Annotated in this window: 51 protein-coding genes (1 of these 51 running past the window's edge); 26 read left to right on the plus strand and 25 right to left on the minus strand. The window is 72.9% G+C overall.

What is annotated here, in order from left to right; translation table 11 throughout:
• The coding region (locus IEY78_RS26835) for a hypothetical protein (RefSeq protein WP_189102527.1) at positions 1–410 on the plus strand (410 nt) is incomplete at its 5' end.
• A gap of 38 nt (positions 411–448) precedes the next feature.
• Positions 449–1030: a VanZ family protein gene (locus tag IEY78_RS26840; protein ID WP_189102529.1), complete on the plus strand. Its 582-nt coding sequence runs from the start codon at positions 449–451 to the stop codon at positions 1028–1030.
• On the opposite strand, the gene IEY78_RS26845 is transcribed toward IEY78_RS26840, so the two are convergent.
• Positions 981–1535: an acyl-CoA thioesterase gene (locus IEY78_RS26845; protein ID WP_189102531.1), complete on the minus strand. Its 555-nt coding sequence runs from the start codon at positions 1533–1535 to the stop codon at positions 981–983. The genes IEY78_RS26840 and IEY78_RS26845 overlap by 50 nt on opposite strands.
• A gap of 272 nt (positions 1536–1807) precedes the next feature.
• On the opposite strand from IEY78_RS26845, the gene IEY78_RS26850 reads away from it, so the two are divergent.
• On the plus strand, positions 1808–3100 hold the full coding sequence (locus IEY78_RS26850) for an LCP family protein (protein WP_189102533.1): 1293 nt from the start codon (positions 1808–1810) through the stop codon (positions 3098–3100).
• A 76-nt stretch (positions 3101–3176) separates the two neighbouring features.
• Here IEY78_RS26850 and IEY78_RS26855 read toward each other — a convergent pair whose 3' ends face one another.
• Positions 3177–4352 (minus strand): acyl-CoA dehydrogenase family protein, encoded by a 1176-nt coding sequence (locus IEY78_RS26855; protein ID WP_189102535.1) that lies wholly within the window; start codon positions 4350–4352, stop codon positions 3177–3179.
• Between the two features lie 256 nt (positions 4353–4608).
• Between IEY78_RS26855 and IEY78_RS26860 the strand changes: the two genes are divergently transcribed.
• Entirely contained in the window at positions 4609–5949 is a 1341-nt protein-coding gene (locus IEY78_RS26860) for a UDP-glucose dehydrogenase family protein (RefSeq protein ID WP_189102537.1), read from the plus strand.
• Between the two features lie 437 nt (positions 5950–6386).
• Here IEY78_RS26860 and IEY78_RS26865 read toward each other — a convergent pair whose 3' ends face one another.
• From IEY78_RS26865 to IEY78_RS26875, 3 genes are read right to left on the minus strand one after another with little or no spacing between them, the layout of a single operon-like run.
• Positions 6387–7559, minus strand: coding sequence for a dipeptidase (locus IEY78_RS26865; protein WP_189102539.1), 1173 nt, complete (start codon positions 7557–7559; stop codon positions 6387–6389).
• Positions 7556–8152, minus strand: a complete 597-nt coding sequence (gene purE, locus IEY78_RS26870; protein WP_189102541.1) for a 5-(carboxyamino)imidazole ribonucleotide mutase — start codon at positions 8150–8152, stop codon at positions 7556–7558. The genes IEY78_RS26865 and purE overlap by 4 nt, the downstream gene beginning before the upstream one ends.
• Complete coding sequence (locus IEY78_RS26875) at positions 8149–9306, minus strand: 5-(carboxyamino)imidazole ribonucleotide synthase (RefSeq protein ID WP_189102543.1); 1158 nt, start codon at positions 9304–9306, stop codon at positions 8149–8151. Before IEY78_RS26875 ends, purE begins: the two co-directional genes overlap by 4 nt.
• A 164-nt stretch (positions 9307–9470) precedes the next feature.
• On the opposite strand from IEY78_RS26875, the gene IEY78_RS26880 reads away from it, so the two are divergent.
• Together IEY78_RS26880 and IEY78_RS26885 are read left to right on the plus strand one after the other, a co-directional pair.
• A complete protein-coding gene (locus tag IEY78_RS26880; protein WP_229700198.1) occupies positions 9471–9899 on the plus strand; it encodes a protease inhibitor I42 family protein in 429 nt (142 codons plus the stop codon).
• Positions 9900–10034: 135 nt separating this feature from the next.
• Complete coding sequence (locus IEY78_RS26885) at positions 10035–10544, plus strand: GtrA family protein (protein ID WP_189102545.1); 510 nt, start codon at positions 10035–10037, stop codon at positions 10542–10544.
• A gap of 35 nt (positions 10545–10579) precedes the next feature.
• Here the strand turns inward: IEY78_RS26885 and IEY78_RS26890 are convergent, their stop codons facing one another.
• Complete coding sequence (locus IEY78_RS26890) at positions 10580–11830, minus strand: sensor histidine kinase (protein WP_189102546.1); 1251 nt, start codon at positions 11828–11830, stop codon at positions 10580–10582.
• Between the two features lie 6 nt (positions 11831–11836).
• Positions 11837–12517: a response regulator transcription factor gene (locus tag IEY78_RS26895; protein ID WP_006605209.1), complete on the minus strand. Its 681-nt coding sequence runs from the start codon at positions 12515–12517 to the stop codon at positions 11837–11839.
• A 511-nt stretch (positions 12518–13028) separates the two neighbouring features.
• On the opposite strand from IEY78_RS26895, the gene IEY78_RS26900 reads away from it, so the two are divergent.
• Positions 13029–14534, plus strand: coding sequence for a peptide MFS transporter (locus IEY78_RS26900; protein WP_189102548.1), 1506 nt, complete (start codon positions 13029–13031; stop codon positions 14532–14534).
• 83 nt (positions 14535–14617) lie between these two features.
• On the opposite strand, the gene IEY78_RS26905 is transcribed toward IEY78_RS26900, so the two are convergent.
• The 6 genes from IEY78_RS26905 to IEY78_RS26930 form a co-directional block, all read right to left on the minus strand.
• Positions 14618–16084 carry a hypothetical protein gene (locus IEY78_RS26905; RefSeq protein ID WP_189102550.1) on the minus strand — a complete coding sequence of 489 codons (1467 nt, stop codon included), beginning with the start codon at positions 16082–16084 and terminating at the stop codon, positions 14618–14620.
• On the minus strand, positions 16084–17148 hold the full coding sequence (locus IEY78_RS26910; protein WP_189102552.1) for a hypothetical protein: 1065 nt from the start codon (positions 17146–17148) through the stop codon (positions 16084–16086). The genes IEY78_RS26905 and IEY78_RS26910 overlap by 1 nt, the downstream gene beginning before the upstream one ends.
• A gap of 83 nt (positions 17149–17231) precedes the next feature.
• Positions 17232–18233, minus strand: a complete 1002-nt coding sequence (locus IEY78_RS26915) for a COG1470 family protein (protein ID WP_189102554.1) — start codon at positions 18231–18233, stop codon at positions 17232–17234.
• A 105-nt stretch (positions 18234–18338) separates the two neighbouring features.
• On the minus strand, positions 18339–19079 hold the full coding sequence (locus IEY78_RS26920; protein ID WP_189102556.1) for an LPXTG cell wall anchor domain-containing protein: 741 nt from the start codon (positions 19077–19079) through the stop codon (positions 18339–18341).
• 302 nt (positions 19080–19381) lie between these two features.
• The gene (locus IEY78_RS26925) at positions 19382–19882 is read right to left on the minus strand and encodes an ATP-binding protein (RefSeq protein WP_189102558.1); all 501 of its coding nucleotides are present in this window, start codon (positions 19880–19882) and stop codon (positions 19382–19384) included.
• 170 nt (positions 19883–20052) lie between these two features.
• Positions 20053–20421 carry an STAS domain-containing protein gene (locus tag IEY78_RS26930; protein WP_006605202.1) on the minus strand — a complete coding sequence of 123 codons (369 nt, stop codon included), beginning with the start codon at positions 20419–20421 and terminating at the stop codon, positions 20053–20055.
• Positions 20422–20682: 261 nt separating this feature from the next.
• Between IEY78_RS26930 and IEY78_RS26935 the strand changes: the two genes are divergently transcribed.
• The gene (locus IEY78_RS26935; RefSeq protein WP_189102560.1) at positions 20683–21621 is read left to right on the plus strand and encodes an RNA polymerase sigma factor SigF; all 939 of its coding nucleotides are present in this window, start codon (positions 20683–20685) and stop codon (positions 21619–21621) included.
• 140 nt (positions 21622–21761) lie between these two features.
• Here the strand turns inward: IEY78_RS26935 and hutI are convergent, their stop codons facing one another.
• The 4 genes from hutI to hutU are packed head-to-tail and all read right to left on the minus strand — an operon-like array spanning position 21762 to position 27209.
• Positions 21762–22943, minus strand: coding sequence for an imidazolonepropionase (gene hutI / locus IEY78_RS26940; protein ID WP_189102562.1), 1182 nt, complete (start codon positions 22941–22943; stop codon positions 21762–21764).
• 17 nt (positions 22944–22960) lie between these two features.
• Complete coding sequence (locus tag IEY78_RS26945) at positions 22961–24319, minus strand: formimidoylglutamate deiminase (protein WP_189102563.1); 1359 nt, start codon at positions 24317–24319, stop codon at positions 22961–22963.
• Entirely contained in the window at positions 24310–25548 is a 1239-nt protein-coding gene (locus tag IEY78_RS26950) for an allantoate amidohydrolase (RefSeq protein ID WP_189102565.1), read from the minus strand. The genes IEY78_RS26945 and IEY78_RS26950 overlap by 10 nt, the downstream gene beginning before the upstream one ends.
• Entirely contained in the window at positions 25545–27209 is a 1665-nt protein-coding gene (gene hutU, locus IEY78_RS26955; RefSeq protein WP_189102567.1) for a urocanate hydratase, read from the minus strand. Before hutU ends, IEY78_RS26950 begins: the two co-directional genes overlap by 4 nt.
• A 220-nt stretch (positions 27210–27429) precedes the next feature.
• Here hutU and IEY78_RS26960 point away from each other — a divergent pair, with 220 nt between their 5' ends.
• From IEY78_RS26960 to IEY78_RS26980, 5 genes are all read left to right on the plus strand, one after another.
• Positions 27430–27936 carry a hypothetical protein gene (locus IEY78_RS26960; protein WP_189102568.1) on the plus strand — a complete coding sequence of 169 codons (507 nt, stop codon included), beginning with the start codon at positions 27430–27432 and terminating at the stop codon, positions 27934–27936.
• Entirely contained in the window at positions 27933–28319 is a 387-nt protein-coding gene (locus tag IEY78_RS26965) for a transcriptional regulator (RefSeq protein ID WP_189102569.1), read from the plus strand. The genes IEY78_RS26960 and IEY78_RS26965 overlap by 4 nt, the downstream gene beginning before the upstream one ends.
• Positions 28316–29335 (plus strand): ABC transporter ATP-binding protein, encoded by a 1020-nt coding sequence (locus IEY78_RS26970; protein ID WP_189102570.1) that lies wholly within the window; start codon positions 28316–28318, stop codon positions 29333–29335. The genes IEY78_RS26965 and IEY78_RS26970 overlap by 4 nt, the downstream gene beginning before the upstream one ends.
• On the plus strand, positions 29332–30327 hold the full coding sequence (locus IEY78_RS26975) for an ABC transporter permease (RefSeq protein ID WP_229700199.1): 996 nt from the start codon (positions 29332–29334) through the stop codon (positions 30325–30327). Before IEY78_RS26970 ends, IEY78_RS26975 begins: the two co-directional genes overlap by 4 nt.
• Before the next feature lie 936 nt (positions 30328–31263).
• Positions 31264–32598 (plus strand): type III PLP-dependent enzyme domain-containing protein, encoded by a 1335-nt coding sequence (locus IEY78_RS26980; protein ID WP_189102571.1) that lies wholly within the window; start codon positions 31264–31266, stop codon positions 32596–32598.
• A gap of 163 nt (positions 32599–32761) precedes the next feature.
• Here the strand turns inward: IEY78_RS26980 and IEY78_RS26985 are convergent, their stop codons facing one another.
• From IEY78_RS26985 to IEY78_RS26995, 3 genes are all read right to left on the minus strand, one after another.
• Positions 32762–33346, minus strand: coding sequence for a hypothetical protein (locus IEY78_RS26985; protein WP_189102572.1), 585 nt, complete (start codon positions 33344–33346; stop codon positions 32762–32764).
• Positions 33347–33476: 130 nt separating this feature from the next.
• Positions 33477–34433, minus strand: coding sequence for a MurR/RpiR family transcriptional regulator (locus IEY78_RS26990; RefSeq protein ID WP_189102573.1), 957 nt, complete (start codon positions 34431–34433; stop codon positions 33477–33479).
• 166 nt (positions 34434–34599) lie between these two features.
• Positions 34600–36093, minus strand: a complete 1494-nt coding sequence (locus tag IEY78_RS26995) for an aromatic amino acid ammonia-lyase (protein WP_189102574.1) — start codon at positions 36091–36093, stop codon at positions 34600–34602.
• A 185-nt stretch (positions 36094–36278) separates the two neighbouring features.
• On the opposite strand from IEY78_RS26995, the gene IEY78_RS27000 reads away from it, so the two are divergent.
• The 4 genes from IEY78_RS27000 to IEY78_RS27015 are packed head-to-tail and all read left to right on the plus strand — an operon-like array spanning position 36279 to position 39765.
• On the plus strand, positions 36279–37445 hold the full coding sequence (locus IEY78_RS27000) for an ABC transporter ATP-binding protein (protein ID WP_189102575.1): 1167 nt from the start codon (positions 36279–36281) through the stop codon (positions 37443–37445).
• Positions 37442–38116: an ABC transporter permease gene (locus IEY78_RS27005; RefSeq protein WP_189102577.1), complete on the plus strand. Its 675-nt coding sequence runs from the start codon at positions 37442–37444 to the stop codon at positions 38114–38116. The genes IEY78_RS27000 and IEY78_RS27005 overlap by 4 nt, the downstream gene beginning before the upstream one ends.
• A gap of 7 nt (positions 38117–38123) precedes the next feature.
• Positions 38124–38795 carry an ABC transporter permease gene (locus IEY78_RS27010; RefSeq protein WP_189102579.1) on the plus strand — a complete coding sequence of 224 codons (672 nt, stop codon included), beginning with the start codon at positions 38124–38126 and terminating at the stop codon, positions 38793–38795.
• A gap of 43 nt (positions 38796–38838) precedes the next feature.
• The gene (locus IEY78_RS27015) at positions 38839–39765 is read left to right on the plus strand and encodes an ABC transporter substrate-binding protein (protein ID WP_189102581.1); all 927 of its coding nucleotides are present in this window, start codon (positions 38839–38841) and stop codon (positions 39763–39765) included.
• A 60-nt stretch (positions 39766–39825) separates the two neighbouring features.
• On the opposite strand, the gene IEY78_RS27020 is transcribed toward IEY78_RS27015, so the two are convergent.
• Positions 39826–40848, minus strand: a complete 1023-nt coding sequence (locus IEY78_RS27020; RefSeq protein ID WP_189102583.1) for a sigma-70 family RNA polymerase sigma factor — start codon at positions 40846–40848, stop codon at positions 39826–39828.
• A 123-nt stretch (positions 40849–40971) separates the two neighbouring features.
• Positions 40972–42015, minus strand: a complete 1044-nt coding sequence (locus IEY78_RS27025) for a LacI family DNA-binding transcriptional regulator (RefSeq protein WP_189102585.1) — start codon at positions 42013–42015, stop codon at positions 40972–40974.
• A gap of 215 nt (positions 42016–42230) precedes the next feature.
• Between IEY78_RS27025 and IEY78_RS27030 the strand changes: the two genes are divergently transcribed.
• The 4 genes from IEY78_RS27030 (at position 42231) to IEY78_RS27045 (ending at position 45740) form a co-directional block, all read left to right on the plus strand.
• Positions 42231–43145: an amidohydrolase family protein gene (locus tag IEY78_RS27030; RefSeq protein WP_189102587.1), complete on the plus strand. Its 915-nt coding sequence runs from the start codon at positions 42231–42233 to the stop codon at positions 43143–43145.
• On the plus strand, positions 43142–43699 hold the full coding sequence (locus IEY78_RS27035) for a cysteine dioxygenase (protein ID WP_189102589.1): 558 nt from the start codon (positions 43142–43144) through the stop codon (positions 43697–43699). Before IEY78_RS27030 ends, IEY78_RS27035 begins: the two co-directional genes overlap by 4 nt.
• Positions 43700–43879: 180 nt before the next feature.
• Positions 43880–45295 carry a purine-cytosine permease family protein gene (locus IEY78_RS27040; protein WP_189102591.1) on the plus strand — a complete coding sequence of 472 codons (1416 nt, stop codon included), beginning with the start codon at positions 43880–43882 and terminating at the stop codon, positions 45293–45295.
• Positions 45296–45335: 40 nt separating this feature from the next.
• A complete protein-coding gene (locus IEY78_RS27045) occupies positions 45336–45740 on the plus strand; it encodes a hypothetical protein (protein ID WP_189102593.1) in 405 nt (134 codons plus the stop codon).
• 341 nt (positions 45741–46081) lie between these two features.
• On the opposite strand, the gene IEY78_RS27050 is transcribed toward IEY78_RS27045, so the two are convergent.
• The gene (locus IEY78_RS27050; protein ID WP_189102595.1) at positions 46082–47470 is read right to left on the minus strand and encodes a cystathionine beta-synthase; all 1389 of its coding nucleotides are present in this window, start codon (positions 47468–47470) and stop codon (positions 46082–46084) included.
• Between the two features lie 196 nt (positions 47471–47666).
• Between IEY78_RS27050 and IEY78_RS27055 the strand changes: the two genes are divergently transcribed.
• The 3 genes from IEY78_RS27055 (at position 47667) to IEY78_RS27065 (ending at position 51969) form a co-directional block, all read left to right on the plus strand.
• On the plus strand, positions 47667–48680 hold the full coding sequence (locus tag IEY78_RS27055) for an SGNH/GDSL hydrolase family protein (protein ID WP_189102596.1): 1014 nt from the start codon (positions 47667–47669) through the stop codon (positions 48678–48680).
• Between the two features lie 229 nt (positions 48681–48909).
• Complete coding sequence (locus IEY78_RS27060) at positions 48910–50130, plus strand: acetyl-CoA C-acetyltransferase (protein ID WP_189102598.1); 1221 nt, start codon at positions 48910–48912, stop codon at positions 50128–50130.
• Between the two features lie 891 nt (positions 50131–51021).
• Positions 51022–51969, plus strand: coding sequence for a hypothetical protein (locus tag IEY78_RS27065; RefSeq protein WP_189102600.1), 948 nt, complete (start codon positions 51022–51024; stop codon positions 51967–51969).
• A 78-nt stretch (positions 51970–52047) separates the two neighbouring features.
• Here IEY78_RS27065 and IEY78_RS27070 read toward each other — a convergent pair whose 3' ends face one another.
• Positions 52048–52407 (minus strand): hypothetical protein, encoded by a 360-nt coding sequence (locus tag IEY78_RS27070; RefSeq protein WP_189102602.1) that lies wholly within the window; start codon positions 52405–52407, stop codon positions 52048–52050.
• Positions 52408–52505: 98 nt separating this feature from the next.
• Between IEY78_RS27070 and IEY78_RS27075 the strand changes: the two genes are divergently transcribed.
• A complete protein-coding gene (locus tag IEY78_RS27075; protein ID WP_006605171.1) occupies positions 52506–52733 on the plus strand; it encodes a DUF4287 domain-containing protein in 228 nt (75 codons plus the stop codon).
• A 123-nt stretch (positions 52734–52856) separates the two neighbouring features.
• Here the strand turns inward: IEY78_RS27075 and IEY78_RS27080 are convergent, their stop codons facing one another.
• Positions 52857–53687: a Bax inhibitor-1/YccA family protein gene (locus IEY78_RS27080; protein ID WP_189102604.1), complete on the minus strand. Its 831-nt coding sequence runs from the start codon at positions 53685–53687 to the stop codon at positions 52857–52859.
• A 607-nt stretch (positions 53688–54294) separates the two neighbouring features.
• Between IEY78_RS27080 and IEY78_RS27085 the strand changes: the two genes are divergently transcribed.
• Positions 54295–57038, plus strand: the 5' portion of a protein-coding gene (locus tag IEY78_RS27085; RefSeq protein WP_189102633.1) for a bifunctional glycosyltransferase/CDP-glycerol:glycerophosphate glycerophosphotransferase. Its footprint extends 103 nt past the window's final position; the window shows 2744 of its 2847 coding nt (coding positions 1–2744); the start codon lies at positions 54295–54297; the stop codon falls past the right edge of the window.

Genomic DNA, 57038 nt, shown 5'->3' on the forward strand with positions numbered 1-57038 from the left:
GCCGGCCGGGCGGACAGCACCGGGCGCGCCGGGTCACGGTGACCCTCGCGGCCCTGGGGCTGGTCGCGGCCACCGCCGCCGCGGCCCCGCCGGCGCCCGCCGCGCCGACCGGCTGCGGGGAGCTGGTGCGCGGCCAGCTGTGCCTGCGCGGTCCGGTGGGGTCCGACGGGACGTACACCGCGGGCTACCGGCGGCACGATCCGGCCGGGCCCGGCGAGATCCTCGTGCGGCTCGGCTACCAGCGCAAGAACGACCGGATCACCGCTTTCCCCGGCTGGTTCGGCACCCGGCGGACCCAGGGCGGCGCCGTCGTGCTGAGCGGCCGGGTGGAGATGCTCGCGGACGAGTGCATCCGGGGCGTGATGCAGCGGGCGGAGACGATCTACGTCACCAAATGGACCTGTAGTTGATGTCCCGGATGTTCCGGACGTCCTGAAAGGGGCGCATCGTGTGGCAGGTAGTGCTGGGCGTCACCCCCGCCTCGGTGGTGCTCTTCCTGGCCCTGGCGCTGGCGGCGGCGCTGGCGCTGGCGCTGTGGACGGCCCGCGCCCCCGGGGTCCGCGCCCCGCGCACCACGGCCCGGATGCTGCTGGCCGGCTGGCTGCTGCTGCTCCTGGCGGCGACGCTCATGCCCAGCCAGCCGATCGGCTCGGGGGACGCCACGGTGTGGTGGCGGCCCGGTGAGGGCCTGTTCGAGCTGGGCGCCCAGCTGGAGCCCGGGGAGCTGGGGATGCTGGTGCGGCGGCAGATCGCCAATGCCGCGCTGTTCGTCCCCGCGCCGCTGCTGCTGCGGTTCGCCGCGCCCCGCGTCCCGGCCACCGCGGCGTTCCTGCTGGGGGTGGGCCTGTGCCTGGTCATCGAGACGGCGCAGCTGCTGATGCGGGCCGGGCGGATCGCCGATGTCGACGATGTGATCTGCGCGGCGGCCGGCACCGTCATCGGTACGGGCCTGGCGCTGCTCGCGCAGCTGACGGTGGCCGCTATGCGTCGTCGAGGCCTTCCGCGGCCCGCCGTTCGCGCAGCTCCTTGATGGCGCGGCGCCGGGCGAGGCGGTGCGTGCGGCGGATCTGCGCCTCCTGGTAGCGGCGCTGGTCCCGCTCGGTCTCGGGGACCACCGGCGGCACCCGGCGCGGCGTGCCCTGCTCGTCGACGGCGGCGAAGACGAGGTAGGCGGAGCCGACCTGCTGGGCCGGGCTGGATTCGTTCCAGCGCTCGGCCAGGACCCGCACGCCGACCTCCATGGAGGAGCGGCCGGTCCAGTTGACCTGGGCGCGCACATGGACGAGGTCGCCGATCCGCACCGGCTCCAGGAAGACCATCTCGTCCATGGAGGCGGTCACGGCCGGGCCGCCGGAGTGGCGCCCGGCGACCGCGCCCGCCGCGTCGTCCACGAGCTTCATGATCACGCCGCCGTGCACCGTGCCCAGCAGGTTGGTGTCGACCGACGTCATGATGTGGCTGAGCGTGATGCGGGACGCGGAGGTGGGCTTGCCCGCCTGATCGTCCGCGGGCTTTTCGGTGACGAGTTCGGTCATACGGCCAGCCTAGGCGGCCTCCGGAGGGCCGGGCCCCACCCGGTCCGTGAGACAGCTCTCGCCCCCGCCGCGGCTCCGTGACATTGCTCTCGCGGCCCCCGCCCGACACAAACCGGAATACAGCCTTCCGTTATCCCAGGTCGGAATGGTGGCGTCCCCTTCCGGTATGCGAGGGAAGGCCGCCGTGGCTTTGCATCAGCTCTGCAACAGCACTGGCCCGATCCGGCACCCGGTCTGTAAAGCACCCCGCCGCGGCGTGCACACTTCCCCGTATGAATGAGTGGCCCAATGGGTGGTCCGGCGACCAGAACGGAAACCGGTACGGATACGGCAGCGGCAGCGCCGAGCCGGAGGGTGCGCGCGCCATGCCCCAGGTACGGCGCGACGCCGGCCCCGGCTACCGGCGGAACGAGCCGCCGCTGCCGCCGTCGATGTCCCCGCGCCGGGGCGCGAGCGTGCCGCCGCAGCAGTCCCAGGGCTACGACGACGCGTACGACGGCTACAACACCGGCCAGGTCTACGGCGGCGGGGGCGGCGGGGGCCGCCGCGGCGGCAACCACGGCGACGGACGTCCCGGGCGGCCGCGCCCGCACTGGGGCCGGCGGATCAAGTGGACCGTGATCACCCTGGTCGCGGTGCTCGCGGTGGCCTCGGTCGCCACCTACTTCTGGGCCGACGGCAAGCTCCGCCGCCAGGTCGACCTGAGCAAGGTCATCGACCGGCCGGCGACCGGCGACGGCACCAACTACCTGATCGTCGGCTCGGACAGCCGCGAGGGCATGTCCGCCGCCGAGAAGCGGAAGCTGCACACCGGCTCCGCCGAGGGCAAGCGCACCGACTCGATGATGATCCTGCACGACGGCAGCAACGGCCCGACGCTGATATCCCTGCCGCGCGACTCGGACGTGGAGATACCCACCTACGTCGGCTCGTCCTCCGGCAAGAAGTACCCGGGCACCGGGCGGCACACCAAGCTCAACGCGGCCTACGCCGAGGACGGCCCGGAGCTGCTGGTGCGCACCGTCGAGTACAACACCAAGCTGCACATCGACCACTACGTCGAGATCGGCTTCGCGGGCTTCGCCAACATCGTGGACGCCATCGGCGGCGTCGACATGAACATCCCCAAGGCGTTCAAGGACAAGAACTCCGGCGCCGACTTCCCGGCCGGCGAGCAGACGCTCAACGGCCAGCAGGCGCTCGCCTTCGTCCGCACCCGGCACGCCTTCGCCGGCCAGGACCTGGACCGGACGAAGAACCAGCAGAAGTTCCTGGCGACGCTGGCCAGCCAGACGGCCACCCCGGGGACCGTGCTCAACCCCTTCAAGCTCTACCCGACGATGAGCGCCGGGCTGGACACCCTCATCGTCGACAAGGACATGAACCTGTTCGACCTCGGCAGCATGTTCTTCGCGATGAAGGGCGTCACCGGCGGCGAGGGCAAGTCGATGAACATGCCCATCTCCGGCTCCACCGGCGGCAACCTGGTCTGGGACAAGACCAAGGTCCATCAGCTGGTGCAGCAGCTGAACAACGACGAGAAGGTCACCGTCAGCGGCAACTGACCGCGCCCGCACCACGCGAGGGGCCCCGGACCGCCACTGCGATCCGGGGCCCCTCGTCGTGCGCCGTACCTACCGCCTACTGCGGCAGATTGCGCGCCATCACGATCCGCTGGACCTGGTTGGTGCCCTCGTAGATCTGCGTGATCTTCGCGTCGCGCATCATCCGCTCGACCGGGTAGTCACGGGTGTAGCCGTAGCCGCCGAGCAGCTGGACCGCGTCGGTGGTGATCTCCATGGCGGCGTCGGAGGCGTAGCACTTGGCCGCGGCGCCGAAGAACGTCAGGTCCTCGCCCTTGCCGCCGGCGGATATCCGCTCCGAGCGGGCGGCCGCGGCGTAGGTGAGCTGGCGGGCCGCCTCCACCTTCATGGCCATGTCGGCGAGCATGAACTGCACGCCCTGGAAGTCGCCGATCGGCTTGCCGAACTGCTTGCGCTCCTGGACGTAGCCCTTGGCGTAGTCCAGGGCGCCCTGGGCGATGCCCAGCGCCTGGGCCGCGATGGTGATGCGGGTGTGGTCCAGGGTCTTCATCGCGGTCGCGAAGCCGGTGCCCTCGGCGCCGATCATGCGGTCGGCGGGGATCCGGACGTTGTCGAGGTAGACCTCGCGGGTCGGGGAGCCCTTGATACCGAGCTTCTTCTCCGGGGCGCCGAAGGAGACGCCCTCGTCGCCCTTCTCGACGACGAAGGCCGAGATGCCCCGGGAGCGCTTCTCGGGGTCGGTGACGGCCATCACCGTGTAGAACTCGCTCACACCGGCGTTGGTGATCCAGCGCTTCACGCCGTTGAGGACCCAGTGGTCGCCGTCGCGGACGGCCTTGGTCTTCATCCCCGCCGCGTCGGAGCCGGCGTCCGGCTCGCTCAGGCAGTACGAGAACATCCCGTCGCCCTTGGCCAGCGGGCCCAGGTACTTCGCCTTCAGCTCCTCGGAGCCGGAGAGGACCACCGGCAGCGAGCCGAGCTTGTTGACCGCCGGGATGAGGGAGGACGACGCACAGACGCGGGCGACCTCCTCGATGACGATGACGGTCGCCAGGGCATCGGCGCCGGCGCCGCCGTAGGCCTCCGGGACATGGACGGCGTGCAGGTCGTTGGCGACCAGCGCGTCGTGCGCCTCCTGCGGGAAGCGGGCCTCCTCGTCCACCGCGGCGGCGAACGGCGCGATCTTCGCCTCGGCGAGCGAGCGCACCGACTCGCGGAGCATGTCGTGCTCCTCCGACGGCCGGTACAGATCGAAATCAGCGGTTCCCGCCAAGGTTTCTCACTCCCCTGAGAGCTGATGCTCAGTGCTAACTACCGTTAAGTAACCCTTTACTCTCCGGATTCTAGGCGCCGCATCCGGCCACGCATACGTGAGGTTGCCGACAGTGACCCCGGGCAGGGGGCCGGTGGCTGGAGTGCCCCCCTCCGCGCCCGACTATGCTCGGTCAGCGCCTTTCCCCTCCCGCCCGTCGCACCGACCACCACCCTGTATGCCGGCGCCCGCGCCGCCCCGCTTGTTTGGAGCATCCATGGCCCTCAAGATCACCGTGATCGGCACCGGCTATCTCGGCGCCACCCACGCCGCGGCCATGGCCGAGCTGGGCTTCGAGGTGCTGGGGCTCGACGTGGTCCCCGAGAAGATCGAGATGCTGCAGCGGGGCGAGGTCCCCATGTACGAGCCCGGCCTGGAGGAGCTGCTGCGCCGCCATGTCGACGGGATCGAGGGGGCGAGCGGGCGGCTGCGCTTCACCACCTCCTACGAGGAGGCCGGCGCCTTCGGCGATGTCCACTTCGTCTGCGTGAACACCCCGCAGAAGCACGGCGAGTACGCCTGCGACATGAGTTACGTGGAGAGCGCCTTCGACGCGCTGGCCCCGCATCTGACCCGGCCCGCCCTGGTCGTCGGCAAGTCGACGGTGCCGGTGGGCAGCGCGGCCCGGCTCGCCGAGCGGCTGGCCGCGGCCAGCCCGGCCGGCGCGCAGGTGGAGCTGGCCTGGAACCCGGAGTTCCTGCGCGAGGGCTTCGCCGTCAAGGACACCCTGCACCCGGACCGCATCGTGGTGGGCGTGGCCGGCGAGCGGGGCGAGGAGCTGCTGCGCGAGGTGTACGCCACCCCGATCGCCGAGGGCTCCCCCTTCATCGTCATGGACTACCCGACGTCCGAACTGGTGAAGACCTCCGCCAACTCCTTCCTGGCCACGAAGATCTCCTTCATCAACGCGATGGCGGAGGTCTGCGAGGCGGCCGACGGCGATGTGGTGAAGCTCGCCGAGGCCATCGGGCACGACGAGCGGATCGGCAAGAAGTTCCTGCGGGCCGGCATCGGCTTCGGCGGCGGCTGCCTGCCCAAGGACCTGCGGGCCTTCATGGCGCGCGCCGGTGAACTCGGCGCCGACCAGGCACTGACGTTCCTGCGCGAGATCGACTCGATCAACATGCGGCGCCGCGGCCACATGGTCGAGCTGACCCGCGACGCGGTCGGCGGCGGCTTCCTGGGCAAGCGGGTCGCCGTACTGGGCGCGACCTTCAAGCCGGACTCGGACGACGTCCGCGACTCCCCCGCCCTCAACGTCGCCGGCCAGATCCACCTCCAGGGCGGCCAGGTGACGGTCTACGACCCGAAGGGCATGGAGAACGCGCGGCGCGTCTTCCCGACGCTGGCCTACGCCGACACCGCCCTGGACGCCGTACGCGGCGCGGATGTCGTGCTGCACCTCACGGAGTGGCGGGAGTTCCGCGAACTGGACCCGGCCGCGTTGGGCGACGTCGTCGCCGAACGCCGCATCCTGGACGGCCGCAACGCCCTCGACCCCCAACTGTGGCGCAAGGCGGGCTGGACGTACCGAGCGCTGGGTCGGCCCAAGGCCTGACGCTTGCGCTTGCGCGCCGTTGCGCTGCGCGCGGCGGGCCCGCGCGTTCTCGGCTGACCCGCCGTGTCGGCTTCTCGCCGTTGCGCCTGCGGCGGGCGTTGTGGGTCGGGTGCGGTGCCGCTCCTCCGGACTCCGTCCTGCGGCGCGGCCCCTCCCGTGAGTGGGTGGGAAAGGCCGGTGGGGGCGGGCCGTTCACGTCCAGTTGCCGTGCCCGGACCCACCCACGTGCACCCGACCACTCACGGACACCCCCACGGGTCTCCCCCACCCCCAACGGGAGGGGCCGGACCGCAGGACGGAGTCCGGAGGGCCGGTCCCGCAGCCGAACAGCCAGCGCAGCGGCAACAAGCCCGCCGCAGGCGCAACGGCGAGACAGCCGACAACGTGCGGGCGCCGCGCACAAGCGCAACGGCGGGAAAGCCGAAAACGCGCGGCGGTCAGATCGTCACGTGGGACGGCCCGCGCAGCCGCTGCTCGGCACGGGCCACATCCTCCGCCGCGCGCAACGCGCGCACCGCGTTCTGCCACGTGAGCTTGGCCAGATCCGCCTCGGACCACCTGCGGTCCAGGAGTTCGGCGATCAGGTGCGGGTAGCCCGCGACGTCGGCCAGGTCGTCGGGGGTGAAGGCGGTGCCGTCGAAGTCGCCGCCGATGCCGATGTGGTCGACGCCGGCGACCTCCCGCATGTGGTCGAGGTGGTCGGCGACGGTGGCCGCGGTGGCCTTCGGGCGGGGGTGGGCGGCCTCGAAGGCGCGGTGGACGCGCATGCCCTCCTCGGTGGTGTCGAGGTGGTGCAGCCCGTGTGCCCGCATGTTCTCGTCGGCGCGACGGGTCCACTCGACGGCCGCCGGCAGCACGAACTTCGGCACGAAGGTGGCCATCGCGACGCCGCCGTTGGCGGGCAGCTGCGCCAGCACGTCGTCGGGGATGTTGCGCGGATGGTCGCAGACCGCGCGGGCGGAGGAGTGCGAGAAGATCACCGGCGCGGTGCTGACGCGCAGCGCGTCGCGCATGGTGTCGGCCGAGACGTGCGAGAGGTCGACCAGCATCCCGCAGCGGTTCATCTCCCGCACGACCTCCTCGCCGAAGGCCGACAGCCCGTTGTGGCGCGGCTCGTCGGTCGCGGAGTCCGCCCAGTCGATGGTGTCGTTGTGGGTGAGCGTCATGTAGCGCACGCCCAGCCGGTGCAGCGCGCGCAAGGTGGCCAGCGAGTTGTTGATGGAGTGGCCGCCCTCGGCGCCCATGAGGGAGGCGATCCGGCCCTCGGCGCGGGCCGCCTCCATCTCGTCGGCGGTGTGCGCGGCGCGCAGCTCGCGGGGGTGGCGGGCGAGCAGTTCGCGCACCACATCGATCTGTTCGAGGGTCGCGCTGACGGCCCGGTCGCCCGCGTAGTCGGCGCGGACGTACACCGACCAGAACTGGGCGCCGACGCCGCCGGCCCGCAGCCGCGGCAGGTCGGTGTGCAGGTGCGCGGACTGGTCGGTGGCGATGTCGCGCCGGTCGAGGTCGTAGCGGACCTGCTCGCGCAGCGCCCAGGGCAGGTCGTTGTGGCCGTCGACGACGGGCCAGCGGGCGAGCAGGTCCCGGGCGGCGTCCAGGGAGGGGCTCACCGGCCGCCGCCGAAGCCGAAGCCGTCCGGGGAGGCGACCTTGTTGCGCAGCCGCTTGCCCTTCTCGGTGGCCTGGTCGTTCAGCTCCTGCTGGAAGTCCCGCATCCGGCCGAGGAGTTCGGGGTCCGCGGTGGCGAGGATCCGGGCGGCGAGCAGCCCGGCGTTGCGGGCGCCGCCGACCGAGACGGTGGCGACCGGGACGCCGGCCGGCATCTGCACGATGGACAGCAGGGAGTCCATGCCGTCCAGGTACTTGAGCGGGACGGGGACGCCGATGACCGGGAGCGGGGTGACCGAGGCGAGCATCCCGGGGAGGTGGGCCGCGCCGCCGGCGCCCGCGATGACCGCCTTCAGCCCGCGGCCGGCCGCCTCCTCGCCGTACGCGATCATCTCGCGCGGCATGCGGTGCGCCGAGACCACGTCGACCTCGTAGGGGATCTCGAACTCGTCGAGGGCCTTGGCCGCGGCCTCCATGACGGGCCAGTCGGAGTCGGAGCCCATGACGATGCCGATGAGCGGGCCGCCGGGCGCCGCGGACGAGGGGGCGCCGGTGGCCGGTGCGGGGCGGGTGTCGGGCGACGGGCTGGACGTCATTCGGTGATCGTTCCTCGCAGGTAGCCGGCGGCGTGCGCGGCGCGCTCGCGCACGTCGGCCAGGTCGTCGCCGTAGGTGTTGACGTGTCCGACCTTACGGCCGGGCTTCACGTCCTTGCCGTACATATGGATCTTCAACTGCGGGTCCCGCGCCATGCAGTGGAGGTACGCGTGGTACATGTCCGGGTAGTCGCCGCCGAGCACGTTGGCCATGACGGTCCAGCGGGCGCGCGGGCGCGGATCGCCGAGCGGGAGGTCGAGCACGGCACGGACGTGGTTGGCGAACTGCGAGGTGATCGCGCCGTCCTGGGTCCAGTGGCCGGAATTGTGCGGGCGCATGGCCAGCTCGTTGACCAGGATCCGGCCGTCCGCGGTCTCGAAGAGTTCGACCGCCAGATGGCCGACGACGCCCAGTTCCCGGGCGATCCGCAGCGCCAGCTGCTGGGCCTGGCCGGCGAGTTCCTCGTCGAGGTCGGGCGCCGGGGCGATCACCGTGTCGCAGACGCCGTCGACCTGGACGGACTCCACGACCGGGTAGGCCACGGCCTGGCCGTGCGGCGAGCGGACGATGTTGGCCGCGAGTTCGCGGACGAAGTCGACCTTCTCCTCCGCGAGGACGGGCACTCCGGCGCGGAACGGCTCGGCGGCCTCTTTGGAGGATCGCACCACCCAGACGCCCTTGCCGTCGTAGCCGCCGCGGACGGTCTTGAGGACCACCGGGAAGCCGCCCGGCGCCTGCCCGCCGCCGAGCTCCGCGGCGAAGCGCTCGACGTCCGCGGGGTCGGAGACGAGGCGGTGGCGCGGACAGGGCGCGCCGATCGCTTCCAGCCGCGCCCGCATCACCCCCTTGTCCTGGGCGTGCACCAGCGCATCGGGGCCGGGCCGGACGGGGATCCCGTCGGCCTCCAGGGCCCTTAGATGCTCGGTGGGGACATGCTCGTGATCAAAAGTGATCACATCGCAGCCACGCGCGAACTCCCGCAGGGTGTCCAGATCGCGGTAGTCGCCGATGACGACATCACCGACCACCTGAGCCGCCGAGTCCTGCGGGGTGTCGCTGAGGAGCTTGAATCTGATGCCGAGGGGGATACCCGCCTCGTGGGTCATACGGGCGAGCTGGCCGCCGCCGACCATGCCGACTACCGGGAACGTCACGCCCCCAGGGTATCCGCACGGCGCCGCGGCCCCGACCCCGGCTTGGATGATCCTCTGAGTTCGCACGTTCGAAGATCGCCGACAGAGGACCGACGCCGGCCCCGACTCCCGGGCCGGCGGGCACGGCCGGCGCCCGCGGCGGGCACCGGCGAGGGGGAGGCCGGATGGAGAACAGCGGCATAGCCAGGGGCACCAGGGCGCTGGTGATCGCCACCGCGATCGCCGCGCTGCTGATCGCCCTGCAGTCCGTTTTCAGCCAGCTGTCCGCGCCGCGGATCTATACCGCGGACGACAGCGAGATCGCGGTCTCCCCCGGTGACCGCTTCAGCGTCCAGGTCGGCGAGGAGGGCGCCGGCGGCTACCGCTGGATCATCGCCGACCCCCGCCCCGACCCGGCCGTGCTGCGGGCCGCCGGCTCCCGGGTGGTCCCCGGCGGCCCACGGGCCGGCTCCGGCCGCGTCCGCCGGCTCGGCTTCCGGGCCGTCCGCCCGGGCCGTACGGACTTACGGCTGCTGCGCTGCCGGCGCTGCGGCACCGGCGCGGCCGACGAGCCGGGCGCCCGCAGCCTCAACTTCCGGGTGACGGTGGGCTGACCGCCGCGCGCACGGGGCGGTTCCCGCCAAGTCGCCGGGTGGCGGGCGGCGCACTCGGGCCGTGGTTAGCATGAGGGAGCGAGCCAGCGTTGACGGCCGCGGACACCGCCCACGACGGGGAGCTGAACGATCACCATGAGTGAACGGAGCGCACTGCGGTCGAGGCTGGAGGCGCTCACCCGGGAGCTGGTGAAGTTCAGCGCGGTCGGTGGCGCGGGCGTGGTGGTCAACTTCGCGGTGTTCAACCTCGTCCGGCATCTGACCGAGGTGCCCGTCGTGCGGGCCAGCATCGTGGCGACCGTCGTGGCGACCGGCACCAACTACCTGGGGTATCGCTACTTCACCTACCGCGACCGCGACAAGCAGGGCCGCGCGAAGGAGCTGACGCTCTTCCTGCTGTTCAGCGTGGTCGGCCTGGTCATCGAGAACGGTGTGCTCTACATCGCGACCTACGGCTTCGACTGGGACTCCCCGCTGCAGAGCAACGTCTTCAAGTTCCTGGGCATCGCCGTCGCCACGCTCTTCCGCTTCTGGTCCTACCGCACCTGGGTCTTCCGCACGCTGCCCGCGCGCGAGGCCGTGGAGACCGCCGAGTCCTTCCTCGCCGACGGCCCGCAGCGGCCGCGCAGCGCCTCCCGGAGGTAGCCCGCGGGCGGCCGCGCCGCCTACTCCTCGGCCGCCTACTCCTCGGCGGCGGGCTCCTGCTCGCGGGCCAGGAACAGCGCGAAGACCGGCGGATGCTGCTGGAGCAGCTCCAGCCGCCCGCCGTCCGCCTCCGCCAGATCGCGGGCCACGGCCAGCCCCAGCCCCGTGGAGTTGCGGCCGGAGACGGTCCGCTCGAAGACCCGTGAGCCCAGGTCGGGCGGGACGCCGGGACCGGCGTCGGTGACCTCGACGACGGCCTGGTTGCCGGTGACGCGGGTACGCAGCGCGACCGTCCCGTCACCGTGCATCAGCGAGTTCTCGATGAGGGTGGCCATCACCTGGGCGACCGCGCCCGGCGTGCCGACGGCGCGCAGGCCCTTCTTGCCGGAGCGCACGATGGCCCGCCCGGCGCTGCGGTAGGCCGGCCGCCACTCCTCGATCTGCTGCTTGACCACCTCGTCCAGGTCGAAGGCGACCGCCGAGCCGCTGCGCGGGTCGCGGGAGTTGGTCAGCAGCCGCTGGACGACGTCCGTCAGCCGCTCCACCTGCGCCAGCGCGATGGTGGCCTCTTCCTTCACGGTGTCCGGGTCGTCGGTGAGGGTGATCTCCTCCAGCCGCATCGACAGCGCGGTCAGCGGGGTCCGCAGCTGGTGGGAGGCGTCCGCGGCGAGCCGCCGCTCGGCGGTCAGCATCCGGGCGATCCGCTCGGCGCTGGCGTCCAGGACATCGGCGACCCGGTCCAGTTCCTGCACGCCGTAGCGGCGGTGGCGCGGGCGGGGGTCGCCGGAGCCGAGCCGTTCGGCGGTCTCCGCGAGGTCGGTGAGCGGCGCGGTCAGCCGGCGGCCCTGGCGGATGGCCAGGATGACGGCGGCGATGATCGCCAGCAGCGCCACCGCCAGGATGATCAGCAGCGTCCGGCCGATCTCCGCGCTGACCGTCGAGCGGGACTCCTGGACCGTGACGGACTCCCCGCGGTCGCCTTGCACCGACGAGGCGATCACATCGCCCGAGGGGCGGTGCCCGATCTCGATCGGCGCCTTGCCGGGCACCTTGATCTCGGCGTGCCGCTTGGCGGTGATCTGCTCGGAGAGGATGCCCGGGGTGATCTTCTCGCCGCTGCCCAGCCGGCTCTCCACTATCCCGACCAGCCGGACCGCCTCGGAGGCCACGCTCTCCTGCGCACCGGACTGGATGGTGCGGGTCTCGACGATCACCAAGGAGACGCCGAAGACGGCGATCACGACGAGCACCACGGCGAGCGTGGAGTTGATCAGGCGGCGGCGCACGGGCCCCTAGCTCTTCTCGAAGCGGAAGCCGACTCCGCGGACGGTGGCGATGTAGCGGGGGTTGGCGGCGTCGTCCCCGAGCTTCTTGCGCAGCCAGGAGATGTGCATGTCGAGCGTCTTGGTGGACGACCACCAGGTGGTGTCCCAGACCTCGCGCATCAGCTGGTCGCGGGTGACCACCCGGCCGGCGTCCCGCACCAGGACCCGCAGCAGATCGAACTCCTTCGCCGTGAGCTGGAGTTCCTCCTCGCCCATCCAGGCGCGGTGCGACTCGACGTCGATGCGGACGCCGTGGGTGGCCGGCGGCTGCTGGGGCTCGGCGGTGGAGCCGCGGCGCAGCAGGGCCCGTACGCGGGCGAGGAGTTCGGCGAGCCGGAAGGGCTTGGTGACATAGTCGTCGGCACCGGCGTCCAGGCCGACGACGGTGTCCACCTCGTCGGCGCGGGCGGTCAGCACCAGGACGGGGAAGGAATGGCCTTCGTTGCGCAGCCGGCGGGCGACCTCCAGGCCGTCCATGCCGGGCAGTCCCAGATCCAGGACGACGAGGTCGATGTTCCCCTGGAGACCGGCGTCGAGCGCCGTCGGGCCGTCCTCGCGGACCTCGACTTCGTAACCCTCGCGGCGCAGTGCGCGGGCGAGCGGCTCCGAGATGGACGCGTCATCCTCGGCGAGCAGTACACGGGTCATGGGCCGATGGTAGTCCGATGTATCCGCGCCGAGGGGCGGACCAGCGCGGATGGCCCACGGCGGACCCGCGACTGCGCCGTGGGCGCCGTGAGCTGCGCAAGCGCGGGCGCGCGCGAGGGCGCGCGGGCGCCCCGGGCGACGCCCATGGTTCCCGGTGGGGATGTGACCGTTGTCTCACGCCGCCCAACGGCGCCGGAACCAGACGTATGGTGTGGCGACGTCCATGGCACCACCGCCGGGCCGCTGACTCTCAAGTGATGTCACCGGCCCCCCGTTGCGTGCCGGGCCGGTACCCCCGGCCCTGACACACAACGATCGACCTGCCGACCGGGTCCGCCGCGCACTTGCACTTCGGGGGGCGTGGACGCCGGGGCACGACCGTCCTGCCGGCCCCTCGCGGGGAGCCGAACCTCCCGGACGTGGGGGCGGACGTCGCTCCACCGGTGCCGGTCAACCCCCACCCGGGCGCGTATCGCCTGCGAACGCGTCCCGTAGCAGCAAGGAAGCATCCATGGCGTCCAGCCTGACGAAGGACGCGGCCCAGCAGGGGAACCCTGCGGACGGCGGCAAAACCTTCTTCGGCCACCCCCGCGGACTGGCCACGCTCTTCATGACCGAGATGTGGGAGCGCTTCAGCTTCTACGGCATGAAGGCCCTTCTCCCGCTGTACCTGATCGCGCCCGGCGGCATGCACATGCAGGCCACCACGGCCACGGCGATCTACTCCGTGTACATGGCGATGGTCTACCTGCTCGCCCTGCCGGGCGGCTGGATGGCCGACCGCTTCTGGGGACCGCGCAAGACGGTCGCCATCGGCGCCGGTGTCGTCATCGCGGGGCACATCACACTCGCCCTGCCCACCGCGGCGACGTTCTTCGCCGGCCTCGTCCTGGTCGCGCTCGGCTCCGGCCTGCTGAAGGCCAACATCTCCACGATGGTCGGCCACCTCTACGACGGCCCGCAGGACCCGCGCCGCGACGGCGGCTTCACGCTCTTCTACATCGGCATCAACCTCGGTGCCTTCCTCGCCCCGCTGTCCATCGGCACCGTCGGTGAGAGCGTCAACTGGCACTTCGGCTTCACGCTCGCCGCGGTCGGCATGGCGCTCGGCCTCGGCCAGTTCCTGCTCGGCACCCGCCACCTGAGCCCGGAGAGCAGCGTCGTCGCCCAGCCCGCGACGCCCGACGAGAAGGCGTCCGTGCTGCGCAAGGGCCTGATCTGGCTGGCCGTCGCGGCCGTCTTCTACACCCTGCTCGGGGTGTCGGGGAACTTCGCCGACTGGGCGCTGATGCCGATCACCATCGCCGGCCTGGTCATCCCGATCGCCGTCCTGGTCCGTATGAAGCGCGACAAGGACGTCACGGAGCTGGAGCAGTCCAAGCTCTCCGGCTACATCTGGTTCTTCGTGGTCGCCGCCATCTTCTGGATGATCTACGACCAGAACGGCTCGACGCTGTCGATCTTCGGCGAGAACTCCACCACGAACAACCTGCTGGGATTCCACTTCCCGACGTCCTGGTACCAGTCGCTGAACCCGATCTTCATCATGGCGCTCGCCCCGGTGGTCGCTTCGGCATGGCTGTGGCTGAACAAGCGCGGCAAGGAGCCCAGCACCGCCGTCAAGTTCGCCTCCAGCCTCACCCTGATCGGCATCTCCTTCGCCGTCTTCCTCATGCCGCTGCTCGGCACCGCCGCCGACGGCGGCCGGGTCAGCCCGATGTGGCTGGTGGCGATCTACTTCATCCAGACCGTCGGTGAGCTGTGCCTGTCCCCGGTCGGCCTGTCGGTCACCACGAAGATGGCGCCCGCCAAGTACAGCTCCCAGATGATGGGTGTCTGGTTCCTCGCGGTCACCGCGGGCGACTCGGTCTCCGGTCTGCTGACGTCGCCGCAGCTGAACGTCGACCTGAACAACTCGGTCTCGGTCACCGTCGAGGCCCTCATCGCGGTCATCGCCGGTGTCGGCATCTGGATGTACCGCAAGCGGGTCAAGCAGCTGATGGGCAGCGTCAATTGACGCCTCCCGGCCCCGCACGGCGGAAGGGGGCGTCGCACCGAGACGGTGCGGCGCCCCCTTCGTGCGTCCCGTGGAGCGCCGCGTCAGCGCAGGCGCGTCCGGCGCCGCGGCAGGAACGTGAAGACCGCCCCGCCCAGCAGGACGGCCGTCCCGGCGACGAGGCCGAGCGCGGTCAGCGCGCCGTGGTCACTCGCGCCGGTCTCGGCGAGGCCGCCGCCGGAGCCGCTGCCGCCGGTGGCGCCGGCCGCTCCCGCCGTGCCGCCGCCGGAGGCCGCAGCCCCGCCCGAGGCGCCACCGGAGGTGCCGCCCTGCTGCGCCGCGGTGTCCAGGGTGAGCGAGGCCCCCGGGTCCTTCTCCGGAGTGCAGGTGGTGGTCGTCCCGAGGGCGTTGACGGTGAGCACGCCCGGGGTCAGCGTGGCCTTGCCGGTGGCGCCCGGCTTGTAGTTGCCCGTCAGGTCGGGGATCGCGATCGGCTGACCCGACTTGATCGGGCCGGCGTTGGCCGGTCCGGCGACCTTGACCGAGCCCTTGTCCGCGCCCGCGACCTTGACGTCCATGGACGGCTTGACCGAGCCGGCGGGGATGTCCGCCGGGCTGTCCATCACGGACTTGGCGAACTTCACCGTCAGGTCGTAACCGCCGCTCTTCTTCACCGCGTTGATCTGGACCGGCGAGGTCGCCTTCTTGTCCCCGATGGGCGTCTTGCAGGCGTAGGGGACCTGCACCTCCTTGCCCTTGTACGCGGTGCCGTCGGGGTCGCCGCCGGAGCCGCCGGACGTGCTGCCGCCGGAGCTCGCGCCGCCGGCCGCCGCGCCGCCGGAGGTGCCGGCGCTGGTGCCGCCGCCCGAGGTGCCCGACGTCGTACCGGCCGTGCTCCCGCCGGAGGTGCCGGCCGTCGTCCCGCCCGAGGTGCCGGCCGTGGAACCGCCCGAGGTGCCCGCGGTGGAGCCGCCCGTCGTGCCGGAGGTGGAGCCGCCGGTCGTGCCGCCGGAACCGCCCCCGTCGTCGGTCACCTTGATGGTGACCGCGGGCTTGACGGTCTCCTTGGGCGAGCACTTGGTGTCCGTCGAGATCGGCTTGTTGACGTTGATGTTGTAGAAGCCGGGCGCGAGGGTGACCTCACCGGCCTTGGTCAGCTTCAGCTTGCCCTTCATGTCGGACAGCTTCATCGCGCCGCCCTTGGGGATGGGCGGGTTCTGCCGCGGCCCCTCCATCGCCAGGTCGCCGGTCTGTGCCCCGGCCACCTTGACCGTGCCGGTCGGCTGGACGGTGTTCTCGCCCAGGTCGAGGATGTCGGGGTTCTTCGAGGCGCCCTCCACCGTCTTCCAGACCACCTCGATCTCGTCGCCGACCTTGGCCGTCTCCGGCGCGCTGACGGCGACCTTGGTGGTGCCCTCGATCGGCGGCAGCCCCGATATCGGCGGCGGCAGGCACTCCGTCTTGTACGAGACCTCCGCCGCCTGGGCGGTCCCGGCCGCGGTCATGATGCCCGCCCCCGCGAGCACCAGCGCGGCCGCCGAGGCCACCGCCGCTCTCCTCCGTTGCCTCATCACGCAGAACCTTTCGACGTCGGGCGTTCGGTTGATGTGGTGGTGGACGGTGCGGTGTCCGGGCTGAACCACGGCAGCCCCGCGGAGTCACCCGGCGTGCCGGGGCCGTCCGTGGAGCCGTCGTGCGCGGTGCGGTTCATGCGGTTCTTGCGGTCCGTGCGGTTCGTGCGGTCCTTGGTGCGGGTGCCGGGCGGCCGGCCGGCGGCGTGCGCGGCGCTCCGGTCAGGACGGTGCGGACGGACCCGGTCCACGAGCGCCATCCCGATGCGGAACACCGCCGTCGGGATCACCACGCAGAGCAGCACCCAGAAGAGCGTCACGCCCCAGGGGCGGCCGACCCCCCAGGGCTGCTCGACCAGGGTCCGGCCGCCGTAGGCGAGGGAGACCAGGTAGTCCCCGTGCGCGCCGGCCGGCAGCCCGACCGGCAGCGTGATCCGCGCCTTCTTCCCGGCGGGGACGGTGCCCCGCCACTGCTGCTCCTCCCACTGGGGTGCGAAGACGCCGTGCGAGGTGCCGACCCGGAAGACCGGGTCCCGGGCCGGCGTCGTGCCGAGATTGCCGACGGTGAGGGTCAGTTCGCGCTGTGCCGGGGCGCCGAACCAGGTCAGCAGGCCGCTGCTGCCCGTCAGCCGCGGCGGGGCGAGCACCGCCAGCCGGCCGGCGGTGGCCTCCCGGGGCAGCGGCGCCACCGGGTGGCCCGCCACCGTGAAGGGCGCATCCGCCGCTGCCGCCGCGCCGGTCACCGTCGCCACATGCACCACACAGGGGCAGGGCTTGGGCGGCTCGGCCACCGGCAGCTTTCTGCGGAAGGCGCCATGGGCGTCGGTGGTGGTGGCCCGGCCGTCCGCGTTGGCACAGGAGTTGCTGCCGCCGATCATGTTCTGGCCACAGATCAGCAGCGTGAGCAGCGCTCCGGACCGCCAGCCGCGGCCGGTCACGGTGAGGCTGCCGCCCTTGCCGGCCTCCTTGGCGGAGAGCCGGACGACGGGCGTGCCGTCGGCGGCGGCCTCGGCGGTGGGCGGCAGGCCCCAGGCCAGCGCCGCGCACAGGGCGAGCGCGGCCACCGCGCGCCCCCGCGTGCGGCCCCGCCGCGTACCGGCGCGAAGCGTGCCGACGGCCGCACTCCGGCGCATACCCGTCAGGCCGTTCACCCGCGCGCTCCCGGTCCGGTGCCCGCCAATACGGGGGCCGCGTCCGCCGGTTCGTCCCCGGAGGGCCGCGTCTCGCCGTCCGGCCCCGCGGCGGCCCGCGCGGCCCGGCTCCCGCCCGGCCCCGTGCCGCGGCGGCGCCGGCGCAGCACCACCAGCACGCCGACGCCCGCCGCGAGCAGCAGCGGCGGCGCGGCCAGGACGCCCCAAGGGGCCGCGGTGTACGAGGCGGTGGCGGCGTCGTGCGCCCCGCCCGCGGCGGTCGCGGTGAGCCGGACCTCCACGGCGTCCAGGGCGGGCGGAGCGGACCAGGTCTCCGTCAGGTCGACGGCCCGGCCGGGCGCCAGCGTTGGCGGCCGCGTCTGGGCGGCCCGCCGCAGCAGCGGGCCGAAGAGCCCGTCGGCCCGCACCGCGATCCGCGGCCTGAGCACCGTGGTACCGCGGTTGACCAGCGTGTACCGGATGACCGCCGCGCCGCCCGCGCGCCGCACCGACACCTTCTCGACGGTCAGCGCGGACAACACCGGTCCCGTCACCCGCAGATGGAGCGGCACGGTCCGCCGCCCGGCCCCGGCCCCCTTGCCCACGCCGGTGGCGAGCAGCGTGCCGGAGCGGCCGCCCGGGGCCGCGTCGCGCGGGACGGTCACCGTGAACGGGACGCCCGCCCGGGTGTGCGGCGGGATCCGCACCTCCTTCGAGGCGAGCGAGATCCACCCACCGGCACCGGAGCCGGAGCCGCTCAGCCGTACGGAGAGGGCGCGGCCGGTGGGGTTGCTCAGGGAGAGCCGGTCGGCCAACACGGTGCCCGGCGCGCCCTCCAGGTAGAAGAACGGGCGGTCCGGGGCGCCCGGGGCGGCGCCGGCCCCCGGGGCGGGAGCGGCGGACCAGGCCGGCGGCGCCGGCGCGGCGGCCGGCCGGGCCGCGGCCGCGGCGGGACACAGCAGCACGGCGGCGGTGGCGAGGGTCGCGCCGCCGACCACTGTACGGAGACGGAACGGCATCGGCGGCTCCTGCGGGTGCGAGGGGGTGCCCCGCGTGCCGGCCGGGCACGCGGGCGTACGGGAACGGGAGTGCGCCGCGCGGGTCCTGGCGCCCCGCGCGCGCCGTCAGGCCCGCTGGTGGCGCCGGGTCAGCCAGAGCACACCGGCCGCACCGGCCAGCAGCACCGTGCCGCCGAGGGTGCCCAGCGCCACGGCGGAGTCCGCGGGTCCGGTCTGCGGCAGCTGGGCGCCGGACGAGCCCCCGTCCGCGGCCGCACCGCCGCCTTGAGCGGCCCCGCCGGAGCCCCCGGCGCCGGATGCGGAACCGCCGCTTCCCTTCACGTCCAGGGTCAGCGAGGGCTTCGGATGGTTGCTCGGGGTGCAGGTGGTGGTCGTGCCCAGCGCCTTGATGGTGAGCGTGCCCGCCGTGAGCGTGACCTTGCCGCTGCCCTTGGGCGTGTACGTACCGCTCAAGTCACTGATCTTGATGGGGGTGTTGGCCGGAACGGCCTTGTCGTTGGGCGGCCCGCTGACCGGTACCGTCCCGCTCTCCGCGCCGCCGAGAGTGATCAGCGCGCTCGGCTTCATGGCGCCCTTGCCCAGCTCGACCGGGCTGGAGGAGACGCCCTTCTGGAAGGACATCACCAGCTTGTATCCCCCGCCGGAAGGGGTGGCCTTGATGTCGATGGGCGAGACCGCGCCCTTGTTCCCGATCGGCGTTTTGCACTGGTAGTTGACGTCGACGACCGCGGCGTGCGCGGCCGGGGCGGTGAGCAGCACCGCGGTCCCCGCCGTGAGCGCCGCCGCCGCGGCGAGGCCGGCGGCCCGACCCGGGCGCCTGCCGTGCTGTTCGTGGAAGCGGGCCACCTCGAGTTCCCCTTCTCCCGGTGAACGCACCGCCGTATTACTGACGGCACATCAGATTCGGCGCTCAAGGTACGCCGGGGACCCTGCCGAGGGAAGGCACAGCGCAGCCCCGATCGGCCACGGGCCCGTGGCGACGGGGAATTCCGGCCCCGCCGGGCGGCTCACGGGAGGCCACGGAGGGCTGCGGAGAGCTGTGGAGGCCCACAGGCGGCCACAGGAGCGCGCCGAACGGAAGGTTCCGCACACGACGAAGCGCGGGCCCGCAGGCCCGCGCTCAGCACTTCCGGTAGCGACACCGGCCCCTAGGACGGCGCGGCGAGCTCCGCCCAGACGGTCTTGCCGGTGCCGTCGGCGTTGCGCACCACGCCCCAGTCCAGGCACAGCCGCTGCACGATGAACATGCCGTGCCCGCCGGGGCGGCCCGGACGGTGCGGGCTGCGCGGCGCCGGCGAGCCCGCACCGAGGTCGCTGACCTCCAGATGCAGCACTTTGGCGGTGCAGCGCAGCCGCAGCTCCTCGGGCCCTTCGGCGTGCAGGCAGGCGTTGGTGACCAGTTCGGAGACGACGAGCAGCACATCCTCGGCCGCGGCACGCTGATCGGCGCCGACGGCCGGCAGCCAGCCCCAGTCGTGCAGGGCCTGCCGGGCGAAGTCGCGGCCGCGCGCCACGGCGCCCCGGGTGCCCGCCAGACGCAGCCGGCGGACCTGGCCCGCCGGAGTGGCGGGAGCCGGGGCGGCGGAAGCGCCGGCGCTGCCCGGCTCCGGGCCGAGATCGCCCGGCGGGTACGGCCGGGTGGTGCTCATCAGCGCTTCACCTCACCGATTCGCCTGTTCACGGAAAACAGATGCTGACTGATTCAACGGATTCAGATGTCTCCTGCCCGACCGGACCGTGAGAACACCCACTTCTTGGGTACGGAAGTTGTGACACGGACTACGTGCCCGGAATGCATGGTTCCGGACACCGCGTCACGTCAGTCGGTCAGAGCCGCGTCAAGGGAGTCGTGCACCGTGAAGACCGCCTCCGCGCCGGTGATCTCGAAGACCCGGGCCACCACCGGCTGCATGCCGGCCAGATGGACCGCACCCCCCTCGGCCTCCGCCTTCAGGCGCGCACCGAGCAGCACGTTGAGTCCCGTGGAGTCCATGAACTCAAGGGGTGAGCAGTCCACCACCAAGCGTGCATACCCGTCGTCCACACACCCCTCCAGTGATTCACGCAACAGATCCGCGGTGTGGTGATCGAGCTCACCCGCGACCGTCACCACCGCGCTGGCGCCGTGATGGCGGATCTCGACATGAAGCCGGCCCCGGCTTGCACTGCCGACCGTCCCGCGGTCCATGCGTGCGCACCCCTCATTGCTGTCTAGACGACTGTTTGCTTACGACTGCGCTTGTCGAACCCTACGCCTTCCGGACGCGGGCCGGTAGCCGGAACAATCCGCATTTTGCCCAATATACGGACACCACGCACTTGCCATCTTCACGTAAAGCCAGGTAGGCGTAGAAGCACACATCCAACACGGCCGGCTTTGGAGGCGCCGCACACCGCAGCTTCGTGTAGAGGCATCGGCAGCCATATGCCGAGAACGATGGAGGAGACCATGTCACCCCGGCTCGACGAATTGCGTACCGACGACCACCGGCAGCCCGCTTCGTCGACAACCCCGTCCGACCCGACCGGGCTTATCCCTTCCCAGTTGCTCCCTGCTGAATCAGAACTCGCAGAACAGCCTGAGATCGACGGTCTGCCCGAGATCCCGCCGTTCGACGAGGTGAGCCCGGTGGACGCGAGGGCTCTGTCCAAGACCCTCTTCGAGCGGTTCGAGACCCTCGAGGAAGGCACCCACGAATTCGCCTACGTCCGGAACACGCTGGTCGAGCTCAATCTCGCCCTGGTGAAGTTCGCGGCCTCCCGCTTCCGCTCCCGCAGCGAGCCCATGGAGGACATCGTCCAGGTCGGCACGATCGGCCTGATCAAGGCGATCGACCGCTTCGAGCTGAGCCGCGGCGTCGAGTTCCCGACGTTCGCCATGCCGACCATCATCGGCGAGATCAAGCGTTTCTTCCGTGACACCAGCTGGTCGGTGCGGGTACCGAGGCGGCTGCAGGAGCTGCGGCTGGACCTCGCCAAGGCGGGCGACGAGCTGGCGCAGAAGCTGGACCGCGCGCCCACCGTGCAGGAGCTCGCCGAGCGCCTCGACATCAGCCGCGACGAGGTCGTCGAGGGCATGGCCGCGAGCAACGCGTACACCGCGAGCTCGCTGGACGCCCAGCCCGAGGAGGACGACAGCGAAGGCGCGCTGGCCGACCGCATCGGCTACGAGGACCACGGTCTCGAGGGCATCGAGTACGTGGAGTCCCTCAAGCCGCTGATCGCCGAACTCCCGCCGCGCGACCGCAAGATCCTCTCACTGCGCTTCGTCGCCAACATGACGCAGTCCGAGATCGGCGAGGAGCTGGGCATCTCCCAGATGCACGTCTCCCGTCTGCTCTCGCGCACCCTGGGGAAGCTGCGCAAGGGCCTGATGATCGACGAGTGAGCCACCGCGGTCACCGCCGGTCGCCCACGACCGGCGGCCGCCCGCGCGAAGGAGGGCCCGCCCCGGGGTTGTTCGGGACGGGCCCTCCTTCGCGTTGCCGTGCGCCGGCCGCCCGCTAGCTGGACGGCCGGCGCGGGCCGTCAGACGAGGACGCCCTTGTGCCACACGGCCGAGACGAGCGGGACGCCCGGCCGGTAGGCGAGGTGGACGTGCGAGGGCGCGTCCAGCAGGGCGAGGTCGGCGCGGGCGCCGGGGGCGATCCGGCCGATGTCCGTACGCCGCAGGGCCCGTGCGCCGCCCGCGGTCGCCGCCCACACCGCCTCGTCGGGGGTCATCCCCATGTCGCGGACGGCGAGCGCGATGCAGAACGGCATCGAACTCGTGAAGGACGAGCCGGGGTTGCAGTCCGTGGACAGCGCGACGGTGGCGCCCGCGTCGAGCAGCGGGCGGGCGTCGGGCCAGGTGGCGCGGGTGGAGAACTCGGCGCCGGGGAGCAGGGTGGCGACCGTGTCGGACTGGGCGAGCGCGTCGATGTCGGCGGCGCTGAGGTGGGTGCAGTGGTCGGCGGAGGCCGCGCCGACCTCGACGGCGAGCTGGACGCCGGGGCCGTGGCCGAGCTGGTTGGCGTGCACCCGCGGCACCAGCCCCTTGGCCTTGCCCGCGGTGAGCACCGCCCGCGCCTGGTCGCCGTCGAAGGCGCCCTTCTCGCAGAACACGTCGACCCAGCGGGCGTGCGGGGCGCAGGCGTCCAGCATCGGCCCGGTGACGAGGTCGACGTAGCCGGCCGGGTCGTCGGCGTAGTCGGGCGACACGATGTGGGCACCGAGGAAGGTGACCTCGTCGGTGTGCGCGGCGGCGATCCGCAGGGCGCGGGCCTCGTCCTCGACGGTCAGGCCGTAGCCGGACTTGGTCTCCTGGGTGGTGGTGCCCTGGCGGAGCGCCTCGGCGAGGTAGCGGGCGACGTTGGCGTGCAGGGCCTCGTCGGAGGCGGCGCGGGTGGCGGCGACCGTGGTGCGGATGCCGCCGGCGGAGTACGGGCGCCCGGACATCCGGGCGTTGAACTCCGCGGTGCGGTCGCCGGCGAAGACCAGGTGGGAGTGGGAGTCGACGAAGCCGGGAAGGGCGGCCCGGCCGGCGGCGTCGACGGCGTTGTCGGTGGCGGGTGCTTTGCTGGAGGCGCCTACCCAGGCGATGCGGTCGCCGTCGATGACGACCGCCGCGTCCTGGATCAGACCGAGGGGGCCTTCACCGAGGGAGGGGTCGTTGGTGACCAGCTGGGAGATGTGGGTGATGGCGGTGGTCGGCGCGGAGTTCGTCGTCATCGCGGGGGTGTTCTCCTTCAGCCGCGTACGGCGGCGATGGACTCTGCCAGGGCGGTGGGCACGTCGGCGAGAAGAGTGTGCACGCCGTCGCGGACGATCTGCCGCCCGCCGACGATGGTGTGTCGCACGTCCGCGGCGGAGGCGGCGAATACCGCCGTCTCGGCGCCCAGCCGGGGCAGTGGTCCGGCGGTGCGTACGGAGTCCAGTGCGATCGTGGTGAGGTCGGCCAGCGCGCCCGCGCGCAGGGCTCCGGCGTCCTCCCAGCCGAGGGCCGCGTGGCCGTCGGCGGTCGCGGCGCGCAGCAGGGCGGCGGCCGTCCAGTGCCCGCGCCTTCGGGTGCGCAGCCGTTCGTCCAGCTCCATGGCGCGGGCCTCTTCGAGCAGGTCGATGACGGCGTGGCTGTCGCTGCCGAGGGACAGCGTGCTGCCGCGGCCCTGGAGGCGGGCGGCCGGGCCGATCCCGTCGGCCAGGTCGCGTTCGGTGGTGGGGCACATGCACACGCCGGTGCCGGAGTCGCCGAGCAGCTCGACGTCCTCGCCGGTGAGGTGGGTGGCGTGCACGGCCGTGGTGCGCGGGCCCAGCACCCCGTGCTCGGAGAGCAGTTGGGTGGGGGTGCGGCCGTGGGCCTGGTGGCAGGCGTCGTTCTCGGCGGTCTGCTCCGAGAGGTGGACGTGCAGCGGGGCCTGCCGCGCGCGGGCCCATTCGGCGACGGTGGCGAGCTGGGCGGCGGGCACGGCGCGTACGGAGTGGACGGCGGCGCCGATGCGGGCGTGCCCGTGGCCCTCCTTGAGGGCGTCGGCGCGCTGGGCCCAGCTCTCGGCGGTGCCGTCGGAGAAGCGCAGCTGGTGGTGGTTGGGCGGGGCCCCGAAGCCGGCCGAGAGGTAGGCGGTGTCGAGGAGGGTGATGCGGATACCGGCGTCGGCGGCGGCCGCGAGCAGCGCCTCGCCCATGGCGTTGGGGTCGCTGTAGCGGGTGCCGCCGGGCGCGTGGTGGAGGTAGTGGAATTCGCCGACGCAGGTGATGCCGGCCAGCGCCATCTCGGCGTAGACGGCCCGGGCGAGGGCGTAGTAGGTGTCGGGGGTGAGCTTGTCGGCGACGCCGTACATGACCTCGCGCCAGGTCCAGAAGGTGCCGGTGCCGACCTGCACGGTGCCGCGCAGGGCGCGGTGGAAGGCGTGCGAGTGGGCGTTGGCGAGACCGGGCAGGGTCAGCCCGCGCAGCGTGGTGGCGCCGGGCGGCGGGGTGTCGACGCCGGTGCGGACGGCCGTGATCCGCCCGTCCGCGACGTCCACGGCCACGCCCGGCTCGACGTGCGTGTCGAGCCAGGCGTGTTCGAGCCAGTAGGTCGTCGGTGCGGCCTGCGTCGTCAGCGGCACGCCAGCCCCTCCAGTACGTCGGCGAGTGCGGTGACCCCGGCGGCGCAGTCGTCCTCCGCCGCCGCTTCGGCGGGTGAGTGCGACACCCCGGTCGGGTTGCGTACGAACAGCATGGCGGTGGGGACGGTACCGGACAAAATACCGGCGTCGTGCCCGGCGCCGGTGCCCAGCACCGGCACGGCCCGCTCCCGCCCCTTGCCGAGGATCGCGCTCAGCTCGTCCCGCAGGGCGTGCTGGAACTCCACGACGGGCGTGAAGGATTCCCGGACGACGCTCAGGTCCACGCCGTCGCGGGCGGCGCGCTCGGCGGCCGCCTGCTCGATCCCGGTGATCACGGTGTCCAGGGTGTCCTGGTCGGGCGCCCGGGAGTCCAGCCAGCCGCGCACGAGCGAGGGGATGGCGTTGACCCCGTTCGGCTCCACGCTGATCTTCCCGAAGGTGGCCAGGGCGCCGGCCAGCCGGGCCTGCTCCCGCGCGGCGAGCACGGTCGCGGCGTAGCTGAGCATCGGGTCGCGGCGGTCCTCCAGGCGGGTGGTGCCGGCGTGGTTGGCCTCGCCCCGGAAGTCGAACCGCCAGCGGCCGTGCGGCCAGATGGCGGAGGCGATGCCGACCGGGTCGCCGGACAGGTCCAGGGCGCGCCCCTGCTCGACGTGGAGTTCGACGAACGCGCCGATCCGGGCGAGCCGTTCGGGGTCCGGTCCGATGGCGTCGGGGTCGTATCCGGCGCGCTCCATGGCCTGCGGGAGGCTGACGCCGTCGCCGTCGCGCAGCCGGTGCGCGGCCTCGGGGGTCAGCGCGCCGGCGGCGAGCCGGGAGCCCACGCAGGCCAGGCCGAAGCGGGCGCCCTCCTCGTCGCCGAAGTTGACGATCGCCAGGGGCTTGCCGAACTCCGCTCCCCTCCGGCGGAGTTCGTCCAGCGCGGCGAAGGAGGAGACGACGCCCAGCGGGCCGTCGAAGGCGCCGCCGTCCGGCACAGAGTCCAGGTGGGAGCCGGTGACGACGGCGTCGCCGGGGGCCACGTCCTGGTGGCCGGTGGCGCCGAGCCAGGCCCACTGGTTGCCGTTGCGGTCCAGCTCGTAGGCGAGCCCGCGGGCCTCGGCCTGCGACCGGAACCACGCGCGGCAGTCGGTGTCGGCCCCGGTCCAGGCGTAGCGGCGGTAGCCCCCGGAGGAGGAGTCGCGGCCCAGCGGCCGCAACTCCTCCCACATCTCGTGGAACGAGGCGGTCACGCGCCCTCGCCCTCGCGCATCGGGATGCGGACCCCGCGCTCGGCGGCCACCTCGTCGGCGCGCTCGTAGCCCGCGTCGACGTGCCGGATGACGCCCATGCCGGGGTCGTTGGTGAGCACCCGGCGGATCTTCTCGCCGGCCAGCGGGGTGCCGTCGGCGACGGTGACCTGGCCGGCGTGGATCGAACGGCCCATGCCGACGCCGCCGCCGTGGTGCAGCGAGACCCAGGAGGCGCCCGAGGCGACATTGACCATGGCGTTGAGCAGCGGCCAGTCGGCGATCGCGTCCGAGCCGTCCTTCATGGCCTCGGTCTCGCGGTAGGGCGAGGCGACGGAGCCGCAGTCGAGGTGGTCTCGGCCGATGGCCAGCGGAGCCTTGAGCGTCCCGTCGGCGACCATCTCGTTGAAGCGCTCGCCGGCCTTGTCGCGCTCGCCGTAGCCGAGCCAGCAGATCCGGGCGGGCAGGCCCTGGAAGTGGACGCGCTCACCGGCCAGCTTGATCCAGCGGGCCAGCGACTCGTTCTCCGGGAAGAGGTCCAGGATCGCCTTGTCGGTGGCGGCGATGTCCCGGGCGTCGCCGGACAGCGCGGCCCAGCGGAACGGCCCCTTGCCCTCGGCGAACAGCGGGCGGATGTAGGCGGGGACGAAGCCGGGGAAGGCGAAGGCCCGCTCGTATCCGGCGAGTTGGGCCTCGCCGCGGATCGAGTTGCCGTAGTCGAAGACCTCGGCGCCGGCGTCCATGAAGCCGACCATGGCCTCGACGTGCCGGGCCATCGACTCGCGCGCCCGCTGGGTGAAGTCGGCGGGCTTCGCGGCGGCGTAGGCGGCCATGTCGTCGAAGTCGATGCCGACCGGGAGGTAGGCCAGCGGGTCGTGGGCGCTGGTCTGGTCGGTGACGATGTCGATCGGCGCGCCCTCGGCGAGCATCTGCGGCAGCAGCTCGGCGGCGTTGCCGAGCAGGCCGATGGACAGCGGCTTGCGCCGGTCGCGGGCCTCGACGGCGAGTTCGAGGGCGTGCTTGAGGCTGTCCGCCCTCACGTCCAGGTAGCGGTGCTCGATACGGCGCTCGATGGCGCGCGGGTCGACGTCGATGCAGATCGCGACGCCGTCGTTCATGGTGACGGCGAGCGGCTGGGCGCCGCCCATGCCGCCGAGGCCGGCGGTGAGCGTGATCGTCCCGGCCAGGGTGCCGCCGAACTTCTTCGCCGCGACGGCCGCGAAGGTCTCGTACGTGCCCTGGAGGATGCCCTGGGTGCCGATGTAGATCCACGAACCGGCGGTCATCTGCCCGTACATGGTCAGGCCGAGGGCCTCCAGGCGGCGGAACTCCTCCCAGTTGGCCCAGTCGCCGACGAGGTTGGAGTTGGCGATGAGCACCCGCGGCGCCCACTCGTGCGTCTGCATCACGCCGACCGGCCGGCCGGACTGGACGAGCATCGTCTCGTCCTGCTTGAGCGTGGTGAGCGTGCGCACCATCGCGTCGAAGGAGCGCCAGTCGCGCGCGGCCTTGCCGGTACCGCCGTAGACGACGAGCTGGTCCGGGTGTTCGGCCACCTCCGGATCGAGGTTGTTCTGCAGCATGCGCAGCGCGGCTTCCTGCTGCCATCCCCGAGCACTCAGCTCCGTACCGCGCGGTGCCCGCACGGGTCGCGGTCCCGACATGGGCCGTGCCTCCCTGACGTCGAATGGATTGAGCTATTCACATACTGATGTCGGTGAATAGCGTTAGTCAACAGGATGCGGGGGCGGCACACGCCGCGAGGCGCGGGAATCGGCCGACCGACGGAGGATTATTTGACTTGCCCACCGGGAAAGTCTGGGTTAGCTTTCCCGATGGGAAAGTCAACGGGGTTAGCACGACCGCCTTGGGGAGGCGATGGCCATGAGCACACCGGTGGATGCCGAACGGGCCTGGCAGGATCTGCAGCGCATCCGGGTACCGCAGGAGCGGGTCTACGACGAGGTCGAGAGAAGCGCCCGGAGCGACGCCGGGCCGACGTACGTCACGGCCGCCGTGATGTGGGTGTTCCTCGCCGTCACGGGCCTGGATCTGCCCATGTGGGCGTTCTGGCTGGTACTGACCGCCTACTTCGCCGTATTGAGCACCGTCGCGGTAATCCACAACCGCAGAAGCCGGATCCGGCTGCACCGCTCGCGCCACAGCTGGCGGTCGTTCGCCACCTTCTTCGCGGGCATGGCGGTCACCCTCGTGACCATCGTGGCCTCGGGCTTCGTGGCCGACCGGCTGGCACTGCCGTTCGCCAGCCTGATCCAGGCCACCGTGTCGACCGGCGCCTTCGTGCTCTTCGTCGGCCCGGCGAACCGCTGGGCGGTCAGCGCCCTGCGCGACCGCGGGACGAGAGCCGTCCCGGAAAGGGTGGGCCGATGAGCACGCCGAGCGGCTTCGACGAACTGATCCACCCCTCCACCCGCCTGTCCGTGGTGGCCCTTCTCGCCGCCACGGAGTGGGCCGACTTCTCCTTCATCCGCGACAGCCTCTCGCTCAGCGACTCCGCGCTCTCCAAGCAGCTGCACACCCTGGGAGAGGCCGGATATCTGGAGATCCACAAGGAGGGTGCCGGCCGCAAGCGGCGCACCAAGGTCCGGCTGACCGGCCGCGGCCGCTCCGCCTTCGACGGACATGTGGCCGCGCTGCGGGCCATCGTCGAGGGCGCGGGACCGGCGGCGGACACCACTGCGGCGACGGAGTCCGCCGCGGCGAGCACCTCACGGACACAGGACCGGCAACAGCACGCGGAGGCGGGCCGATGACCACGACCGAACATCCGACCACGACCGCGGCGGCGAGCACGCCCGGGGCGGCCCCGGGATCCGGCGGAGCCCGCGAAGGCGTCGTCCAGGTGCGGGACTTGCGGATGTCGTACGGCGGCGCCACCGTCCTGCACGGCATCGACCTGGAGATCCACCGCGGCGAGATCTTCGCCCTGCTCGGCCCCAACGGCGCCGGGAAGACCACCACGGTCGAGATCCTGGAGGGCTTCCGGCAGCGGTCCGCCGGGGAGGTCCGCGTCCTGGGGACGGACCCGGCGCGCGGGGACGACGCCTGGCGCGGCCGGGTCGGCCTGGTGCTCCAGTACTGGCGCGACCACCGCCGCTGGCAGGTCGCCGAGCTGCTGGCGCACTTCGCCACGTACTACCCGCACCCCCGCGACCCGTCCGAGCTGCTGGCCCTGGTCGGCCTGACCAAGCAGGCCGGGCGGCAGGTCGGCCAGCTGTCCGGCGGGCAGCGCAGGCGTCTGGACGTGGCCCTGGCGATCGTCGGCCGCCCCGAAATCCTCTTCCTGGACGAGCCGACCACCGGCTTCGACCCCGAGGCCCGGCGCGACTTCCACGATCTGGTCGAGCGCCTCGCCCGCGACGAGGGCGTGACGATCCTGCTCACCACGCACGATCTCGCGGAGGCCGAACGACTGGCCGACCGGATAGCGATGCTGGTCAACGGCCGGATCCGGATCTGCGGCACCCCGGCGGAACTCGCCCGGCGGGCCGCCGCCCAGGCCGAGGTCCGCTGGACCGCACCCGACGGCACGGCCCGCCAGGAGCGCACCGCCGACCCGTCCCAGCTGGTCTGGGAGCTGCACCAGGAGACGGGCGGACCGATCGCCGATCTGGAGGTCCGCCGCCCGACGCTGGAGGACACCTATCTGCACATGGTCCACCAGGACGACGGACACGGGGACGGCGGCATAGCTGGGGACGGGACCGGGGCCGGGGCCGGAGCCGGAAGCGGGGCCGACGCCCCGGAGGGGAAGGAACGAGCCGCATGAGGGGGACCGAGATGACACCCGCACCGGAAGCGACGGCGGCGACGGACACAGGCACGGCCACGGGCACTGCCACGGCCACAGCCACCGCGGAGGGGATCGACGCGGAAGGCGCGGCGCCGGGGAAGGCCGCAGCGGGCTCCCGCCGCCGTTCCTGGCGCTCGGGCCTCCTGCGCGGGCGGATAGAACTCCGCCATCTCCTGCGGAATCCCAAGGAGATGAGCGGCCATGTGATCAATGTCGTCGTGGCGCTGCTGCTCGCGAGCTATCTCCACGGCAAGGTGCCCGGCACCCACGTCCCCATGGCCCATCTGACGCTCGCGGGCTTCTCCGCCTATCTGCTGTTCCAGATCGGGCTGGTCAACCTCCCGCAGATTCTGGTGACCGAGCGCGAGGAGGGCACCCTGCTGCGGCTGCGGGCCACCCCCGGCGGCATACCCGCCTATCTCATCGCCAAGTCGCTGCTGGTGGTCGCGATGGCCTTCGGCACCCTGGTGCTGCTGCTGGGGGCCGCCGCGCTGCTGGTGGACGGGCCGCTGCCGCACGGGCCCGACGGCTGGCTGACGCTGCTGTGGGTCAGTGCGCTGGGGCTGCTCGCCGTCGTACCGCTGGGCGCGGCCATCGGCGCCGTGCTGCCGAACCCGCGCGAGGCGCTCGCGCTGATCATGCTGCCCACGATGGCGCTGCTGTTCACCTCGGGAGCGATGTTCCCGCTCGGCTCGCTGCCCTCCCTGGTCCAGAAGATCGCCTCGGTCTTCCCGCTCAGGTGGATGGCCCAGGGCCTGCGCTCGGCCCTGCTGCCGGACGCCGCACGCGCCGCGGAAGTGGCCGGCTCCTGGGAGCTGCCGAAGGTGGCCCTGATACTCGGCGCCTGGGCCGTCGCCGGCTTCCTCCTCGCCATCCCCCTGCTCCGCCGCGCCGCCCGCCGCGAATCCGGCTCCCGCCTCTCCGAACGCCACCGCAAGGCGGGCCTCAGCGGCAGCCAGGGGGCGTGAGGGGAGTGTGCCGGGTGGGCTGGGGTCTGGGGCTGGGGCGTCCGCGTGGTGCTGGGTGGCTCAGTAGCTCTGGGTGCCCCGTGACCTCGGGCGTCCCGTGGCTCGGCCCGGACGTTCCGTGGCTCGGACGTCCCGTGACCCGGCCCGGACGTCCCGTGGCCGCCGGGCGAGCCTGGTCCGGGGCCGCACGGTCTCGGGGCCGCGTGGCCCGGGGGCTGCGTGGCCCGGGGCTGCGTGGTCTCGGTGCTGCGGCCCTCACCTCCGGGCCGTGCCGGGTCCGGCGACCACATGCCCTCGGGGCCGCGTGGGCTCGGGGCCGCGTGGCCCGGGGGCTGCGTGGTCTCGGGTCCTAGTGACTGGGGGCTACGTGGGCTCAGGCACCGTGCGATCTTGATGCTGCTCGCGCGGTCCGACAGGTGTCGGGCCGTGCGGGGGCACACACGGCACGGTAGCGGCAGAGTCGGCCGGTGAGCCGGCGGGCCAGTACGTCAGCAAATCTGTGAGCCAGCGGGCCGGCGGGCCTGTCCCAGCCAGGGCCCCGTGGGCTGGTGAGCGGTGGGGCTTCGCCGGTGGGCAGGTGCGCAGGTGCCCAGGTGGGCTGGTGGGCTGGTGGGCTGGTGGGCACGGTCCAGTGAGCCCGTGTGCCGGGCCGTCCCACACAGGCCGTCCGCCGGGCCTTCCCCCGAGGCCACTGGCAGCTTCGTCCCCAGCCGACGCCCCCGAAGGCTCTGAGGGGTCTCTCGACGGGAGCCTCTCATCGGGGGCCTCTCGTGGGGGCTTCTCATGGGGGCTTCTCAGCGGGCCCTCCGGAGAGGGCTCCGATCAACCGGAAGGCCCAGCGGCGAGGCCCCGCTGACGCATCAGGGGCAGCTGGAGGCGGGCCGAGGGCTTCGTATCGGTTGGCGTGAGGCCCCCACTCAATGGTGAAGTTGTCCCATGAACTTCACGGACCGAGACCGGGCCGTACGGGCCGCCGTTGCCGAAGGACTGGTGGGGGCCGGGGAGCCCGTGGTCGGGCTGCTCGATATTGCCGGGATCCGGCGGTCAGCGGCCGAGCTGCGGGCCGCCTTCGACGAGTTCACCGCCCCAGGCACCCCGGTGCTGCACGCCTTTGCGGTGAAGGCGGCCTCGCTCGTACCGGTGCTGCGGGTGCTGGCGCAGGAGGGTCTCGGGTGTGAGGTGGCCAGCCCCGGTGAGCTGGCGCTGGCCCGTGCCGCCGGGGTGCCCGTGGCGCGGACGGTGCTGGATTCGCCGGCCAAGACCCGGGCCGAGCTGCGGGAGGCGCTGGCCCTCGGGATCGCCGTCAACGCGGACAACCCCGAGGAACTGGCCCGTATCGACGCCCTGATGGCCTCCGCGCCGAGCGATGCCCCCCTCGGTCTGCGGGTCAACCCCCAGATCGGCGGCGGCAGCATCGGGGCGATGAGCACCGCCACCGACACCTCCAAGTTCGGTGTCGGGCTGCGGGACGAGGGCGCCCGTGAGTGGGTCGTGCGCGCCTTCCTCGACCGCCCGTGGCTGACCCGGCTGCACGCCCATGTCGGTTCCCAGGGCATGCCGATGGAGCTGATGACCGCGGGCGTGCGGGCCCTGTACGTCCTCGCGGAGGAGATCAACGAGCGGGCCGGCCGGCGCCAGGTCGACACCCTCGACATCGGCGGCGGGCTGCCGGTGAACTTCTCCTCGGACGCCGTCACCCCGACCTACCGCGAATACGTCGCGCAGCTCCACGCCACCGTGCCCGGGCTGCTGTCCGGACGCTACGGGCTGGTCACCGAGTTCGGCCGCTCGCTGCTGGCCAAGCACGGCACGGTCCTCGCCCGCGTCGAGTACGCGAAGTCGGCGGGCGGCCGGCCGATCGCGGTCACCCATGCCGGTGCCCAGGTCGCCACCCGTACGGTGTTCGTCCCCGAGTCCTGGCCGATCCGGGTCGCGGCCTACGACGCCGAGGGCCGTCCCAAGACGGGTGCTCCGGTGGCGCAGGACGTCGCGGGGCCGTGCTGCTTCGCCGGTGATCTGGTCGCCGAGAACCGTCCGCTCCCGCTCCTGGAGTCCGGCGATCATGCCGCCCTCCTGGACACCGGGGCGTACTATTTCTCCACCCACTTCGCCTACAACTCCCTCCCCCGCCCCGGGGTTTACGGCTACGCGGCGGACCCGGACGGCACCGTCCGCTTCGCCACCGTCCGCACCCCGCAGACGCTGGAGGACCTCACCGCGGAGAGCGGCGGCGCCCACGCGGAGTCACTCCACGACCTGGGCAGGCAGTAGGCCCCGAGCCGCAAGACCACCAGGCCACGAGCCCACGAGACGAACAGGCCGGTGGCCCGGGCCCCCAACCCCCGCAACCCCAACGCCCCAAGCCGCGCAGGCCCCAGGCCCAAGCCGCGCAGCCCCCAGCCCCCAAGCCCCCAAGCCCCCAACAGCCGCCCCCTCACCGACCGCCCCGCACCCCGCCCGACGCCCGCGCCCCACCCGGCCCCGCGTCACCGGCCGCCGTACCGGTCAGCAAGTACGCGCGGACCTCCTTGCCCGCGGCGCCGCCGCGCCGGGTGGCCTCGGTCCGGACCCACAGCAGCGCCTCGTGCCGCCGCTCCCAGCGGCCCAGCCACCGCGCCTTGCCCCACAGGCCGAGCGCGGCCCCGGCCATCAGCAGCCCGCCCGCGGCCGGCAGCACGCACGACGAGGCGACCGCCGCCAGGAAGGCGAGCAGCAGCCACCAGCGGTGGGCCCGCCGCCAGGTGCGAACGGTGACCGAGCGGTCCTGGAGAATGACGGCCTTGCCGGCGCGCGAGGCGGCGCGGGCCAGTGCCGCATACCGTCCGCGCCGGGCCGCGAACGCCACCAGCGCCGCACCCGCGCCCAGCACCGCCCCCGCCGACAGCCCGATCGTCCGGCCGGTCAGCCCCGGTACCAGCGCTCCGATGCCCGCGGCCAGCAGTCCCGGCCACCACAGCCAGCCGGCCGGTGCCCGTACCAGCACCGCCACCCGGACCAGCCCGTATGCCCCGCGTCCCACGACAGACCTCCTCGCCCCGAGACCGCTGTGCCCCCTTCTGTCCGCACAGCCGTACGGCGGCGGAGCGTAGCCAGCCGGGATGAGGATTGCCTGAGACGGCGCGTCCCCGGCGCCCGGGGCCCGCCGCCGCTCACTCGACGAACAGCCCGCGCTCCGCCGCCCGCGCGTCGAATTCCTCCAGGCGGGCCTGGGCGTCCGGGAGGGCGTCGCACATCGCCTCCAGCAGGACCCGGCCCAGCAGCATGGGGGCACAGGCCGTGTCGAAGGACAGCCCGGTGCCGACGGGGGCGGGCAGCAGCAGGTCGGTGTGGTGGGCGACCGGGGCGAAGGCGCTGTCGGCGACGGTGACGATCCGCAGCCCGGCGGCCCGGGCGTACTCCAGCGCCTCGACGACCTCGCGCGGGTGGCGGGGCAGGGCGAAGCAGAGCAGCGCGCTCGCGCCGGCGCGGACGGCGGCGTCGATGCGGTCGGTGAGCAGGGTGCCGCCCTCGTCCAGGAGCCGGACGTCGGGGTGGACCTTGCGGGCGAAGTAGGTGAAGCCGGCGGCCTGGGCGGTGGCGGCGCGCAGCCCGAGGACGAGCAGCGGGCGGGAGGCGGCGAAGAGGCGGCCCGCCTCGGCCACCGGCCCGGGGTCGGTGAGGGCGGCGGCGAGCTGCCGGAGGTTGTCGATCTCCGCCTGGACGGCCTGCTGGTACTCGTTGGCGCTGCCGGCCTCGGCGGCTCCCCCGCTGGGCGCCACCTCGCGCAGATGGCGGCGCAGCGCCGGGTAGCCGTCGAAGCCCAGGGCGACCGCGAAGCGGGTGACGGACGGCTGGCTGACGCCGGCGAGTTCGGCCAGTTCGACGCTGGAGAGGAAGGGGGCGTCGGCGGCCCGGCGCACCATGCAGTGGGCGATCCGGCGCTGGGTGGGCGTCAGCCGGTGCCCCTCGAAGAGCTTCTGGAGCCGGGCGGCGGTCCCGGTGCCCGTCTCGGCCGCACCGCCCGTCGCGCCCGGCGCCCCGCCGGCGCCCTCCGCCGCCGCGACCCCGTCCGTCGCCCCGTCGCCGGCCGCGCCGCCGACGCCGCCGTTGTCCCCGTCCCCGCTCATCGCCTCTGCTTCCCGGCCCGGTCGGGGCCTTGTCCTGTGTCGACCGACTGTACGGAATTCCCGGCCCGCTCCGGTCCCGGACAGGCGTCGGGATCCGGCCGTACCCGCGACCCCGGCCCCGGGGCCGTCCGGCCGGCCGGGAGCGGCCCGCCGGACGCCGCCTCGCTCACAGCTCCGCCAGCTCGTCCAGCAGCCCCGCCGCCACCGCCACATCATCGGTCAGCGGACGGTCCTCCATCCGCGGGTCGAGGGCCCCGGACGCGCGCCGGAAGGCGGTGGCGAGGGGGAGGCCCGGGTCGGGTTCCAGGGAGCGCATCCGCAGGGCCCGTACGGCGGCGACGAGTTCGCAGGCGAGGACCTGGCGGTAGTAGGTGCAGGCGCGCAGGGTCTGGCGGGCGCCCAGGGAGGCGAAGCTGGCCTGTTCCTCGACGCCCCGGGAGAGGACGGCGTGGCCGAGCGAGGCCGGGTGGGAGACCGCGCGCATCTCGCCGAGCGCCGCGCCGGCCGCGTATTCGAGGATCATCACGCCGGAGCTGGCCGGCGCCGCGTCGCCCAGGAACGGCCGCAGCCGGGTGAGGTCGGGCTCGGAGAGCGCGGCGAGCCGGGCGGTGGAGAGCCGGGCGGTCTGCAGCACCGCCAGCCGGAAGGTGTCCAGGGCGAGGCCGGCGTGGGCGGCGTAGAAGTTGCCGTGGTGGTAGGCGGCCTGATCCTCGATGCTGATCAGGGGGTTCTCGGCGGCGGCGTTGACCTCGACGGTCAGCACCCCGTCGAGGGTGTCGGCGGCGTCCAGCGCGGGGCCGTGGATCTGCGGGAGGCAGCGGAAGCCGTAGGGGTCCTGGATGCGGCCGAGCGGCGGCGCGGGGCGGGGCGGGACGCCGGAGAGGGCCCGCAGCCGGGTGGCGGCGGCCGCGGAGCCGGGGTGCGGGCGGGCGCGCAGCACCGGCTCGGCGAAGGGTTCGTAGGAGCCGCCGACCGCGAGCAGGGAGAGCGCGGCGACGGGGAGGGAGGCGGCGAGCAGCCGCCGCAGCTCGTCGAGGGCGAGCGCGGACTGGCCGAGGGTGAGGGCGTTGCTGCTGATCAGGGCGAGGGCGTCGTTGTTGTCCAGGGCGATCGGGGCGGGGGCGCGGGCGCCGGGGGCGCAGTGCCAGGGGTGTTCGCCGGCCAGCGCGAGGCCGGTCTGGGCGAGCGCGGCCAGATCGCCGGTGCCGACCGCGCCGTGTTCGTGGACGACCGGGTGCGCCCCGGTGTCCAGGGCGGTGAGCAGCGCGGTGATGACGCCGGGGCGCAGGCCGGCGCCGCCCGCCAGCAGCTGGTTGGCGCGCACCGCGAGCATGGCGCGGACCTCCCGGGCGGGCAGCGGGTCGCCGATCCCGCCGGCGTGGCTGCGCAGCAGCCGCAGCCCGTGATCGGCACCGGCCGCGCCGGCGGCCCCGACGTCCTCCGTGCGGTTGGCGCCGACGCCGGTGCTGCGCCCGTAGACGCGACCGGTGGCGGCGAGGCGGCGGGCGGTCTCCCAGGACTCGGCGGCGCGGGCGTACGCGGTGGGGTCCGGCGCGGCGGGGTGGGCGGTGCGCTCCGCGAGGGCGGCGATGTCGGCCGTGTGGAGGGCGGTGCCGTCGAGCGTGATGCGCCGGCCGGCCCGTCGGCTGGTGTCCAGCATGTGAGAAACCAAGGGGCTCAACTCCCTCATATAGCGCCATTTATGAACGTAAGTCCGACACCACGTTCCGTACGGTGAGGCGACGCAACGGGCGATGTCACACGGGATTCACACCCGTCTATTGACTTCTATTCACGTGCCTAAGACTCTGCATGACCATATGCAGGCCGGGCAAGGGGCAGCGGATGATCAGGTTCGACGCAGTCAGCAAGCGGTACCCGAACGGCACGACCGCCGTGGACGAGCTGTCCCTGGACCTCCCCGAGGGCGGCGTCACCGTCCTCGTCGGATCCTCGGGGTGCGGCAAGACGACCACGCTGCGGATGGTCAACCGCATGGTGGAGCCGACCTCCGGCACCATCAGCGTCGGCGGCCGCGACATCCTGGAGACGGACGCCGCCGAGCTGCGCCGCGGCATCGGCTACGTCATCCAGCAGTCCGGCCTCTTCCCGCACCGCACGATCCTGGACAACATCGCGACCGTCCCGCTGCTGCTGGGCTGGGGCCGGCGCAAGGCCCGGGCCCGCGCCGCCGAGCTGCTGGAGCTGGTCGGCCTGCCCGCCGACGCCGGCAAGCGCTATCCGCACCAGCTCTCCGGCGGCCAGCAGCAGCGCGTCGGCGTGGCCCGCGCGCTCGCCGCCGACCCGCCGGTGCTGCTGATGGACGAGCCGTTCGGCGCGGTCGACCCGGTGGTGCGCACCCAGCTGCAGAACGAGCTGCTGCGGCTCCAGGAGGAGCTGCGCAAGACCGTCGTCTTCGTCACCCACGACATCGACGAGGCGGTCCGCCTGGGCGACCGGATCGCGGTCTTCCGCTCCGGCGGCCGGCTCGTCCAGTGCGCCGAGCCCGCCGAGCTGCTCGCCCGCCCCGCCGATGACTTCGTCGCAGGCTTCCTGGGCGCCGAGCGCGGCCTCAAGCTGCTCTCGCTCACCGACCTCGCGGACGTCCCGCACGCGCCCGGCGGGGAGATACGCGCGGACGAACCGGTCGGCGGCATACCCCGCGACGGGGACCGCTGGCGCCTGGTGACCTCCCCGCGCCGCGAACCGCTGGGCTGGCTGGACACCGACGCCCTGCCCTCCGGCGGCACGGCCGGCGAGGCCCCCCTGGAGGCCGTCCGGCCGCTGCGCGACACCGACTCCCTGCTCTCGGCGCTCAACGAGGCGGTCTCCTCCCCCGCCGGCGCCGTCGCCCGGGTCACCGCCGACGGCGTGCTGCGGGGCCTCACCTCCCGCGACGCCATCCACGAACGGGCCGGCCGCAGCCATGCGGAGGCCGGCCGGGCGGCCGTCGAAGCGGCCCCCGAGGACGCCGCGCGCCCGGCCGGGTCCGCCACGGAGCGCCCCGCATGACCATCGAGTGGGGCTGGTTCCCCGACCACACCGGCGAGCTGGTCCGCCTCACCGCGGACCACCTCGCCACCGCCGTGCCCGCCGTCCTCTTCGGCCTGCTGATCGCGCTGCCGCTGGCGGTCCTCGCGCACCGCGTACGGCCGCTGCGCGGCTTCGTGCTCGGCGCGTCCAACATCCTCTACACCATCCCCTCCCTCGCCTTCTTCGTCCTCCTGCTGCCGGTCACCGGGCTGACCCGGACCACCGCGATCACCGGACTGACCGCGTACACCCTGGTGGTGCTGGTGCGGAACACCGTCGAGGGGCTGGACGCGGTCCCGGCCCGGGTCCGCGAGGCCTCCCGGGCGATGGGGACCTCCCCGCTGCGCACCCTGCTCACCGTCGAGCTGCCGCTCGCCCTCCCGGTGATCATGGCGGGCGTGCGGGTCGCCACCGTCATGTCCATCTCCCTGGTCAGCGTGGCGAGTTACATCGGCTACGGCGGCCTCGGCCAGCTCTTCACCGACGGCTTCCAGCGCAACTTCCCCACCCCGGTCATCGCCGGGGTGGCCCTGACCCTGCTGCTCGCCCTGGTCGCCGACGCGGTGCTGGTGTCCGTCCAGTGGCTGTGCACCCCCTGGCTGCGCGGCGCCTCCGGGCCGCGCCGGCCCAAGCTGCGGAAGCGAGCGTGACGCCCCGATGCTCGAACTCCTGAAGAACCTCGCCGCCTGGCTGACCAGTTCCGCCCAGTGGTCCGGCCCCGAGGGCATCGCCACCCGCGTCCTGGAGCACCTGGAGTACTCGGTGCTCGCCACCCTCGCCGCGGCCGTGATCGCGCTGCCGGTCGGGCTGCTCATCGGGCACACCGGGCGCGGCGCCTTCCTCGCCGTCAACCTCGCCTCGTTCGGCCGGGCGCTGCCCACCGTCGGCCTGGTCACCCTGGTCTTCCTGGCCGGCGGCCTCAGCGTGTGGCCGGTGTACGTCTCGCTGGTCGCGCTCGCCGTGCCGGTGATCATCACCAATACGTACGCGGGGATGGCGGCCGTCGACCCCGAGGTCAAGGACGCCGCCAAGGGCGTGGGGCTGCGCGGCCGCCAGATCCTCTGGCAGGTCGAGATCCCGCTCGCGCTGCCGCTGATCATGACCGGGGTGCGGCTGGCGACCGTGCAGGTCGTGGCCACCGCCACGATCGCCGCCTACGTCAGCTTCGGCGGACTGGGCCGCTATGTCTTCGACGGCCTGGCGCAGCGCGACCTGGTGCAGGTCCTCGGCGGGGCGGTGCTGGTCGCCGTGCTCGCCGTCGCCGCCGATCTGGCCCTGGGCGGCCTGACCCGGCTGCTGTTCCGCGGCCGCCCGGCCGCCGCCCGCTGAGCATCCGCCGCCCGCCCCCACGCACGCACCGAGGAGCCCGCCCATGAACCGCCGTACCGTCCTGACCACCCTGCTGGCCGGCGCCTCGGCCCCGCTGCTGGCCGCCTGCTCCTCCGGCATCACGTCCCTGAAGGGGGACGGCGCCGGCGGCGACAGCGGCAGCAGCAGCGGCGGACTGGTCATCGGCACCGCCAACTTCACCGAGAACCAGGTCCTCGGGTACCTCTACGCGGGGGTGCTGCACGCCGCCGGGGTCAAGACCACGGTCCGGCCCAACCTCGGCTCCCGCGAGATCGTCGTCCCGGCGCTGCGCTCCGGCGACATCGACCTGCTCCCCGAGTACCAGGGCAGCCTGCTGCTCTACCTCGACAAGAAGGCCACCGCGACCGAGGCCGGCGCGATGCAGAACGCGCTGGCCACCGTGCTGCCCGACGGCCTGGAGGTCCTCCCGTACGCGTCCGCCGAGGACCGGGACAGCTTCGCCGTGACCCGCCGGACCGCCGACCGCTACGGCCTGAAGACGCTCGACGACCTCCGCAAGGTCAACGGCAAGCTGGTCTTCGGCGCGGCCGCGGAGATGAAGAAGCGGGTGGTCGGGCTCGTCGGCCTCAAGGACGCGTACGGCGTGGAGTTCAAGGAGTTCAAGGCGCTGGACTCCTCCGGTCCGCTGGTCAAGGGCGCCCTGAAGAAGGGCGACATCGACATCGGCAACGTCTTCACCACCGATGTCGACACCGCGGAGAACGGCTGGGTGCTGCTGGCGGACCCCAAGCACCTGATCCCCGCCCAGCACATCGTCCCGCTGATCGCCGCCCGCAAGGCCGACGGCCGGGTCCGCAAGGCCCTCGCCCGCCTGGGCAACGCCCTCACCACGTCCGACCTCACCGAACTCAACCGCCTGGTCGACAAGGAGAAGCAGGACCCGGACCGGGTGGCGGCCGCCTGGCTCAAGAAGCACAAGCTGGGCTGAGGCGGGCGGCCGCACGCCGCACGCGGAGGGCCGTACGCCGCACACGCCCGGCCGCCCGCCTCACGCGGGCTTCGGGCCGCCGTATCGGAGCGGCAGCCCGAACAGCGGGAAGAGCCGCTCGGTGTCCAGGAACGAGTGCAGCCCGGTGATCCGGCCGTCCGCGACATCGAGGACCTGGATCGCCCAGGGCAGCCCGTCCGCGCGGTACTGCCCGAACGCCGGGCGGCCGTTCGCCGCGACCGGCACCAGGTGCGACCCCGCGCAGCCGCCGCCCGGCCCGCGCAGCCAGGCCAGGAAGTCCGCACGGCCGCGCAGCCACAGCGCGTACGGCGGCATGGACAGCGTGGAGTCCTCGTGCAGCAGGGCCGTCAGGGCGTCCAGGTCGAAGCGTTCGAAGGCGTCGACATAGCGCCGCAGCAGCTCCTGCTGGCTGTCGTCCAGCGGCTCCGCGGGCGCCTCGGCGGACGCGGCGAGCGTGGCCCGGGCCCGCTGGAGCGCGCTGTTGACCGAGGCGACCGAGCTGCCCAGCAGCTCCGCGACCTCGCGCGCCGACCAGCTCAGCACCTCCCGCAGGATGAGCACCGCCCGCTGCCGGGGCGCCAGCCGCTGGAGCGCGGCGATGAACGCGAGTCGGACCGACTCCCGGGAGACGGCCCGCTCCGCGGGGTCCCCGGCGGCCGCCAGCACCCGCGCGTCGGGCACCGGCCCGATCCACGTCGCCTCGGGCAGTCCCGTGCCGATGGGGGTGTCCACGCTCGCGGGGGAGGCGAGGTCCATCGGCCGCGCCCGGCGCCGGGAGCCCTTGAGCAGGTCCAGGCAGACGTTGGTGGCGATGCGGTAGAGCCAGGAGCGCAGCGAGGCCCGCCCCTCGAACCGGTCGTGGGCGCGCCAGGCCCGCACCATCGTCTCCTGCACGGCGTCCTCGGCCTCGAACGCCGACCCCAGCATCCGGTAGCAGTAGCCGGTCAGCTCGGTGCGGTACGCCTCCAGGCGGTCCGCCAGCTCGCCGGGCGCGGCATCCGGTGCGCCGCCGTCCCCGGCCGCGCCCTCCACCGTGATCTCACTCGTCGCGGAACGCTTCATCGCGGATCGTCCCTCCGCCTGTCGGTCGGCCACCGCCCCACACGCTCCGACCGTACCGGAGCACCCTGCTCCAGTCTGCTCCCCGGCACGGGGCCCCGCAGCCGCGCGACGGGCCCGCCGCGGCTAGCCCCGCGCCTGCGCCGCCGACCCGCGCTCCGAGAGGCGCGGGGCGCACAGGATGCGCTTGCGGCGCACCCGGCGGCCCTCGATCGCGGCGACCGCGAGCCGGGCGGCCTCCTTGGCGATCTCGCCCAGGCCCCAGTCGACGGTGGTGAGCGGCGGGGTCAGGACCCGGGAGACCGGGTGGTCGTCGAAGCCGACGACGGACAAGTCCCGGCCGACGGTCAGGGCGGCCTCGGCGGCGGCCGCGTAGACGCCGTAGGCGATGGAGTCGGAGAAGCAGAAGACGGCGCTGGGCGCGGTGAGCGCGGAGGTCCCGGCCGGGCGGCCGTCCGGGCTGTTGGTCAGGACCCGGCGGGCCATCGCGGTCGCCTCGCCCAACTCCTGTGCGCAGGGCAGGACTTCGACCTCGATGTCGAGCCGGTCGGCGGCCTCGCGCACATAGACGTCGGCCGGGCGGTCGGGAGTGGAGGGGCCGGTGGGGGTCAGCACGGTGATCCGGCGGTGGCCCAGGCCCCGGAGGTAGTCCAGGACGGCGTCGATGCCGGCCCGGTTGTCGAAGAGCACCTCGCCCGCCGTGCGGGCCCGGCTCAGGGCGTCGCCGATGGAGACCACCGGCACGGCGTCCGCGATCTTCGACCAGCCCTCGGCGGACGGGTCGACCGGGGAGACCAGCAGGCCGTCCACCCGCTGGTCACGCAGCTGCTTGGCGAGGGCCAGCTCGCGCTCGGGGTCGCCGCCGGCGTCCAGGATCAGCGCATAGCGGTCGCCGGCCAGCAGCTCGCGCCCTATGGCGGCCATCAGCTGCTGCTGCCAGAGGTCCTGGAGGTCGCCGGCGAGCACGCCGACCGTGCTCGTCCGGCCGCTGACCAGCGCACGGGCGATCGGGTCCGCCTCGTAGCCGAGTTCGGCGGCGGCCTTGCGCACCCGCTCCTCGGTCTCCTTGGAGACGTGCTTGCCGCGCAGGGCGTAGGAGACGGCTGCGGTGGAGAGTCCGGTGGCCTCGGCCACCTCGCGGAGGGTGGTGCGCTTGTTGGGCCTGGCCATGCCCGGAAGCCTACCCAAGGCGGGGGCGGCGGCCGTCCCGCCGCAGGGGTGCGCCGGGCGCGGCCGCCGCCCGGCGGGTGCGTCCCGGCCTTGACAGCGGACTCTGTTAAGCGTTTCACTTAAACGCATCAGTTAATCGATTAAGTGCCACGCGTCCACGGCGGCGGGGCCGCACCCCGGCCGCCCGGACCACCACCCGCAGCCGAGGGAGGACCGTGCCCACCGACGTCCACCAGCACCTCTGGCCGCCCGGGTTCCTCGCGCTGCTGCGGGCCCGCGAGGCGCCCCCGCGGCTCGACGGCTGGACGCTCCATCTGCCCGGCGAGGCGCCGTTCACCGTCGACCCCGCCGACCACGACATCGCCGCCCGCGCCCGGCTCGCCCGCGCCGACGGCCTCGATCTGGCCCTGGTCTCGCTCTCCAGCCCGCTGGGCATCGAGGACCTGCCGCCCGCGGAGGCCGCCCCGCTGCTCGCCGCGTTCCACGACGGCGCGCTGGACCTGCCGGCCCCCTTCGGCGTCTGGGCCTCGGTCTGCCTCTCGGCGCCCGCGCCGGACCCCGAAGCGCTGCGGCGCGAGCTGGCGCGCGGCTGCGTGGGGCTGCAACTCCCGGCCACCGCGCTGCTCGACGCCGCGGGCTGGGCCCGCTGCGCCCCGCTGCTGGACGCCGCCGCCGCGCTGGACAAGCCGCTGTTCGTGCACCCCGGCGCGGCCCCGTGCACCCCGGGGTCGCCGGCCTGGTGGCCCGCCCTGGTCCCGTACGTCCAGCAGCTGCACGCCGCCTGGTTCGCCTTCCGCGCCTTCGGCCGGCCGCGCCACCCGGACCTGCGGGTCTGCTTCGCGGCGCTGGCCGGTCTGGCGCCGCTGCACGGGGAGCGGCTGGTCGCCCGCGGCGGCGGAGGCGAGCGCGGGCGGGTCGACTGCGGCGTGTTCTACGAGACGTCCTCCTACGGGACCCGCGCGGTCGACGCCCTCGTCCGGGCCGCCGGGATCGATGTCGTCGTCAGCGGCAGCGACCGGCCCTACGCCGCCCCCGTCCTCCCCGACCTCGGTGCGGGCGCCGCGATCCACGCGCTGCGCACCGTCAACCCGGCCCGCCTGCTGGGCCCGACGCAAGGAGCCGCCCGATGACGTACCGCACCTCCCAGGCCGATCCCGCCCGCGAGGTCCCCGACGGCGCGCAGCCGTTCACCGCACTGCCCGAGCGCAACCTCGACAAGCGCGAGCTGCGGGAGCTGGTCGACACGCTCGCCGCCCGCCCGGACCTGTGGCGCGAGCAGGTCGCCTTCTCCGACACCGAGCGCCACTACGCCTCCCTGCACCGCGATGAGTTCGTCGACGTCTGGCTGCTGTGCTGGACCCGGCGGAACGACACCGGCTGGCACGACCACGACCTGTCCTCGGGGGCGGTGGGCGTCGTCCAGGGCGTGCTGACCGAGTCCAACCCCCGGATCGGCGGCGAGCACCTGGCCACCGCCGTCGGCGCGGGCTCCTCGTTCTGCTTCGGCCCCGACCACATCCACCGCCTCACCGGCGCGAGTGACGACGCGGTGTCCGTGCACGCCTATTCGCCGCCGCTGTGGCGCCTGGGCCAGTACGACATCACCGACGACGGGCTGATGCGGCGGGTCTCGGTCTCGTACGCGGACGAGCTGCGGCCGATGGACGGGGCCGGCGCGGCCTGACGGGCCCTCCGGACCGGGTCTAACGGGCCCTCCGGACCGGTCTGACGGCCCGTCCCGGCCGCCGGTCCGGCCCACCGGCCCCGGAGCGCGCGACTTTCGACCGCCCTCACCTATTGACCTTCCATTCACCGCCGTTGATCCTGCATGAATCCATACAGGCGCGCGACGCGAGGCGGATCCATGGCAGGTGTGGTCGAACGGCGCTCCATCGACGTCGTCCCGGACGGCGAGCGGCACGGCCGCGCGGTCAGCCAGTTCACGCTGTGGTTGGGCGCCAACCTCCAGATCACCGCCGTGGTCACCGGTGCGCTGGCCGTCGTCTTCGGGGCGAACCCCTTCTGGTCCCTGATCGGGCTGCTGCTCGGCAACCTCCTGGGCGGCGCGGTGATGGCGCTGCACTCCGCCCAGGGGCCGCGGCTGGGGCTGCCTCAGATGATCACCTCGCGGGCGCAGTTCGGGGTGCGCGGTGCGGCCGTCCCGCTGGCGCTGGTCATCGTGATGTACATCGGCTTCTTCGCGAGCGGCAGCGTGCTGGCCGGGCAGGCGGTCGGCGAGCTGACGCACCTCGGCGAGACGCCCGGGATCGTGCTGTTCGCCGTGGTCACCGCCGTCGCCGCGGCCGTCGGCTACCGCCTGGTGCACGCGCTGGGCCGGATCGCCGGCCTGGTCTGCGCGCTGGCCTTCGTCTACCTGGGCATCCGGCTGCTGCACCGCGCCGACCTCGGCGCGCTGCTGGCCGACCACCGCTTCGGGCTGCCGGTGTTCCTGCTGGCCGTCTCGCTCTCGGCCTCCTGGCAGCTGGCGTTCGGCCCGTACGTCGCCGACTACTCGCGCTATCTGCCGCGGCACACCTCGGCGCGCGCCACCTTCTGGTGGACGCTGTCCGGCTCGGCGCTCGGCGCGCAGTGGTCGATGACCTTCGGCGCCCTGGCGGCGGCCGCGGCGCCCGCCGCGTTCGTGGGGCACGAGGTCGGCTATGTGGTCGGCCTGGGCGGCGCCGGGCTGACCGCCTCCCTCCTGTACTTCGTCATCGCCCTGGGCAAACTCACCATCAACGTGCTGAACACCTACGGCGGTTTCATGTCGCTGGTCACCGGCGTCAGCGGCTTCCGGGGGCAGCGCACCCTCTCGCCGCGCGGGCGGGCCGCCTACATCGCGGGCATCATGGTCGCCGGCACCGCCGTCGCCCTGCTGGGCAAGGACTCGTTCCTGACGGCCTTCAAGGACTTCCTGCTCTTCCTGCTGACCTTCTTCACGCCCTGGTCGGCCATCAACCTGGTCGACTACTACCTGATCTCCAAGGAGCGCTACGACATCCCGGCGCTGAGCGACCCCGACGGCCGCTACGGCGCCTGGAACCTCCGGGCGCTGGCCGTCTACGCCGTCGGCGTGCTGGCCCAACTCCCCTTCCTGTCCACGCACTTCTTCACCGGCCCGCTGGTGGCGCCGCTGGGCGGCGCCGATGTCTCCTGGCTCGTCGGGCTCGCCGTACCCGCCGCCGCCTACTGGGCGCTCGCCCGCCGCGACACCGCGCGCCTCCCGGAACCGGCGACGGCGCCGACCGGTGCGCGCTCCCCCGCCGGATCCGGGGGCTAGCCCTACCGCGCGGCCCGCCCCGCGTGCGTACGCTCGGCCCATGGCGACACACGACCCCGAGCTGCGCAGAGAGCTCGACGCGACCCTCCAGACCCGCCGGGAGCTGGGGCCGGACTACGAGCCGGAGCTGCTGGATTCCTTCCTGGAGAAGGTCGAGGAGAACGTCGACCGGCGGGTGCGCCGGCACCTCGCCGAACAGCAGGTCCAGGTCGCGCGCGGGGCCCGCCCGGCGCGCCCGGCGGGCGAGGCGCACGCCTTCTGGCAGCGCTTCGGGTTCGCCGCCCTCTCGCTGGTGCTGGCCGTCCCGCTGACCGCGATCGCGGTGGCCCAGGCCGGACCGGTGGGCCTGATCGTGTGCTGGGCGGGGATCGTCGGCGTCAACGCCGCCCACCGTGCCGGTGCGCGCGCCCCGCGCCCGGGGACGGACCGAGGCGCGGCGGACTGAGGCCGCGCCGCGGTCCGGACGGGAAGGCTGTCGCGGGGACCACCGCACCCCGGGTCGAACCGGGGGCGGGACGACGGCGGTCCCCGCGAGGGACGCGGGCCGGGTCAGGGCCGGTCGTCGCGTCCGGCGGCGACGGGAGGAGTCCGGGAGCCGCTCCGGAGGTCCGTGTCGCCGTGCACACCACTGTGCCCGAGCCGTGTTAAGCCCGTGCTGCGGTCACGTGACGCCCGCGTGCACGGCGCGGTGACGGCCCCTTTCCGTCACCCGAGTTGACGCCGCGCCGGCTGCCGGAGCGGCGTGCTCCCGGCGGCCGCCGCACTCGGCCGCCGCCGGAAGAACCGCTACTTGCCGGCCTCGCGCGCCAGGTAGGCCAGCAGGTCCTGCCGGCTCACCACGCCCTTCGGCTTGCCCTCGACGAGGACGATCGCCGCGTCCGCGTTCTCCAGCACCGCCATCAGATCGGCGACCGGCTCGCCGGAGCCGACCTGCGGCAGCGGCGGGCACATGTGCTTCTCCAACGGGTCGCTCAGCGAGGCCCGCTGGGTGAACAGCGCGTCCAGCAGCTCCCGTTCGACGACCGAGCCGACGACCTCGGCGGCCATCACATCGGGGTGCCCGGCACCGGGCTTGACGATCGGCATCTGCGAGACGCCGTACTCGCGCAGCACGTCGATCGCCTCGCCGACGGTCTCCTCCGGGTGCATGTGCACCAGCGAGGGCAGCGCGCCCTCCTTGTGCTGGAGCACCTCGCCGACCCGCGCGGCGGGGCCGCCCTCCTCCAGGAAGCCGTAGTCGGCCATCCACTCGTCGTTGAAGATCTTGGAGAGGTAGCCGCGGCCGCTGTCGGGCAGCAGCACCACCACCACGTCGTCCGGGCCGAGCTTCGAGGCGACCTCCAGCGCGCCCACCACGGCCATCCCGCAGGAGCCGCCGACGAGCAGGCCCTCCTCCTTGGCGAGCCGCCGGGTCATCTGGAAGGCGTCCTTGTCGGAGACCGCGACGATCTCGTCCGCGACGGTGCGGTCGTAGGCGGTCGGCCAGAAGTCCTCACCGACGCCCTCGATCAGATACGGGCGCCCGGAGCCGCCGCTGTAGACCGAGCCCTCCGGGTCAGCCCCGATGACCTTGACCCTGCCGTCGCTGGCGTCCTTCAGATAGCGGCCGGTGCCGCTGATCGTGCCGCCGGTGCCGACGCCCGTCACGAAGTGGGTGATCCGGCCCTCCGTCTGCGCCCACAGCTCGGGACCGGTGCTCTCGTAGTGGGAGCGCGGGTTGTTCGGGTTGCTGTACTGGTCCGGCTTCCAGGCCCCGGGCGTCTCGCGCACCAGCCGGTCCGAGACGTTGTAGTACGAGTCCGGGTGCTCGGGGTCCACGGCGGTGGGGCACACCACCACCTCGGCGCCGTAGGCCCGCAGCACATTGATCTTGTCCGTGGACACCTTGTCCGGGCAGACGAAGATGCACTTGTAACCCTTTTGCTGGGCGACGATCGCCAGGCCCACGCCGGTGTTGCCGGACGTCGGCTCGACGATGGTGCCGCCGGGCTGCAACTCACCCGACTGCTCGGCGGCCTCGATCATCCGCACGGCGATCCGGTCCTTCACCGACCCGCCGGGGTTGAAGTACTCGACCTTCGCCAGGACGGTGGCCTGGATCCCTCGAGTAACGCTGTTGAGCCGCACGAGCGGGGTGTTGCCGACCAGCTCAATCATCGAATCGTAAAACTGCACGGTGGTCTCCGCGGTCAGGGGCACGCTCTCCTGCGCCCGTGCGGCCAGCCTATTGCCCGGGTCCGTTAGAGGAAGGGTGCGTTGCGTTCCGTGCGGGAACGGGCAACACCCTGTTGTAGGAGTTCTTGCCGATTCAGAGCGCGTCCGGCCCCCGGGGCCGCGGCGCGCCCGCCCTGCGCGGGGAGGTGCCCGGCCCATGCCGATGACGATGTCCAGGGCGAGAGTGGCCCGGCGGATCGCCACCGCGGCCGCGTTCGGCGGCGGCGGGGCCGGGCTGCTCGGCGTCGCCACGGTCGGTGTGCTGCTCACCGAGGTCCGGCTGGCCCGCCGCACGGTCGGCGGCTCCAGCGACATCCCGCCGTGCGCCGACGGCCGCTACGGCGCCGCCTTCGGCCACCGCACCGACCGCCCGCCGCTGCGGCTGGGCTTCCTCGGCGACTCCACCGCCGCCGGCCAGGGAGTGCACCGCACGTCCCAGACCCCCGGCGCGCTGCTCGCCTCCGGGCTGGCCGCGCTGGCCGAGCTGCCCGTCGACTTCCGCAATGTGGCGCTGCCCGGGGCGCAGTCGGACGACCTGGCGCGCCAGGTGGAGCTGCTGCTGGCGGACACCGACGCCACCCCGGACGTCTGCGTCATCATGATCGGCGCCAATGACGTCACCCACCGGATGCCGCCCGCCCGGTCCGTGCGCCATCTCTCCGAGGCGGTGCGCGCCCTGCGCGCGGCCGGCTGCGAGGTGATCGTCGGCACCTGCCCCGACCTGGGCACCATCGAGCCGGTCTACCAGCCGCTGCGCTGGGTGGCCCGGCGGCTGTCGCGGCAGCTGGCCGCCGCGCAGACGATCGGCGCGGTCGAGAGCGGCGGCCGGACGGTGTCGCTGGGCGATCTGCTCGGGCCGGAGTTCGAGGCGCGGCCGCGGGAGCTGTTCGGGCCGGACAACTACCACCCCTCCGCGGAGGGCTACGCCACCGCCGCGATGGCCGTGCTGCCGACGCTGTGCGCCGCACTGGGCCTGTGGCCGGAGGAGGAGCGGCCGGAGCCCGCCCGTGGCGAGGGGCTGCTGCCGGTCGAGCAGGCGGCCGCCGAGGCGGCTTCCGAGGGCGGTACGGAGGTCACCGCCTCCCGCGCTCCCTGGGCGCTGCTCAAGCACCGCAGGCGGCGCCAGCTGCCGACGGCCGAGCCGACGGACCCGTCCTCGGTCACGGGCTGACGCCGCGGCGGGCGCGGCACCGGGGCGGGCCGTACGGGAATACCCGGCGGCCCCGCGCCGTTCCCATAAGCGGTCGCTTAGAAAAGAGGCCCGCATCACAGGGCGCACCCCGTGACCTCAGCAGTACGTGCAGGTAACTTCCCACACAGTCCTGCCCATTTACGTCACCCGACCGTTTCGCACGAGGCGCGCGCCCCGCGCCGTTCCCTCTCTCGCCTCTGGAGCCGTGATGCCCGAAGCCGTGATCGTCTCAGCCGCCCGCTCCCCGATCGGCCGCGCCTTCAAGGGCTCGCTCAAGGACGTGCGCCCGGACGATCTGACCGCGCAGATCATCGGGACCGCCCTGGCCAAGATCCCCGAGCTGGACCCGAAGGACATCGACGACCTGATGCTCGGCTGCGGTCTGCCCGGCGGCGAGCAGGGCCACAACCTCGGCCGGATCGTGGCCGTCCAGATGGGGATGGACCACCTCCCGGGCTGCACCATCACCCGTTACTGCTCCTCCTCGCTCCAGACGACCCGCATGGCGCTGCACGCCATCAAGGCGGGCGAGGGCGATGTCTTCATCTCGGCCGGTGTCGAGACCGTCTCGCGCAGCGTCAAGGGCAGCTCCGACGGCCTGCCGGACACCCACAACCCGCTCTTCGCCGACGCCGAGGCGCGCACCGCGGCCCGCGCCGAGGAGGCGGGCGCCGGCTGGCGCGACCCGCGCGAGGACGGCCTGATCCCGGACGCCTACATCTCCATGGGCCAGACCGCGGAGAACCTCGCCCGCCTCAAGGGCGTCACCCGCCAGGACATGGACGAGTTCGGCGTCCGGTCCCAGAACCTCGCCGAGAAGGCGATCAACGACGGGTTCTGGGAGCGCGAGATCACCCCGGTCACGCTGCCGGACGGCACGGTCGTCAGCAAGGACGACGGCCCGCGCGCGGGCGTCACCGTCGAGGGCGTCGCCGGCCTCAAGCCGGTCTTCCGCCCCGACGGCCTGGTGACCGCCGGCAACTGCTGCCCGCTGAACGACGGTGCCGCGGCGCTGGTCGTCATGTCCGACACCAAGGCGCGCGAGCTGGGCCTGACCCCGCTCGCCCGGATCGTCTCCACCGGCGTCTCGGGCCTGTCCCCCGAGATCATGGGCTACGGCCCGGTCGAGGCCAGCAAGCAGGCCCTGCGGCGGGCCGGCCTCTCGGTCTCCGACATCGACCTGGTCGAGATCAACGAGGCGTTCGCCGCCCAGGTCATCCCGTCCTACCGCGACTTGGGCATCGACCTGGACCGCCTGAACGTCAACGGCGGCGCCATCGCCGTCGGCCACCCCTTCGGCATGACCGGCGCCCGCATCACCGGCACCCTCATCAACTCCCTCCAGTGGCACGACAAGCAGTTCGGCCTGGAGACCATGTGCGTGGGGGGCGGCCAGGGCATGGCGATGGTCATCGAGCGGATGAGCTGAGCTGTAGCGGAGGGTAGGGGTCGGGTGCGAGGAACGAGTACCCGGCACCTGCCCGGAGCGGAGGCGAAGCTCAGTGCGACCAAAGACGCGTGCGGATGAGCTGAGCCCCACCTGATGACGGGGCCCGACCCGAAGTACGGATGCCCGGCATCGGCCCCCAGCGGAAGCAAAGCTCACCCCGAGCAAGGACGCGTGCGACCGAGCCGAGCCCCCAGCCGAAGACGGGTCCCAACCCGAGGCACGAGCACCCGCCATCCGCCCCCAGCGGAAGCAACGCTCACCCCGGCCCTGAACACACGCGACCGAGCCGAGCCCCAGCCAACGGCGCCCCACCCCTGGGCACGAGCCCCCGGCCCCACCCCGGCGGAAGCCCCCCAGCCCAGCCACAAACGCCTGCGCCCACCCCCTCCGCAGCGCACCCGGGGCCCCCGAAGCGGAAGCTCAGCCCCCGCCCCGCCGCCACGCGCAAAACGGACCAACTCCCGCCCGGCGCACACCCTTCGCTGTCATGTGCATACAGGCGGCGACACGGCGTGACCTGCGCCACTTGTTAACGAGATCGCGACCCAATCCCCCCCAGGATTGTGACCAACGCCCCCACGGGAGGGCGTTCTTGCAGGTCAGCACGGGGGCGCTCGCACATACGAGGCACCGACCCCCCTCCATTTCGGGACATAGTTCGCCGGGAGCGGTCGCCGACCACCGGCAGCCTGATGTAGGAAGTCGGAGAACATTCTGCTAACGGGAGTACGCCGGTGAGCGTGCCGCTACCAGGAGTGATCCCGTGAGCAAGCGCATCAAGGGGGTCACCGCGGCCGACGGCCGGGGCAAGTCCATGTACCGATGCGCGGCCCGAGGGAACAGGGCCGCCGAGCGAAGTGGGGAGGACGCATGAGCGTCACCACCCTCGTCCTGCTACTGGCCGCGGCCACCGCCGTGGCGCTGGGCACCGTCGCCCTGCGCACCGCCCGCGCCCTGCGCCGTCAGATCGCCGAGCTGCACGCCGAACTCGTCGCCGCCCGTCAGGACGCCGTCGCCCGCACCGAGGTGGCACACCCGGCCACGGCGGCCATCCCCGCCGCCCGCGCCACCCCGGCCGCGGAGACGCCGCTCGCGGACATACGTGCCGCCGTCGCGGACGCGCTGGCCGAGGAGCGGGAGCGCGAACTCGCCGAGGCCCGCGCGTTCTGGGCCGCCCAGGAGGCCAGGGACGCCGCCGACGCCCCGTCGCTGCTCGGCGGTCTCGTCGGCCTCGGCGACGACAGCCCGCTGGACGCCCGCGCCGACCAGCGCGAGCTGCCCGAGCGCCCGGAGTCCGACCGCTTCGACACCCACCCGTTCCTGCCGCGCCAGGCGGACTGGGCCGGCCTGGAGCCGCTGCTCGGCCCGGACGCCCTGGAGTCCGTGGAGGCGCTGGAGGCGATGGACGCCCCGGAGCTGGAGCCCGTCGAGGAGACCGAGTCCGCCGAACTGGCCGCCGCCCGCCGGCGCCACCCCTCGCACCCGGACTTCTCCCCGTCCCCCGTGATCAGCGATCACGAGCGCACGGTCGCGCGCCTGGAGGAGCTGGCCCAGGAGGGCGTCCCGCTCGCGGATGTGCGCCCCGGCCCGCTGGGCACCCTGGACGTCTACGTCTTCGCCGACGGCACCACGCTCTGCCTGACCCCCGGGCAGCGCGAGACCGCGGAGCGCGTGGCCGGCGCACTGCAGGACGGGCACTCCCCCGTGCTGCTCGGCGGCTCCGGCATCTCCGGCGCGTACGCGCTGACCTTCTCCTGGGGCGAGACCCGCGAGGAGAGCGTCTACATCCTCGCCGACCGCGTCATCGCCTCGCTCTGACCGGCACGGCGGCTCCGCCGGGGCCCGACCCGAAGAACGGGGACGGGCCCTAACCGGGCGGGACTTCGCGGACACGGCCTAGCAGCGGTCCGCCGCCGCCCGCACCCACTGCACGGCCTCCGCCAACACCTCGGCGGGGGCCGCTTTTGCGTCAGAATCGGCCGGTTCGTCGGCCACCCGGGCCGCCGCGGCCCGCAGCGCCTCGACGAGGTCGTGCCCGGCCACCGCCAGCTGGTCACCGACCGCGAACATCCCCGCGTCCGGCATCTCGTACGGGGCCCGTCCCGGCTGCTCGATCCGCTGCGCACGGGCCGCCAACCGCCGCGCCAGGGCGAGCGCTTCGGCCGCCGCGCCCTGCCGGAGCGCGCTCTGCGGCAGCGAGCGGAGGCGGTCGGCGAGGGCGTCCACAGCGGACTGCAAGGGGGTCACGTCAAGCACGCCGTGAGCCTATGCGCCACTCCCGGGTGGTTGCCAACGGCCGAACGCTCAGGCACGGTGTGCTGAAGTACCAGCATCGACCGCGTCCGGAGGCGCCGATGTCTCAGCTCTTCTCCGAAGAGACCCACCGGAACATGCTCTCCCGTATCCCGCACTGCACCGGCCGGGAAATCTCCGACTGGCTCCGCACCGTTGACGAAGGCCCCGCTCTCTTCCGCTTCGACGAAAAGGTCAGCTGGCTCCGCGGTGAGCACAACCTCGCCTACGGACACGCCAAGGCAATCGTCCATGAACACGATCTCAGGCGCGCTGCGCGGAAGTTCTGACCGCCGATGACGGGCCCCCGGCCCCGTCGGCGCAGAGCACGCGACATGCTTCATGCCAAGGGCCCGCAGGCAGCAGCCTGCGGGCCCTTCGCCGTGCGCCCCCCGGGGGGGGCGCGGGGGCGGTCAGTCGCCCCGGAGGATCGAGATCAGCCGGAGCATCTCCATGTAGATCCACACCAGGGTCAGCGTCAGGCCGAAGGCCGCCAACCAGGACTCCTCGCGCGGCGCGCCGTAGGTGACGCCGTCCTCGACCTGCTTGAAGTCCAGCGCCAGGAACAGCGCGCCGAGGACCACGCCCACGATGCCGAAGACGATGCCCAGGCCGCCGCTGCGGAAGCCGAGGCCGTCACCGCCGCCGAACGCCATGAACAGCACATTGACCAGCGAGAGCAGCACGAAGCCCATCGCGGCGATCATCACGAAGCGGGTGAAGCGCGCGGTGACCCGCACGATCCGCGTCTTGTAGGCGACCAGCATGGCGACGAACACCGCCATGGTGCCCAGCACCGCCTGCATGGGGGCGCCGTTCATCCTCGGCAGGTCGTTGATGTAGCCGCTGAGCGCGCCGAGGAAGAGCCCCTCCAGCGCCGCGTACGACAGGATCAGCGCGGGCGAGGGCTTGCGCTTGAAGGACTGGACGAGGCCCAGCACCATCGCGACGAGACCGGCGCCGATCGCGAAGCCGAGGTTCTGCGTCAGGAAGAGCCAGCCGACGGTGGCGCCGGCGATGACCGTGCCGAGCGTCATCGCGGTCCGCGCGACGACGTCGTCCATCGTCATCGGGCGGTGCTGCGGCGGTGCGTGGGTGACGTACTGCTGGCCCTGGGCGTACGGGTTCGTGCCGGCGTACGGCGGTGCGGCGGGGCCCCCGGCCTGCGGCGGCGCGTTGAAGCCCGCGTAGCCGGTGTCGCGGCTGAACCCCCGTCGCGAGAAGACCGGGTTGCTGCTCCTCATCTCACTCCTCCATGGCCGCCCTGCGCGGCCTTGACGGCAAGCGTAATGGCTTGGCAAAGGCACGTCGCTCGTTCTTGAGCAGGATCTTTCCCTGATACCCGGACGGCATCCGCCATGAGGAGGACGTACGGCACGGCCGGAACGTGCCCGGATCCGGGCACAGGCGCCCGATCGCGCGGCCGGGCAAGCACCCCCGCACCCTTTCCGGCATTCCGGTTATTCACTCCGCCGTCGCCCGGCCTTGTCCGGCGCGTAGCCGCCGCGTGATCTCCTCGTGCTCGAACGGCTATTTCCTTCTCCTTCCTTCGGGGTTACCCGGGCTGCACTTCGCCACGGAATCCGATAAATCTCTGATCGCAACGGACGTCACATGACGCGGCAGGCAACCCTTTCGCGGGAGTGCCCGTCTTCCCTGCCGGCCGGAGCACGCCCTGGTGGGTGGATCTGCAGGGCTGACACATGGTCAAGGTCCGAACGCCGGAGCGCCCCTTCCCGAGAGCCCCAGGGCTCACGATCCGTAGCGCTATGAGCGCTATGCGTTGCCTTACAAGGGTGCAGATGGGGCTATTCTGGCGGGAAACTGTAGCGAAAGAGGGTTGAGGTGCCTGTGCCTGACGTCTCAGTAGTCGTCATCGTCTACAACGACGCCGACCGGTTGCCGACCGCGGTCCAGTCCGTGCTGGACCAAACGCTCCGGGACGTCGAGGTGGTGATCGTCGACGACTGCAGCACCGACCGTTCTTTCGAAGTGGCGCAGGCGCTCGCGGCCGGCCATCCCGGCCGGGTCAGAGCCTTCCAGCTGCCGGAGAACAGCGGCGCCGGGGGCGAGCCGCGCAACGCCGGAATCCAGCACACCCGGGGCCGGTACGTCATGTTCCTGGACAGCGACGACGTCCTGGAGGTCAATGCGTGCCGGAACATGCTGGAGGCCGCCGAGAAGACCGACTCGGACATCGTCTCCGGCCTGTGCGTACGCCTGCACAAGGACACCCGCAACCAGAAGCGCGACGAGTGGTATTCCTGGCTCTATTCCACGACCCGCACACTGGAATCCGTCACGGAATTGCCGGACCTGTTCGTATGGGACACCCTTTCCACCAACAAGTGCTATCGCCGTGAATTCCTGATCGAGAATGATCTGCGATTCCCCAAGGGGATGTTCTACGAGGACCTGATGTTTATCGCCGACGCCTATCTCGCGGCGCGGCGCATCACCCTGATTCCCAATCAGGTCTACTTCTGGCACGTGCATGAGCAGGCCGCCGTGAAGTCGGTGACGAACCGGCGGCACGAAATGACCAACTACACGCACCGGCTGGAGATCCACCGGCGTATCGACGCCCTGCTGGCGGAGCGCGGACTGGACGAGATGCGGCTCGCCAAGGACGTGAAATTCCTCAAGCACGACCTGGTGCTGCACCTGCGGGACCTGCCGTTCCGCGACGATGCCTACCGCCAGGAGTTCGCCGAGCTCTCCCGCGGATATCTGGAGGGCATCGCCCCCGAGGCGTACGAGCGCGTGCAGCCGATACAGGCCATCTGCGCGTATCTGCTCCAGCAGGGTGACTGGGAGCACCTGATCCCCGCGGTCGACACCCTCATCAACCGCGACAAGCTCTCCTCCCCGCTCGCCGAGCACGACGGCCGGATCTACTGGTGCGACGGCCATTTCGAGGACCCGTTCGGCCGCGGAGTGCTGGACGTGACCGACATCGGCTACCACGAGAAGTCCGTCGGCCGGCTGTTCCTGCGCAACCAGCTCACCCGCTTCCGCGCCTCCGGCCGCTCGGTCGCCCTGACCGGGCAGATCACCAACCCGCTCGGCGTCATCCCGCCGGACGCGACGCTCAAGGGCGAGCTGGAGTTCAGCGCCCGCCGGCGCAGCCTGCAGTCCTTCCACTTCCCCGTGCGGGTGCTGCGCCACGAGGGCGACAGCATCCACTGGGAGACCACCGCCGACCTCACCGCGAAGCTGCGCCCGCTGGGCATCGTCGACACCATCTGGGACGTACGGCTGCGCCTGGACGTGAACGGGGAGCGCACCACCACCCGGCTCACCGTCGCCGACACCGAGCTGTCCGGCGGGCTGCCGGTCCGGCCGCGGCTGACGCGGATGGTCGCCGACCACCTCCAGCCGCATGTCTCGGCCAAGGGGCATCTGGCGTTCGGCCTGGTCAGCGAGGGCCGCAACGCCGAGCGGGTGCAGGAGCTGATCACCCGCGGGGTGCGCGGCAGGCCCGGGACGCTGGCCAAGACCGGCTACCGCAAGGCGAAGGCGCTGCGGCAGAAGGTCACCTCCGGCGACAACAAGCTCCGCGCCTATCACGAGGTCTTCAGCCGGCTGCCGGTCAAGAAGCGCACGGTGGTCTTCGAGAGCCACCTGGGCAAGCAGTACAGCGACAGCCCGCGCGCCCTGTACGAGGAGATGCGCCGGCAGGGCCTGGACTTCGAGGCGATCTGGTCGTACGCCGGGTCCCCCAAGGACTTCCCCAAGGACGCCACCCTCGTCAAGCGCTGGTCGCTGCCCTACCTCAAGGCGCTGGCGCAGGCGGAGTTCTGGGTCGACAACCAGAGCTACCCGCTCAAGCTCACCAAGCGCCCGGAGACCACCTACCTCCAGACCTGGCACGGCTCGGCGCTGAAGAACATGGGCTTCGACCAGCCGTCGCTGAAGGCGCAGACCCGCCAGCAGCAGGCCGAGCAGCAGCAGTCGCTGGACCGCTTCGACCGCTTCCTGATCCGCTCCGAGCACGATGTGCACACCCTGGCCAAGGCCTTCCGGCTCAAGGAGAAGACCCTGCTGCGGGTGGGCTACCCGCGCAATGACGCCCTGGTCCGCGCCCGGGAGCGGGAAGTGCGGCTGGGGCGGCGCGAACGCGGGCCGCTGGCCGCGGAGTTGGGAATTCCCGAGGACCGGACCGTGCTGCTGTACGCACCGACCTTCCGCAAGGCGGGCGGCCGGCACGGACGCTTCGAATTGCCCTTTGACATCGAGCGTTTCGCCGACCAGTTCGGCGACCGCTATGTCCTCCTGGTGCGCTCGCACTACCTCAATCACGTGGTGCTGCCGCCGACCGTCGAGGGCCGGGTCATCGACGTCTCCGCACACCATGACGTCACCCCCCTGCTGGAGCTGGCCGACGGTCTGATCACGGACTATTCCTCGGTGATGTTCGACTACGCGCTGCTCGACCGGCCGCTGGTGTTCTTCACCTACGACTACGACGAGTACGTGCACGAGGGCCGCGGCACCTACTTCGATCTGCTGGAGCACGCACCGGGCCCGGTGGTCCGCACCGAGGACGATTTCCACAAGGCGATCAAGTCGTTCGAGTCGCAGGCTCTCGAATA

Origin of the sequence: Streptomyces kronopolitis, from assembly GCF_014646275.1 — a bacterium.
GTDB classification, from domain to species: domain Bacteria; phylum Actinomycetota; class Actinomycetes; order Streptomycetales; family Streptomycetaceae; genus Streptomyces; species Streptomyces kronopolitis.

Bases quoted from the DNA above. Each gene is read 5' to 3' on its own strand.
- IEY78_RS26845 (WP_189102531.1), bottom strand. From the start codon at position 1,535: ATGACCGAACTCGTCACCGAAAAGCCCGCGGACGATCAGGCGGGCAAG.
- IEY78_RS26975 (WP_229700199.1), top strand. From the start codon at position 29,332: ATGAGGGGGACCGAGATGACACCCGCACCGGAAGCGACGGCGGCGACG.
- IEY78_RS26895 (WP_006605209.1), bottom strand. From the start codon at position 12,517: ATGACCCGTGTACTGCTCGCCGAGGATGACGCGTCCATCTCGGAGCCG.
- IEY78_RS27035 (WP_189102589.1), top strand. From the start codon at position 43,142: ATGACGTACCGCACCTCCCAGGCCGATCCCGCCCGCGAGGTCCCCGAC.
- IEY78_RS27015 (WP_189102581.1), top strand. From the start codon at position 38,839: ATGAACCGCCGTACCGTCCTGACCACCCTGCTGGCCGGCGCCTCGGCC.
- IEY78_RS27000 (WP_189102575.1), top strand. From the start codon at position 36,279: ATGATCAGGTTCGACGCAGTCAGCAAGCGGTACCCGAACGGCACGACC.
- IEY78_RS26990 (WP_189102573.1), bottom strand. From the start codon at position 34,433: ATGAGCGGGGACGGGGACAACGGCGGCGTCGGCGGCGCGGCCGGCGAC.
- IEY78_RS26880 (WP_229700198.1), top strand. From the start codon at position 9,471: ATGGAGAACAGCGGCATAGCCAGGGGCACCAGGGCGCTGGTGATCGCC.
- IEY78_RS26925 (WP_189102558.1), bottom strand. From the start codon at position 19,882: ATGAGCACCACCCGGCCGTACCCGCCGGGCGATCTCGGCCCGGAGCCG.
- IEY78_RS27055 (WP_189102596.1), top strand. From the start codon at position 47,667: ATGCCGATGACGATGTCCAGGGCGAGAGTGGCCCGGCGGATCGCCACC.
- IEY78_RS26900 (WP_189102548.1), top strand. From the start codon at position 13,029: ATGGCGTCCAGCCTGACGAAGGACGCGGCCCAGCAGGGGAACCCTGCG.
- IEY78_RS26850 (WP_189102533.1), top strand. From the start codon at position 1,808: ATGAATGAGTGGCCCAATGGGTGGTCCGGCGACCAGAACGGAAACCGG.
- hutI (WP_189102562.1), bottom strand. From the start codon at position 22,943: ATGACGACGAACTCCGCGCCGACCACCGCCATCACCCACATCTCCCAG.
- IEY78_RS27010 (WP_189102579.1), top strand. From the start codon at position 38,124: ATGCTCGAACTCCTGAAGAACCTCGCCGCCTGGCTGACCAGTTCCGCC.
- IEY78_RS26995 (WP_189102574.1), bottom strand. From the start codon at position 36,093: ATGCTGGACACCAGCCGACGGGCCGGCCGGCGCATCACGCTCGACGGC.
- IEY78_RS26965 (WP_189102569.1), top strand. From the start codon at position 27,933: ATGAGCACGCCGAGCGGCTTCGACGAACTGATCCACCCCTCCACCCGC.
- IEY78_RS27075 (WP_006605171.1), top strand. From the start codon at position 52,506: ATGTCTCAGCTCTTCTCCGAAGAGACCCACCGGAACATGCTCTCCCGT.
- IEY78_RS27040 (WP_189102591.1), top strand. From the start codon at position 43,880: ATGGCAGGTGTGGTCGAACGGCGCTCCATCGACGTCGTCCCGGACGGC.
- IEY78_RS27080 (WP_189102604.1), bottom strand. From the start codon at position 53,687: ATGAGGAGCAGCAACCCGGTCTTCTCGCGACGGGGGTTCAGCCGCGAC.
- IEY78_RS26930 (WP_006605202.1), bottom strand. From the start codon at position 20,421: ATGGACCGCGGGACGGTCGGCAGTGCAAGCCGGGGCCGGCTTCATGTC.
- IEY78_RS27060 (WP_189102598.1), top strand. From the start codon at position 48,910: ATGCCCGAAGCCGTGATCGTCTCAGCCGCCCGCTCCCCGATCGGCCGC.
- IEY78_RS26960 (WP_189102568.1), top strand. From the start codon at position 27,430: ATGAGCACACCGGTGGATGCCGAACGGGCCTGGCAGGATCTGCAGCGC.
- purE (WP_189102541.1), bottom strand. From the start codon at position 8,152: ATGACGTCCAGCCCGTCGCCCGACACCCGCCCCGCACCGGCCACCGGC.
- IEY78_RS26935 (WP_189102560.1), top strand. From the start codon at position 20,683: ATGTCACCCCGGCTCGACGAATTGCGTACCGACGACCACCGGCAGCCC.
- IEY78_RS26905 (WP_189102550.1), bottom strand. From the start codon at position 16,084: ATGAGGCAACGGAGGAGAGCGGCGGTGGCCTCGGCGGCCGCGCTGGTG.
- IEY78_RS26860 (WP_189102537.1), top strand. From the start codon at position 4,609: ATGGCCCTCAAGATCACCGTGATCGGCACCGGCTATCTCGGCGCCACC.
- IEY78_RS27065 (WP_189102600.1), top strand. From the start codon at position 51,022: ATGAGCGTCACCACCCTCGTCCTGCTACTGGCCGCGGCCACCGCCGTG.
- IEY78_RS26980 (WP_189102571.1), top strand. From the start codon at position 31,264: ATGAACTTCACGGACCGAGACCGGGCCGTACGGGCCGCCGTTGCCGAA.
- hutU (WP_189102567.1), bottom strand. From the start codon at position 27,209: ATGTCGGGACCGCGACCCGTGCGGGCACCGCGCGGTACGGAGCTGAGT.
- IEY78_RS26915 (WP_189102554.1), bottom strand. From the start codon at position 18,233: ATGCCGTTCCGTCTCCGTACAGTGGTCGGCGGCGCGACCCTCGCCACC.
- IEY78_RS27020 (WP_189102583.1), bottom strand. From the start codon at position 40,848: ATGAAGCGTTCCGCGACGAGTGAGATCACGGTGGAGGGCGCGGCCGGG.
- IEY78_RS26970 (WP_189102570.1), top strand. From the start codon at position 28,316: ATGACCACGACCGAACATCCGACCACGACCGCGGCGGCGAGCACGCCC.
- IEY78_RS26885 (WP_189102545.1), top strand. From the start codon at position 10,035: ATGAGTGAACGGAGCGCACTGCGGTCGAGGCTGGAGGCGCTCACCCGG.
- IEY78_RS27005 (WP_189102577.1), top strand. From the start codon at position 37,442: ATGACCATCGAGTGGGGCTGGTTCCCCGACCACACCGGCGAGCTGGTC.
- IEY78_RS27025 (WP_189102585.1), bottom strand. From the start codon at position 42,015: ATGGCCAGGCCCAACAAGCGCACCACCCTCCGCGAGGTGGCCGAGGCC.
- IEY78_RS27045 (WP_189102593.1), top strand. From the start codon at position 45,336: ATGGCGACACACGACCCCGAGCTGCGCAGAGAGCTCGACGCGACCCTC.